Here is a 57,671-nt window from a genome sequence, read left to right as displayed (position 1 = left end):
ACGCAAACGCAGTCTTCAGCTGGGCGAGCAGCGCGTCATTGCCTTTCTTGACGCCGAGACCGATGACGACCGGATAGAGCGGGGTGGTCGACGTGATCGCCACGCGTCCGCCGAGCTTGTTGACGGTCATCTGCGCCACGGCCGAGTCCTCGAACTGCGCGTCGACGGCGTGCGAGAGGACGGCCTGGGCCGCTTCCGGCGAAGTCTCGAACTCGCGCACGTCGATTGCGCCGCGGCCGGCAGGCGTACAGATCTGCTTCGACACCTCGTTGAGTTTCGGAATCCACGACGCACCCTTGATCGAGCTCACGCGCTTGCCGCACAGATCTTCGGGCGTCTTCGGTGCGAAACCGGAGTGGCTCATGGCGAGCAGCGAGCCGCCGGTCTTCAGGTAGGGCACGAAGTCGATCTGTTTCGCGCGCTCCGGCGTCACATAGAGCGCCGACGCGATCACGTCGAAGCGGTTCGCGTTGACGCCGAGGATCAGGTTGGCGAAGCGCGTATCGACGAAGCCGGGCTGGAGCTTCAGGTGCCCGGCGAGCTTCGTCATGAACGCGGGATCGAAGCCGGCAGGATCTGCGTCCTGCATGTAGTCGTAGGGCGGATACGTCAGATCCGCGCCGATCGTCAGCTTGCCGGGCGCGACGGTCGGCGCGCCGCTCGAGGCGAACGCGTGAGACGCGGCGCACAGCGCGAGCGCAGCGGCGCACTTCGCGACGCGCGGAAGGGAGGACAGGACAGGTTTCAGATCAAGTTGGGCTTTCATGGAGTTCTCGCTCGTCCGGGTGGTGACAATATACATTGTTGAACAATCAAAAATATATTGTTCAACAATAATTCATGCTTACGCATGACGCGTGCCAAGGGACTAGCGAGGTTGGTGAACATCCTGTGATGTGGGTCTGGCGCGGCTGTGCAGGAGACGCAGCCTGGTCTTCGAAAGAGGCGCGGCCATCGTCGACGCACCAGTTCCGGGCACCTACATGCGCGTGAAACTAGCGAACGCGTTCAGGAACGGTGCATTTCGTGGCGAAGAATGGAGTGTGAGCTTGAACGCTCGCGACCACGATTCTCAAATGATCGCGCCGGGATGTGAGCACGCGGGAGCCGATGGAAGACCAGTGCTTCTCGCAAGGCGCGACAGGGCGCTTGTTTCCTCACAGTGTGACTGGCGGGTTCGGGTCGGTCGCGAAACTACTCGGGTGGCCTGGATCCAAGCAAAAGTATTTCGACCAGCCTCTTTGCACTTTTCTGCCAGTCCGGAGCTGACGCGACATTCGAAACGCCGACGAGAGCACGAAGCAGATCCAAGGGCTCAAGATCGGGGCGGATGTCGCCACTTGCGATTGCGCGTATGACGAGCGACTGGATTGCGTCCTTGATCTGCGCGCCGGACGATTCGAATAGCTTCGTCGGTCCGCCGACAATCGAATTCAATGCGGGTGCGATGATCTTCTTTGTAGCGATGTAGTCGATGAAGAGCAACATCCAGGATCTCAACGCATCGAGCGGGGGCAGCGAATCGGACAGTCTCCGCTCCTCTTCCGCAAGCTTCGCCACCTCGGCACGGTAGACGCTCTCCAGTAGGGCCTCGCGTGTAGGAAAGTGCCGGTACAGCGTGCCTACGCCGACGCCCGCCTGGCGGGCGACGTCCTCCAGGCTGATATCGCCTCCGGCGCGCGTGAACGCCGTTTTCGCTTCTTCAAGGATGCGCTCGCGATTGCGCAGCGCGTCGGCTCTGGGTTTTCGTTCTTTTGGCGTCGAATCGTTCATTTGCACGTTGAATGCTTGCAAACGGAGGGTTACTCCGTTTAGTATCTAGGAAAGCGGAGTGAGGCTCCGTTTTTATCCCAGGTTGGGAATGACGTCAACCTTCATTGTGCTGGAGCGGCGGAAATGACTGAGAAATTTGGTGCGACTTCGACGACGGACGACGTGCTCGCAGGCGTCGATCTTCATGGCAAGCGAATTCTTGTAACGGGTGTGTCCGCGGGACTGGGCGTGGAGACGGCGCGGGCGTTGGCAGCGCACGGGGCCAGTGTTATCGGCGCGGCCAGAGACCTGGAAAAAGCAAAGCAGGCGATCGCTGACGCGCGGCGCGAGGCCGCCGCGGCAGGCGGCAGCATCGAGCTGATTGCGCTCGATCTCGCGAGCCTCGAGAGCGTCCGGGCTTGCGCCGACAGGCTGCAAGAGGACGGCAAACCTATCGACGTCATCATCGCGAACGCGGGCGTGATGGCAACTCCTTTTGGTAAGACAGCCGATGGGTTCGAGACGCAGTTCGGCACGAATCATCTGGGGCATTTCTTGCTGGTGAACCGGTTGGCGTCGCTGATCCCGTCTGGTGGTCGAGTGGTCATGCTCGCGTCGTCGGGGCACCGCTTCGCGGACGTGGATCGCAACGACCCCGGCTTCGACCATACGCCTTACGATCCGTTCGTTGCATACGGGCGCGCCAAGACGGCGAATATCCTCTTTGCGGTGGCTTTCGATCAGCGACATCGGGCGCGCGGCGTGCGCGCAGCCGCAGTTCATCCCGGCGGGATTCACACAGAACTGGCCCGTCATATGGACGAAAGCCAGATGACGGCGCTACTCGAAACGATCAACAGTCAGCTTGAGTCAGAGGGGCAGGGGCCGTTTCAGTTCAAGACCGTGTCACAAGGGGCGGCGACTTCCGTCTGGGCTGCGGTGGTGGCGTCAGCCGAAGACATCGGAGCCAGATACTGCGAGAACTGCCATGTGAGCGAAACCGTTGCCGACGATGTTGTCATTACGCCCGTCAGCGAAGGCGTTCGACGCTATGCGCTTGACGCTGCGGGCGCTGATGCGCTCTGGCGCAAGAGTGAAGAAATGGTTGGCGAGTCGTTTTGAAACGACGCTTCGGACGCCATTGAAACGGTTCTCGTCCGTGCACGAATAAATACTTTTTGTGGCGGCGGCACGTTAGTCCCGCCCCGCGCGCGAGCGGTGCATGCATGTACCGCATCCCTTGCAGACGGGGACGCCGCAACCTCTCGGGCGCGACCGGATGGTCGGCGCCGGCTATATCCGCAGCTTGCCGGCAAGAAGCGTCGCATGACGATAAACAAACCGAAACCGGTCGTTTCCAGGGCGCACAGTGCCGGCCCCGGGGATTCCGGGCATTCCGTGTGTCGCTTACGCTGCCGGCCTTGCTTGCGTGCCGTTGGTGAAGTAGATTTTTATTGGGAGATGCATCAGGCGGGAGGGACTGCCATGGAACTGAGCGTAGAACGCGTCGATGTTTGGGCCGCTACCATCGACGACAAACCGGGCGGGCTTGCGCAAGTATTAAGCGCTTTGCGGGATGCGGGCGTAGACCTGCAGTTCATCGTCGCACGTCGCACGCCGGAAGCATCGGGCAAGGGGGTCGTGTTTGTCGCACCGCTGCAGGGGGAGAGGGAGATCCAGGCCGCGACACAGGTGGGGTTCACCGTCACCCCGAGCCTTCACTCCGTCCGTGTAATGGGTTTGGACCAGATGGGGATCATCGCGCAATTGACCCAGATGCTGGCAGACGGGGGGATCAACCTCCGCGGCGTTTCCGCTGCTGTACTTGGCACACAGTTCATTGCTTATCTCGCGGTCGACTCGCTGGACGATGCCGAAAAGGCGATCGACATTCTACAGAGGGCCTGAAGAGCGGATGCCGGACCGCGAACTGGCCTGATTCTTCCTGTCGAGGCGACCGGGTCGCCCTGTCTGTGCCCTGGACAACTACTTCAGCTCGACGGGCTGCGCAGCCGTGCGTGCACGCGAGCGCGAAGCGGCCTGGTCTCAGTCCGGTAGAGTCGAGATGTGACGCGGCGACTGTAGGCTGGGTTTGTCTGTTGCCGCCTCTTTCGTCTGGCGGTGCCCGAATAACCTGACCATGGTTCCGTTTTCACACCCCGCTCATCGAACCGGACATGCAGATCTCCCGCATCCGGCTCTCGGACAGGACATCATGCTCGCGACACTGAGCCGCCTCTCGGCGATTTCGATTTCGCCGAAGAGGCGCAGCACGGCGCTTTTGAGGCTGAGAGTGGGCCCGACATGTGAGAGTGATTTCGCTGTTCGTGGGGTCTCCCGTCGGATGCCGCGACGGTGAGCCGTGTCTTCGCCGGTTCAATCCGCGAATGGCCGGGTTGCAACTGTCTGCAGCTCGTCCCCGACGTTGAATGAATGGCTTACGCGGTTAGCCACAGCTTTTGGGAGATCCTTACAGCGCCCAGGCTCCCCTTATGCACAGCGCTGATCGCTTGACCGACGGTCATTTGTCGCCACCTTCAGAGGGTCCCGAAAGGCGACTCCGGAACTGACGGCGGAACCGGGTAGCCGCACTTAAGGATGCGGATGAATCGGATCGCCCCAATAGACATCGTCCGGCGGCTCGGCGGGCTCGATATCCAGGTTAACGACTATCGGCTCTTGACCGCTACGGACCACAACGCAACTGAGCACCTCGGTCTTGCTCGCATTGATCTCTTGATGGGGTACGAACGGGGGCACATAGATGAAATCGCCAGGCCCTGCCTCTGCGGCGAACTCGAGATGTTCACCCCATCGCATACGTGCCCTGCCACGCACAACGTAGATGACGTTTTCCAGTTCACCATGATGGTGGGCGCCCGTTTTGGCGTCGGCGTCGATGGTGACCGCACCGGCCCAAAGTTTGCTGGCGCCCGCCCGGGCGTGAGTGATTGCAGCTGCTCTCGTCATGCCAGGCGTTTGGGGCGTATTCATATCGAGGCGGGAACCCGGAATGATCTTGACGCCGTGATCGCGCCAATTCGGCTTAGCCTGAGAATTCATACCATGCTCCCCGGAACGCTGAGGGATCCCCGACACAGCTGCGAAAAATTCGCGAACAGGACGATCGCGAGACCAGGCGGCTTTGGGCTGCGATCTGTTCTCCTGCGCGACTTGCTGCAGGCTGTGGATTCCATAAACCGGACCATCTGCGTTCGATCTTTTCTGAGCTCGACTTTGACCACCGACCCGCAGTAAGCTGATCGAACCGACGTCCCGGGAAGCGACCATGGCACTGTTCGTTGTGCGGCATCAGCACGCGGCCGAGCGCTGCCCCGCTCACGATCCCTATATGGGTGCCATGCTATTGAATCACCTGAGTCGCCCAAACGTCAGGCGGCACGGGGTGGAGATCCGGGGCGAAGCCGTCGTGCAGGGTGAGCACACCTTGTACCTCATCGTGGAAGCTGAGGACGAGGGCCACCTGCGCGAGTTCATGAAGCCGTTCCAGATGGTCGGCAGCCTCGACATCTATCCCGCCTCGACGTGCGCACGCGTGGTCGCGAGCGGCGGCTGTGGCGCAGCGCTGCCCGTAAGCGAACTCGTGCCAGCGCTAGATCCCGAGACCGCCTGCCAGAATGCGATTGAAGCCGGCCTGGTGGTCCATCGCGCGCATCCGCTCAACTGTGAGACTTCGATTCCTGCACTGATCGGCGGCGTGGTCATGCCGAACGCGCACTTCTATGTCCGCAATCACTTCCAGATCCCCGACCTCGACCCGGCCGCCTTTCGGCTTGCCGTTGGCGGCCTCGTAGAACGGCAACTGAACCTAAGCTTGCGCGACCTCCACAACATGCCGTCGCAGACGCGGATCGTGACCCTCGAGTGCGCCGGAAACGGCCGCACGAAGTTCGACCCGCCCATCGAGGGCGAGAAATGGGATCTGGGTGCCGTCAGCACGGCAGAGTGGACCGGCGTGACGCTGGCGGAAGTCCTGGACCGGGCTGGCGTGCGCACGGGCGCGACCGAGGTGATGTTCCGGGGCGCGGACGGCGGAACCATGGAGGGCCACGCAGGACCGTTGCACTTCGAGCGCAGTCTCCAGCTTGGTCATGCTCGCGATCCTGACGTGCTGCTGGCGTACGCGATGAACGGCGAGCCGTTGCCTATTCAGCACGGCTATCCCGTGCGCCTCGTCGTCCCGGGTTGGTATGCCGTGGCGTCGGTCAAATGGCTGACGGATATCGAGCTCATCGACTGGCCGTTCGCCGGGCATTACCAGGCCGACAAGTATTGGTATGAATGGGAACGCGATGGCCAGACCGTCCGCGAGCCGGTCACGCTGCAGCACGTGCGGGCTTTGATCACCGAGCCAGCGCGTGATCAGGAAGTCCGGCGCGGTGAGCTGGCCATTCGCGGTGTAGCCTGGTCCGGTGCCGCTCAGATTGCGCGCGTGGACATAAGCGTGGGCGGAGGAAGCTGGCAGGAGGCTCGTCTCGTGAGCGAGCGCAAGCGTCACAGCTGGCAGTGGTGGGAGCTGATCACACGAGCCCATGAGCCGGGCGTCGTCACCTTGCGCGTCCGGGCCACCGATCTTGCCGGCCGCACTCAGCCCGAACACGCCGAATGGAACCGGCTAGGTTACGGCAACAACGTTATCCACGAAGTGCCGGTTCGGATAGTGTAAGCGGTCGACTCGATTTTCCGTGCTGAACGCCTCCCGTCGTTATTTTCTCTTTGACCAAAGTTTTCCGACGTCCGCGCATGGCTGCTTTCTTTCAGTCTCGAAGGTTGGCAGAGGCAGGCGAGCGAGCGCTAAACGGAGGGGCATCTGCAATCGGCTCATCTCAGCCGCAAAGCGGACGGCCGTCATTGCTGTTCGAGTGACTCTCCCGGGTCGGCTACGGAAGTTCGGCATCGGACCGAGTCCGTTTAGGGTTGTTCGATGCCTGCCATCGTCCGCACGAATGTGAATGCGCCACCGCGCGTTGCTGGCAGGCGTCGAACGAGCCTAAACGTCAACGGTCTGATGAACTGCTCGAAAGCAGCCATGCGAGTACCCCACATTTACGGGAACCGTGAAACATGCCTGCTAGAATTCGTCATCTTTTCTTCAGGGTGCAGCATGGGTTTCGAACAACTGGTGGAGTTGAAAAAACAGCTCACCAAGGAAGCAGAGCAGAAGACGGCAGCAGCTCGACGTCAACCCAAAAATGCCCGCGGTCCCAGGACGAGGCAAACGGCGGTCGATCCGGTGGTGCTCGTCATTGGCAAGCTGCAGAAGCGCTTTCCCGCAACCTTTCCGCGAAACCCCGCTCCGAAAGTACCGTTGAAGCTCGGGATACTCGAGGACATCCTTTTGCATGCCGGCCCGCTCGGGTTGAGTAAAGCCGAGATACGTGACGCGCTCGGCACCTGGTGTCGAGGCAGCCGTTACTGGGCTGCCCTGATCGACGGTGCGGTTCGCGTGGACCTGACCGGCGCCGCAGCGGGTCAGGTTACGGCGCGTGATTCGGCGTTCGCACGGAGCCAGACGAAACGCGCCAGGGCTCCTGGAAAGGGCGGCGGGTCGGCCGCGCCGGAAACGCGCGATAGTGAAGCTGACCCTGCAGCAGCGTAATCATCTGTCATTGGCATCAGCCCCGGGCGTTCATCACGGTCGCGCGGGATGCTGGCGTCGGTCACCTGCGGCGTTGTAGTACAAACTTACTTCCGAAACCGTCCGGTTTTTACTTCATCGGGTGGCCGCGACGCCTTCCAGGCCGCGGTTTCTTCCTCAATACGTGCTTCACCTGCACGCGGGCGACACGCCCGGCTACGTCGGCCAACACCCGCCAAACCCTTGTCCAGCAAGGCTTCTGCCGCCATCGGCCGGCGTCCTGGCACAAGCCGTGTCGCATTTCCACATGTGCCTGTCGCAATTCGTCGGCTAGGCGTACTTTTTTCTGGCAACTATGTATGCACAGCGCGGACGCACGTCCGCCACGCTAGGAGAGTATTCGATGAATTCCCCCAAGGTCGTGGTCGAAGGGCTGTGCAAGGTATTCGGCACCAACCCGAAACAGGCGATCGGCATGCTGGCAGGCGGCGCAACGAAAGAGGAAGTGTTCGCGCGCACCGGTCAGATCGTCGGCGTCCATAACGTCTCCTTCGAAGTCAAGGAAGGCGAGATCTTCGTGCTGATGGGCCTGTCGGGCTCTGGCAAGTCGACGTTGATCCGCCTGATCAATCGCCTCGTCGAGCCGACGGCCGGCAAGGTGCTGATCGACGGCCGCGATGTGGCCAGCGTGCCGCGCCCGGAATTGACGGCGCTGCGCCGCAAGGACATGAGCATGGTGTTCCAGTCGTTCGCGCTGATGCCGCAACGCAGCGTGCTGTCGAACGCGGCGTTCGGGCTCGAAGTGGCGGGCGTCGGCAAGAAGGAGCGCGAGCGGCGCGCGATGACCGTGCTGGAGCAGGTCGGCCTCGCGCCGTTCGCCGAAAAGCTGCCGGCGCAGTTGTCGGGCGGCATGCAGCAGCGCGTCGGGCTCGCGCGGGCGCTGGCGGTCAATCCATCGCTGATGATCATGGACGAAGCGTTCTCCGCGCTCGATCCGCTCAAGCGCAAGGAAATGCAGAACGTGCTGCTCGATCTGCAACGCGAGCAGCAGCGCACGATCCTGTTCGTCTCGCACGATCTGGAAGAAGCGATGCGGATCGGCACGCGGATCGCGATCATGGAAGGCGGCAAGGTGGTGCAGATCGGCACGCCGCAGGAAATCATCACGAATCCCGCCGACGATTACGTGCGCGCGTTTTTCGAAGGTATTGACACCAGCCGCTATCTGACGGCCGGCGATCTGATGCAGACTGATGCCGTGCCGCTGATGCACTCGCACATGACGCAGATCGACGCATCGAGCGTCGCGGCGACGCTGAACGGCAGCGCCGACTACGCGTTCGTGCTTGACAGCGAGCGCAAGATCCGCGGCTTCGTATGCCGCGATGTGACGGGCGGCGCGTCGCCGCAGCTCAACGACGTCGAATGCATCCGCCGCACCACGCCGCTCGACGACGTCGTGCAACGCGTGGTGGCGAGCCGCGCGCCGCTGCCGGTCGTCGAGGCGGACGGCTCCTACTGCGGTTCGGTCAACAAGACGAACGTGCTCAATGTCCTGACGCGCCATCGAGGTTCCCATGTCTGAAATCATTCCGCTCGGCACCTGGGTCGACCACGGTGTTCATTACCTGCTCGATCACGACGCGCAAACCTTCGATTCCATCGGCAAGGTCATCGAGAGTTTTGCCGCCTTGATCGAGCATGGCTTGCAGACGGTGCCGATGTGGGCGCTGATGGCATTTTTCGTCGGCATCGGTTTGTGGCGAGTGGGCTGGCGGTTCGCGTTGTTCACGCTGCTTTCGATGCTACTGATCTACGGCACCGGCTTCTGGGATCAGATGGTGATCACGCTCGGTCTCACGTTGTCGTCGACCCTGATCAGCCTGTTGCTCGGTGTGCCGCTCGGCATCTGGACCGCGAAGAGCCGCACCGTCGAGATGGTGGTGCGCCCGGTGCTCGATCTGATGCAGACCATGCCCGCGTTCGTCTACCTGATTCCGGCCGCGATGCTGTTCGGCCTTGGCCGTGTGCCGGGGATTCTCTCCACGGTGATCTTCGCGATGCCGCCCGCGGTGCGCCTCACGTCGCTCGGCATCAAGCACGTGAACCGCGAAATCGTCGAAGCAGGGCAGGCGTTCGGTTGCACGCCGTGGCAATTGCTCTACAAGGTGCAATTCCCGAACGCGCTGCCGTCGATCATGACCGGCGTGAACCAGACGATCATGATGGCGCTCTCGATGGTGATCATCGCGTCAATGGTCGGAGCGGGCGGTCTCGGCAACGACGTGCTGGCGAGTATTCAGCGGCTCGACATCGGGCTCGGTTTCGAAAGCGGCCTCTCGGTGGTGATGCTCGCGATCATTCTGGACCGCATCACGGAGAGCTTCGGCCGGTCGCCGGGCATGGCGCGCGCGCCGCTGCTGTCGGGCCTGCGCAGCGTGATGAAGGTGCGCCGCGCGCCGGCGACGCAGCACGGCTGAGCCGCCCATGAAGCGCGACGCGATCGTCCCTGTCGAAACCCCGGCCGAATCGCCGCTGTCCGGGCTCACGCACTTCGGCTTTCTGACGCTGCCGAATTTTTCGATGATCGCGTTCACGAGCGCGGTCGAAGTGCTTCGCATGGCGAACTACGTGAGCCGCGCGCAACATTACAGGTGGTCGGTGATCACGCCGAATGGCGAACCGGCGCGCGCCAGCAATGGCATTACCGTGAAGCCCACCGCGACGCTCGCCGAAGCCGGCATGCCGGATGTGCTGTTCGTCTGCGCTGGCTGGCACGTCAGCGATTACGTCGACGCTACAGTGATTGCGCTGCTGCAGGATGTCGCGTCCAAAGGCATTCCACTCGGCGGCATCTGCACCGGTCCGTACGCGCTGCTAGCCGCGAATCTGCTCGACGGTTATCGCTGTACGGTGCATTGGGAAGACATGTCGCCGCTGCACAAGCGCTACCCGCACGTGCGTTTTGCCGACGAACTGTTCGTGATCGACCGCGATCGGTTGACCTGTACCGGCGGCACCGCGCCGCTCGATCTGATGCTCAACCTGGTCGGCATGCGCCTCGGCCGCGCGCTTGCGGCGCAAGTGTCGGAACAATTCGTCGTCGAGCGGATTCGCGGTTCGACCGATTATCAGCACATTCCCGTCGATGCGCGGGTCGGCTTCACGCGCGGGGAGCTGGTCGAAGTGGTGCGGCTGATGGAAGCGAATATCGAAGAGCCGTTATCGCTCGATGAACTCGCGCGGCTCGTCAATCTGTCGCAACGGCATTTGCAGCGCATGTTCAAGATGTTCCTGAACGTGTCGCCGACGCACTATTACCTGACTCTGCGTTTGCGTCTCGCGCGCGAACTGCTGCGCAATACCGACGCGTCGATTGCGCGCGTGACGGCGGTGTGCGGTTTTCATTCGCCGTGTCATTTCAGCAAGGCTTATCGCGCGCAGTTCGGCCACGCTCCGAGCGTCGAACGGCGCTTATCGGCGTAAAGAAACGCGTAGCAAATGCGCGTAACAAAACCAGTCCAGCATCAATCACTCAGAGGGAGCGCCATGAAACGTTTATGGGCCGCGTCGTTGTGCGCGCTATCGGTATCGTCTGTTTTCGCAGCAGAACCCGCCACCTGCCGGGACGTCCGGTTTGCCGACGTCGGCTGGACCGATATCGCGGCCACCACCGGCCTCGCGTCGATCGTACTGGAAGGGCTCGGCTACAAGCCGACCAAGACGATCGCCTCGGTGCCGATCACGTTTGCGGGCGTGAAGAGCAAACAGATCGACGTGTTCCTCGGCTACTGGTCGCCGACCATGGACCCGATGATCGACCCGTTCAGGAAATCCGGCCAGCTTGCCGTGCTGCCCACGCCGAATCTGACCGGCGCGAAATACACGCTGGCCGTGCCGGACTATGCGTACCAGGCGGGCATCAAATCATTTGCCGACATCGCGAAGAACTATGACAGGCTCGACGGGAAGATCTACGGCATCGAGCCGGGCAACGACGGCAATGCGCTGATCAAGAAGATGATCGACACCAACCAGTACGGCCTCGGCAAGTTCAAACTGGTGGAATCGAGCGAGGCGGGCATGCTGGTCGAAGTGAATCGCGCGGTCCGCGACAAGAAGCCGATTGTGTTCCTCGGCTGGGAACCGCATCCGATGAACGTGCAGATGAAGATCGATTATCTGTCTGGCGGCGACGATGTGTTCGGCGCGAACTATGGCGAAGCGAAAGTGCTGACGGTCACGCCGAGCGACTACTCGGCGCGCTGCCCGAACGTTGCGAAGCTGGTGTCGAACCTGCAGTTCACGACCGATATCGAGAACCACGTGATGCTGCCGATCATGAACAAGACCGATCCGAACAAGGCCGCGCGCGCATGGCTGAAGGCGAACCCGGCGGTGCTGGACAAGTGGCTCGCGGGTGTGAAGACCTTCGACGGCAACGACGGCTTGCCGGCGGTCAAGGCGTACGTGGCAGGGAAGTGATGGTTTGACCCTCGCGCCGCTCGATCGGATCGAGCGGCGCAAACCGCGTGAAAGCCGGGTTCAGATCGCCTGAGCCCGGCCCGGAAAGGTTTCGTCATACCCGGCGCCGTCTTCCGCTTCGGCCGCTGTGCCGCGTTGCTCGCGGTACATCATCGGCGGCAGGCCGAATTGCTTGCGGAATTCGCGCCCCAGATGCGATGCGTCGGAAAAGCCGCAACTCGACGCGATATCCGCGACCGTCTTATCCGAGCTTGTCAGCAGCCACGCGGCCGTCCGCAAACGCACCTGCTTCGCGTAAGCCTGCGGCGCCTTGCCGGTTTGCGCCTTGAAGAGCCGCTCGAGTTGACGCGCAGAGAGATCCAGCCTGCGCGCCAGTTCATCGAGCGACAGCGAACGGCCCACGTGCTGTTCCATCAGCAGAATCGCCCGCTTCACCTTCGGATGCGCGGCGGGCGCGAGACCAGGTGGATGCGGCTGCGGCGCGTTGCCCTTCTGCATGTCGTCGACCAGCAGAATGCGCAGCGCCTTTTGCACCGTGGCGGCTTCGAAGTGGCGTAGCAGAATCGCGGCGGCGACGTCGATCGACGCGCGTCCGCCGGAACACGTAATGCGCCGGCGGTCGATCACGAACAACCGGTCCGCGACCAGCGCTTCTTCATTCACCGACGGAAAGCGCTCGATGAAATCCCAGTAATGAAACCAGCTCACGCAAATACGGTGGCCGTCCAGCACGCCCGCGCGCATCAGTGAAAACACACCCGTGCACATGCCGACCAGCGTCGCTTCGGTAGCGGCGGCGCGGCGGATGAACGCGAGCGTCGCGTCGCTGGCCGCCGGTCCCGAATGCAGCAGGCCGCCGACCACGACGACATAGTCGAACGGCTCCGCGCGATCGAAGGTTTCCCACGGCGTGATCTGGATGCCGCAACTCGCGCGCACCGGCGCAAGGGTTTCCCCTACCACGCTCCACGAACAGCGTACGGGCTTGCTGAAATCGCCTTCGTCCGCGGACAGGCGTAACAGATCGACGAAACCCGAGAACGCTGTCAGCGTGAAGTTCGGCAGCAGAACGATGCCGAAGCGGATGCGCTGCTTCGACGTGCCGTCGATGAATCGAAGGGGATGCGGTTCAGCGGAATTCATGCACACAGCCGGCAAGGAAAGGGGTGAATCAAGCATAGCACTCGTGGTCGGCGTGGAATCTGGCCACGGAATCTGGCCGTCGAATCCGGCTGCGGAAGCACACCGCGCAATGCGCCATGGCAATCGTGCCCCAGCATCGCCAGTAGCGTTCCACGCGCCTGTCGCAAATGCGTCAGAAGTCTTCGCAAATCCGCCGCCGCGCTTTGCGGACGCGCAGTTTGACGCCACTATCCCACCGTGATGCCGTTTTTATTCTATCGGTCCAGATTGACGTTTGGTGCAATGGGGGCAAGTACAGGTCATACCGGGCAAAGCCCCCCAAACCCCAGCATCGCAACGCATAAGGCACGTCATGAACGTTAGCGTCTTCGATCTGTTCAAGATCGGTATCGGTCCTTCGAGCTCGCACACCGTCGGGCCAATGGTCGCCGCTTGCCGCTTCGCCTCGCATATCGAAGACGCCAACCTGCTCGGCTTCGTACGCCGCGTGAAGGCCGAACTGTACGGCTCACTCGGCGCGACCGGCAAGGGGCACGGCACGGATAAGGCGGTGCTGCTTGGCCTCGAAGGCAATCTGCCCGATCTGATCGATCCGGACGTCATCCAGCCGCGCCTGCGGGCGATCCGCGAAACGAAGCAGCTCGTGCTGCTCGGCAGGCATGCGGTCCGATTCGACGAGCGCGAACACCTCGGTTTCTTCCGCAAGCTGATGCCGGGCGCGCCGGGCTCGAACATCGTGCATCCGAACGGCATGCGCTTTCAGGCTTTCGACGAAAACGGCCAGCTGCTGGTGGAGAAGGAGTATTACTCGATCGGCGGCGGCTTCGTCGTCAATCGCGAAGGCGATCGCGTGAATGGCCTGCGCGCCGGCGCCGACGCACCGTACCCGTTTCGCACCGGCGACGATCTGATGCGCGTGTGCCGCGAAACCGGCCTGTCGATCGCGCAGGTGACGCTGCGCAACGAATGCGCATCGCGCACCGAACAGGAAGTGCGCGAAGGGCTGCTGGCGATCTGGCGCACGATGTCCGCCTGCGTCGAACGCGGCTGCGAGGCGCGAGGTGAACTACCCGGCCCGATGCACGTAAAGCGCCGCGCCGCTGATCTGTGCGAGCAATTGCGCTCGCGCTCGGAAGAGTCGTTGCGCGATCCGCTGTCGATGCTCGACTGGGTCAACCTCTACGCCATGGCCGTCAACGAAGAGAACGCCGCGGGCGGGCGCGTCGTCACGGCGCCCACGAACGGCGCGGCCGGCGTGATTCCCGCCGTGCTGCACTACTACGTGAAGTTCATGCACGCATCGAACGACGCCGGCATCGTCACCTTCCTGCTGACCGCCGCCGCGATCGGCATCATCTACAAGGAAACCGCGTCGATCTCGAGCGCCGAAGTGGGTTGCCAGGGCGAAGTGGGCGTTGCGTGCTCGATGGCCGCCGCGGCGCTCGCGGCCGTGATGGGCGGCACGCCGGCGCAAGTGGAGAACGCCGCCGAAATCGGCATGGAGCATAACCTCGGTATGACCTGCGACCCGGTCGGCGGACTCGTGCAGATTCCCTGCATCGAACGCAATGCGATGGGCGCGATCAAGGCGCTGAACGCTGCGCGCATGGCGATGAAGGGCGACGGCCAGCACTACGTGTCGCTCGACAACGTGATCAAGACGATGCGCGAAACTGGCGCGGACATGAAGACGAAATACAAGGAGACGTCGCGCGGCGGGCTGGCCGTGAACGTCATCGAGTGCTGAACGACTTACGAAGCAAAAGTACTGACAAGGACCGACGATGAGCCGCTATTCGATATTCAGCCTGTTGCGCAACGGGATGTCGTATCACGAGAACTGGGAGCGGCAGTGGAAGAGCCCCGAGCCGAAACGTGAATACGATGTCGTGATCGTCGGCGGCGGCGGGCATGGACTCGCCACCGCGTATTACCTCGCGAAAGAGCACGGCGTGCGCAATATCGCCGTGCTGGAGAAAGGGTGGATCGGCGGCGGCAACACGGCGCGCAACACGACCATCGTGCGTTCGAATTATCTGTGGGACGAATCGGCCGCGTTGTACGAGAAAGCGATGAAGCTGTGGGAAGGTCTTTCGCAAGATCTCAACTACAACGTGATGTTCAGTCAGCGCGGCGTGATGAATCTCGCGCACACGTTGCAGGACGTGCGCGATACCGAACGGCGCGTGAATGCGAACCGGCTGAACGGCGTCGATGCCGAATTTCTCACGCCCGGGCAGATCAAGGAAATCGAGCCGACCATCAACCTGAATAGCCGCTATCCGGTGCTCGGCGCGTCGATCCAGCGGCGCGGCGGCGTGGCGCGGCACGATGCGGTGGCATGGGGCTTTGCGCGCGGCGCGGACCAGGCCGGCGTCGATATCGTGCAGAACTGCCAGGTCGTCGGCATTCGCCGCGACGGCAGCCAGGTGACCGGCGTGGACACCACGAAGGGTTTCATCAAGGCGAAGAAGGTCGCGATTGTCGCGGCGGGCAACACATCGACGCTCGCCGACATGGCCGGCGTGCGGTTGCCGCTCGAAAGCCATCCGTTGCAGGCATTGGTGTCTGAGCCGATCAAGCCGGTCGTCAACACGGTGGTGATGTCGAATGCAGTGCACGCGTATATCAGCCAGTCGGACAAGGGCGATCTGGTGATCGGCGCGGGCGTCGATCAATACACCGGCTTCGGGCAGCGCGGCAGTTTTCAGATCATCGAAGGCACGCTGGAGGCGATCGTCGAGATGTTCCCGGTGTTCTCGCGCGTGCGGATGAACCGGCAGTGGGGCGGCATCGTCGACGTGTCGCCGGATGCGTGCCCGATCATCGGCAAGACCGACGTGAAGGGACTTTATTTCAATTGCGGCTGGGGCACAGGCGGTTTCAAGGCGACGCCGGGTTCGGGTTGGGCCTACGCGCATACGATCGCAAAGGATGAACCGCATCCGCTGAACGCGCCGTTCTCGCTGGATCGTTTCTACACCGGCCACCTGATCGACGAGCACGGCGCCGCCGCCGTCGCTCACTAACATTCACGCACCGCAACGCGTTGCATGGGACCAGAAGTGCTTTGCATGGGACCAGAGTAAGAGCTTTGCATGGGATCAGAGTAGCGCGCTAAAGCGCGGACTCTGATCGACAGCTAAAGCGCCAACTCTGGTCGACCGCAACAAGTTGCATGGGACCAGAGTAAGGCGCTAAAGCGCCAACTCTGGTCGACAAAGGAGAACACAGATGCTGCTGATCGAATGCCCGTGGTGTGGACCACGTGCCGAAACCGAATTTTCCTGCGGCGGCGAAGCGGATATCGCGCGTCCGCTCGACACCGAAAAGCTCACCGACAAGGAATGGGGCGACTACCTCTTCATGCGCAAGAATCCGCGCGGCGTGCATCGCGAGCAATGGCTGCACACGCAGGGGTGCCGCCGCTGGTTCAAGGCGCAGCGCGACACGGTGAGCTACGAGATTCAGGGCTACGAGACGTTTGAGCGTCCGCTGCTCGCGATGGATAGCAATGAGGGCAAGACAGCATGAGCCAGAAAGACCGACTGCCCAGCGGCGGGCGCATCAACCGCGCGATCGTGCTGAACTTCACGTTCAACGGCCGCAAGTATCAGGGTTATCAGGGCGACACGCTGGCTTCCGCGCTGCTCGCGAACGGCGTGCACTTCGTCGCACGCAGCTGGAAATATCACCGGCCGCGCGGCATCGTCACGGCGGGCGTGGAAGAGCCGAATGCGGTCGTGCAACTCGAAACCGGCGCCTACACCGTGCCGAATGCGCGTGCGACCGAAGTCGAGTTGTATCAGGGGCTCGTTGCGACCAGCGTGAACGCGAAGCCGAACATCGAGAAAGACCGCATGGCGGTCAATCAGAAGATCGCACGGTTCATTCCGGCGGGCTTCTACTACAAGACGTTCATGTGGCCGCGCAAGTTCTGGCCGAAGTATGAGGAAATGATCCGCGACGCGGCCGGTCTCGGCACGGCGCCCGAAGAGAAGGACGCGGACCGCTACGACAAGTGCTTTGCGCATTGCGACGTGCTGGTGATCGGCGCCGGCCCGACCGGCCTGGCAGCGGCGCACGCGGCGGCGCTCTCCGGAGCGCGCGTGACGCTGGTCGACGATCAGCCGGAACCTGGCGGCTCGCTGCTGTCGTGCCGCGCGGAGATCGACGGCAAGTCCGCGCTGCAATGGGTGCACAAGATCGAGGACGCGTTGCGGCAGATGCCGGATGTGAAGATTTTGTGCCGCAGCACGGCATTCGGCTATCAGGACCACAACCTCGTGACAGTTACGCAGCGGCTCACCGAGCATCTGCCGGTGTCGCAACGCAAGGGCACGCGCGAGTTGATGTGGAAGATCCGCGCGAAACGCGTGATTCTCGCCACCGGTGCGCATGAACGGCCGATCGTGTTCGGCAACAACGATCTGCCGGGCGTGATGCTGGCCTCGGCGGTGTCGACGTATCTGCATCGCTATGCAGTGCTGCCGGGTCGCAATGCGGTCGTGTTTACGAACAACGACGACGGCTATCAATGTGCGCTGGACCTCAAGGCGGCCGGTGCACAGGTGACGGTGGTCGATCCGCGCGCGGCGGAGTCGAAGGGCACGCTGCCGGTGCTGGCGCGGCGCTATGGCGTCAAGGTCATGAGCGGCGTGGTCGTCACGGCGGCGCACGGCAAGCTGCGCGTGGCGTCGGTCGAGCTGGCGTCGTATTCGAATGGGCAGCCCGGTGCGAAGCAGGGCGATCTCCCGTGCGATCTGCTCGCGATGTCCGGCGGCTGGAGCCCGGTGCTGCATCTGTTCGCGCAGTCGGGCGGCAAGGCGCACTGGCATGACGACAAGGCCTGTTTCGTGCCGGGCAAGGCGATGCAGGCGGAAACCAGCGTCGGCGCGTGCGCGGGCGACTTCACGCTCGGTCAAGGCATTCGCTTTGCCGTCGATGCCGGCGTCGAGGCGGCGCGCGCTGCCGGGCATATTGCCGCGCCGCCGGATCCGGTGCAGGTCGCCGACATTGCCGAGGCGAAGATGCAGCCGCTGTGGCTGGTCGGTGGCCGCGAACTCGCCGCGCGAGGACCGAAGCAATTCGTCGACTTCCAGAACGACGTGTCAGCGGCGGACATTTTCCTCGCCGCGCGCGAAGGCTTCGAATCGGTCGAGCACGTGAAGCGCTACACGGCAATGGGCTTCGGCACCGATCAAGGCAAGCTCGGCAACATCAACGGCATGGCGATCCTCGCGCAGGCGCTCGGCAAAACGATTCCGGAAACCGGCACGACCACCTTCCGCCCGAACTACACACCGGTCACGTTCGGCACGTTCGCCGGCCGCGAGCTTGGCGAGTTTCTCGATCCGGTGCGCAAGACGGCGGTGCACGAATGGCACGTCGAAAACGGCGCGGCGTTCGAGGATGTCGGCAACTGGAAGCGTCCGTGGTACTACCCGAAGCCGGGCGAGGACATGCACGCGGCGGTCGCGCGCGAATCGCTCGCGGTGCGCACGAGCGTCGGTATTCTCGACGCCTCCACGCTCGGCAAGATCGACATTCAGGGCCCCGATTCGGCGAAGCTGCTGAACTGGGTCTATACGAATCCCTGGAGCAAGCTCGAGGTCGGCAAGTGCCGCTACGGTCTGATGCTCGACGAAAACGGCATGATCTTCGACGACGGTGTCACGGTGCGCCTCGCCGACCAGCACTACATGATGACGACCACCACCGGCGGCGCGGCGCGCGTGCTGACCTGGCTCGAGCGCTGGCTGCAAACCGAATGGCCGGACATGCGCGTGCGGCTCGCGTCCGTCACGGATCACTGGGCGACGTTCGCGGTGGTCGGTCCGAACAGCCGCAAGGTGTTGCAGAAGGTCTGCCACGACATTGACTTCGCGAACGCGGCGTTCCCATTCATGAGCTATCGCGAAGGCACGGTGGCCGGTGCGGCCTCGCGCGTGATGCGAATCAGCTTCTCGGGTGAACTCGCCTATGAAGTGAACGTGCCCGCAAACGTCGGACGCGCGGTGTGGGAAGCGCTGATGGCCGCTGGCGCGGAGTTCGACATCACGCCGTACGGCACCGAAACCATGCACGTGCTACGCGCTGAGAAGGGCTACATCATCGTCGGTCAGGATACGGACGGCTCGATGACGCCGTACGATCTCGGCATGGGCGGACTCGTCGCGAAGTCGAAAGACTTTCTCGGCAAGCGCTCGCTGACACGGAGCGACACCGCGAAGGCAGGGCGCAAGCAACTGGTCGGGCTGCTGCCGGACGATCCGTCGTTCGTGATCCCCGAAGGCTCGCAGATCGTCGCCGGTCCCTTCCAGGGCGACACTGCGCCGATGCTCGGTCATGTCACGTCGAGCTATTACAGCCCGATCCTGAAGCGCTCGATTGCGATGGCGGTGGTGAAGGGCGGACTCGACAAGATCGGCGAAACCGTCACGATTCCGCTCGCGGGCGGCAAGCAGATCGCGGCCAGAATCACCAGTTCGGTGTTCTACGACAGCGAAGGAGCACGTCAACATGTGGAATGAAACAACAGGGACGCCGTCGATGGTCGATCGCGCTGTCGGCAAGCAAACCGGTGTGTGGCAGGAGTCTCCGCTGGTCGGTGCGGACGCGTTGCTGAAGAAGCATCAGGCAACAGCATCGTCCGCGTTTCGCCTGAGCGAGCGGCCGTTTCTGGAACTGGTGAACGTGCGGGGCGATACGCGCGACGCCGCGTTCATGCGTGCAGTGGAAAGCGTGCTCGGCTGCCGTCCGCCGGAAAAGCCCAACACGACGGCGCAAGGCAACGGTTACGACATGATGTGGCTGGGCCCCGACGAGTGGCTGGTACGCTCGGCCACGGCGCACGACGCCACGCGTACCGCGCCGCTGCAGGCGAAACTCGGCGCCGCGTTTGCGGGCGTGTTCGCGTCGGCGGTGGATATCGGCAGCGGCTATACCGTGCTCGACATCAGCGGCACGCGCACGCGTGAAGTGCTGGCGCGCGGCTGCCCGCTCGATCTGCATCCGCAGTTGTTCGCCGCCGGACAGTGCGCGCAAAGCCACTATTTCAAGGCTTCGATCACGCTGTTGCCCACCGGTTCGGATAGCTTCGACATCGTTGTGCGCCGCAGCTTCGCGGACTATTTCGTGAAAATCATGCTCGACGCGGCCGAGCCGCTGATGTCGTGACGCGCCGCGAGCGGTGCCACGCCGCATCGCTCGCTTCGCACTTTTCCTGCTTGTGACCGACATGACGTCGACACGTCTGACCACCGCGCGCCTCACCGAGCGCGCGTGCCATCAAGGCGATGCGCACGCCGCGCTCGCGTTACTCGATCAGAGCATCGTGTTGCGGCACCGGCGGATCGCGCTAATCCGTTATCTGCTCGCGCAGCAACTCGGCGCCGAACTGCAGCCGCGACATCACGACTACGTGCAGAAGATCGCCGCACGGCTGAGCGCGGAGGCGCTTGCGCGCATTGCCGGCGCCGCGCGCGCACGGCTGCGACCGTAAAGCTCGCTTTTGCGACTGGGCGGCTGCGCCTCGATCAAGAGCGAATTCCATCTGTCGGGCGCGACGGCCAGGCCGGCTATGCGGTGACGAAGCCGGTGCTGCACACGGTGCTGATTTCTCCCGGCGGCATGCCCGGTTCCTGTGTGCGGCATGGCGGGTCGAGCGCTGGGGACGCAAGCCGACCTGCATCGCGTCGCTCGCCGGTTGCAAACGCGCGCTACGAGACTTGAGCCGCCGCAACTTTCCGCTTCCTCGACGGCATCCCGCCCGCAACGAAGTAAGGCGTCTCGACCCGCGCCAACGCTTCCCGTCCACGGATCCGGTCCGCGATCTTCTCCGCCAGCATGATGGTGGGCGCGTTCAGATTGCCAGTGGTGATCTGCGGCATGATCGACGCATCGACGACGCGCAGGCCCTCCATGCCATGCACGCGACCTTCGTTGTCGACCACAGCCATCTCGTCATAGCCCATCTTGCATGAACACGACGGATGAAACGCGGTCTCCGCGCGCATGCGGATGAACGCGTCGAGTTGCTCGTCGGTTGTCAGCTCCGCGCCCGGATTCAGTTCGCGGCCGCGATAACGGTCGAGCGCGGGCTGGCGCATGATCTCGCGCGTGATGCGGATGCCGTCGCGGAATTCGCGCCAGTCGAGCGGGTCGGCCATGTAGTTGAACAGGATGCCCGGATGCGCGGTCGGGTCGCGCGATTTCAGTTTCACGCGACCGCGGCTCGGTGAGCGCATCGAGCCGACGTGCGCCTGGAAGCCGTGCATCCTGATTGCGTTCGAGCCGTTGTAATTGATCGCGACCGGCAGAAAATGGTATTGAATGTTGGGCCACAGATCGTCATCGCGCGTGCGGATGAAGCCGCCCGCCTCGAACTGATTGCTCGCGCCGATACCGGTGCCTTTCGTCATCCACTCGAGTCCGATCGCCGGCTGATTCCGCCACTGCAAGGCGGGGTACAGCGACACCGGCTCCTTGCACGCGTACTGGATATACATCTCCAGATGGTCTTGCAGGTTTTCGCCGACACCGGGCAGATCGTGCACCACCGGTATACCCAGTTCGCGCAGCCACGTCGAGCAGCCCACGCCCGAGCGTTGCAGCAGTTGCGGCGAAGCAATCGCGCCGCTGCACACCAGCACTTCACGGCGCGCCTGCGCGGTGACTTGCGCGCCCTGATGAAGATAGGCAACGCCAACCGCACGCTTGCCCGAGAACAGCACGCGGTCGCTCAGCGCATGCGTGACGATGGTCAGATTCGGACGCGCCTTCGCACGATCCAGATAGCCACGCGCGGTGCTCGCGCGCCGCCCGTTCGCGGTGACCGTGCGATCCATCGGGCCGAAGCCTTCCTGCTGATAACCGTTCAGGTCGTCGGTGCGCGGAAAGCCCGCCTGCACGCCTGCATCGACCATCGCGGCGAACAGCGGGTTGTTGCCGGGCTTGCTGGTGGTCACGTGCACGGGGCCGTCGCCGCCGTGATACGCGTTCGCGCCGACGTCGCGCGTTTCGGCCTTGCGGAAGTAGGGCAGACAGTCCAGATAGGTCCAGTTTTCCAGGCCCTGGCGCGTGGCCCAGCCGTCGTAATCGAGCGCATTGCCGCGGATGTAGCACATGCCGTTGATCAGCGACGAACCGCCGAGCCCCTTGCCGCGTCCGCATTCCATCCGGCGATTGTTCATATGCGGCTCGGGGTCGGTCTCGTAGGCCCAGTTGTAGCGTCGCCCTTGCAGCGGCCAGGCGAGCGCTGCGGGCATCTGCGTACGGAAGTCGAAGCGGTAGTCGGGGCCGCCTGCTTCGAGCAGCAGCACGGTCACGTCCACGTCTTCGGTCAGGCGCGACGCGAGCACGTTGCCCGCCGAACCCGCGCCGACGATGATGTAGTCGTATTCTTTGAAGGTCATCGCCGTTGCTCCTGGAAAACGGGTTGGTACGGGCCGAGTTCCACCTGCACGGACTTGATGCGCGTGTAGTGCTGGAGCGTGGTGATGCCGTTCTCGCGGCCGACGCCCGATTGCTTGTAGCCGCCCACCGGCATTTCCGCGGGCGACTCGCCCCACGTGTTGATCCAGCAAATGCCCGCTTCGAGCCGATGAATCACGCGATGGGCGCGCGCCAGGTTTTCGGTCACGACCCCGGCGGCGAGTCCGTAAGCGGTATGGTTTGCGCGCGAGATCGCTTCGTCTTCGTCGTCGAACACGAGAATGCTCATCACCGGGCCGAAAATTTCTTCGCGCACGATGCGCATGTCGTCGCGGCAGTCAGTGAAAACCGTGGGCTCGACGTATTGGCCGTTGCCGAAATGGCCGTTCGTGATGCGTTTGCCGCCCGCGAGCAAACGGGCGCCTTCCTGAACGCCGCTGTCGATATAGCCCAGTACCTTTTGCAATTGCGCGGCGCTGACCAGCGGGCCGAAGTTCGTTTCAGGCGCGCCCGGCGAGCCGACGCGAATGCGCTTCACGCGCTCCAGCAGAAGCGCTTCGAATCGTTGATAGACGCTGCGTTGAACGAACACGCGCGTGCCATGGGTGCACACCTGGCCCGAGCTGAAGAAGTTGGCGCTCATCGCGATGTCGGCGGCGCGTTCGAGACTGGCGTCGTCGAACACCAGCAACGGCGACTTGCCGCCCAGTTCCATCGTCACTTCTTTCAACGACGACGCGCCCGCCGCCGACATCACCTTCTTGCCCGTTTCGACGCCACCGGTGAACGAGATCTTCTCGATGTCGGGATGCGCGGCGAGCAGCGCGCCGACGCGTCCGTCGCCCTGCACGACGTTGAACACGCCCGCCGGTACGCCAGCTTCGGTGTAAATTTCCGCGAGTTTCAGCGCAGACAGCGGCGTGATTTCGCTCGGCTTGAAGATCATCGCGTTGCCGGCCGCGAGCGCGGGCGCCGACTTCCAGCACGCGATCTGGATCGGGTAATTCCATGCGCCGATGCCCGCGCATACACCGAGCGGTTCGCGCCGCGTATAAACGAACGACGACGGCCGCAGCGGAATCTGCTGGCCTTCGATCGCCGTCGCGAGCCCGGCGTAATACTCGATCACGTCCGCGCCGGTGACGATATCCACCGCCAGCGTCTCGGCGATCGGCTTGCCCGTATCGCGGGTTTCGAGCGCGGCGAGTTCGTCGTTGCGCTCGCGCAGCAGCTCGACGGCGCGGCGCAAGATGCGCGAGCGCTGCATCGCCGTCAATGCCGCCCACTCCCGCTGACCTTCACGCGCCGACTGTACTGCGCGATCGACGTCGGCCGCCGACGCCTGTTGCACTGTGGCAAGCGTTTCGCCGGTGGCGGGGTCGAGCGTGTCGAAGGTTTCGCCGCCTGTCGCGTCGACGTAGGCGCCGCCTATATAGAGACGTTGTGTTGCGAATGCCGGCATGGCGTACTCCCTTCAATGAGAAAAATCTAGATGCGCACTGCGAGGACCCGGTCGATGTAGTCGTTGGCCACGCGCAGCGCTGCTTTGGTGTCGAACGGTTCGCCCGACAATGCGCCGCGTAGCCACAGTCCGTCGATGAGCGCGGCAAGGCCGCTCGCCGCACGGCGCGCAGCGGCGCGCGGCAGCGCCTTGGAGAAATCCGCGCACAGATTCGAGTTCAGACGGCGCGTGTTCACGTATTGCAGCCGCCGCAGTTGCGGCTTGTGCATGCTTTCGGACCAGAACGCGAGCCAGGTTTTCATCACCGGGCCGCTGGTCTGCCCAGAGTCGAAATTCGCCGCGACCACTGCGCGCAGCTTCGAACGCGGATCGGCTTTCGCCGCCCGGCGACGGCGCGCGGTGGCTTGCCACAGATCGCGCAACACATGACGCATGGTGGCTTCGAGCAGACCGTCCTTGTCGCCGAAATAGTGGCTGACGATGCCGGTGGAAATGCCCGCGCGCTGCGCGACCGAGGCGAGCGTCGCGCCGGCGAGGCCGGTTTGGTCGATCGTCAGCAAGGTCGCGTCGATGAGCTGCGCGCGACGGATTTCGCGCATTCCAAGTTTGGGCATGGTGTGACGAGGCAGGGTCGTGCGGATTCGCCAGACGATGTTATGTTTTTTATATTGAATGGTCAATCAATAAAAACCGGACTGCGTGGGGTCGTCTCAAGAAAGGGAAATTTACGCACGTCGAGATCGCGAGCGAAGGTCATCGCAATAGCGTTCTCTCTTTTGACGTCCTCTAGTTGCAGGTGGGGGACTGCGCCACGTCATTTCTCGGATATGAATAATCGCTTTCGTGCGGAACCGCCAATCTCTGGCTTGGAATCCTGGCGGCACAAGCGAATTGACGGCTAGGACAGGATGCCCGGTATCAAGTTATACAAAAGCTTCACAGGGCCATTTCGAAAGGCTGGCCGGCGGACAAACCTTACGGCCAGTCTCTTTCATGTGTCCGGTCAAGAGCCGCTCAAGAACTGCTTGAGTCTTTGCACACCGTCGTTCAAGCGCTCTTGGGACACTGCGTGACACCAACGTAACCATCCGTTCCCTTCCGGTCCGAATGCCGACCCCGGAGCAAGCCCGAGACCGACCGTCCGGAGAAGTTGACGCGCTGTATCCATACTGTCGTCATACCCGTTGATCTGGAAGAACACGTACATTGCTCCGTCAGCGGCAGGGACCTCCACACCAGGGAGACTTTCCAAATGATCGACGATGAACTTGCGCGTATCGCGAAGATGCGAGCGCAAAAGGCTGACCGCCGGCTCACCATGCTCGAGTGCTGCCAGCGCGCCCCGTTGTGTTGGCTCTGCAACGCATGATGTGTTGTATTCGATCAACTTGGCCAGATCTTGCATTAGCGGTTCCGGCGCACAAATCCAGCCCACTCTCCAGCCGGTCATCGACCACGCCTTGGAAAAACTATTCACGCTGATCAATCGATCACCCGCCTCGTAGTGCGGAAGGAAGGACGGCGCTGAGGAGACTGCCTGGTCATGAATCAGTCGCTCGTAGACCTCGTCGACGAGGATCCAGATTCCGTGGCGCCGGCAGTGGGCCAGGATCGCGAGGATGCTCTCTTGACCGATCGTCCATCCTGTCGGATTGTTTGGCGAGTTAAGTACCAGCAATCGCGTCTCAGGTGTCAATTCCTGGATCAAACGGTCAATGTCCAGCGCCCAGCGCCCGCCTCGGACGGTCAGGCCAACTCTGGCAATGGTCGCGCCAAGAATGCGGGGGATCTCCACGACATTCGGCCAAAGCGGAGTGACAGCAACTACGCGATCGCCGGGTTCAAGCAACAGTTGGGCCGCGAGCATCAATGCCGACACCCCGGAACCGGCAACTGCGATCTGGTCGGCGGAAAATGGCTTCTGGTGCAGCTGCGTCAGGTAAGAAGCGATCGCCTCCCGAAGATAGGGACGGCCCAGGTTCTGGGAATAGAAAGTTTCGCCGCGCATGATGGATTGCGCCGCTGCCTCTCGTATGAACATTGGCGTTGATTGATCAGACTCACCAAACCAGAAGGGCAGGATTTCACTACTCCCGATCGCACTGTTGGCTAACTCTCGAATCAGAGAGCCGGGAAGTTCTCGTACCGTCGATCGAGCGAACAGGTCTGATGATCGAAACTTTCTGTTGTCCATTTCCATATCTGACAGCTACTCCTGACGCGGTGCGCCACATAAGTTCTGTTTGAAAATCGCCGTCGCTCGCATGCAATAGCGGCTGAATGGCTCGCGCGGACTGGTGTTCCGGGGCGGTTCTCCGAGCGAGGCGCTGAGGTCGTGCAAGTGAAGCCAAAAAGCCAGAATATCCGTCTGGCGGGGGCCATTCCGCTGAGCCAACATCGACTTTTTTCGTAACCGGATCTGTGCGCCGGCGCGGACACTAAAACGAAGCGGATAGCAGATCGCTTGCAGCGCCGGTCTCGAACCCGTCGCCATTGACGCTGCCGCACTATCAAGTTACACGGCGACCTGCGCACTCGAAGCCTCACGGTTGATGATCATGGGCGAGCGCGTCATGGTGAGAACGACTGTTGCGCCGACGAGCAGAAGGACGCCAGCGATGCCAAAGGCCCAATCGTAGCTGCCTGTCGCGTCAATGACATATCCCGTAGCGATGGGCGCGACCATCCCGAACACATTTCCGCCGACCACGACCAACGCCATCGCCTTGGCGACATCGCGCGAGTTCGGAAGCAGGTCGTTCAACAACGCGAAATTGAGCGACGTGGTCGATGCGATACCCGTCAGGGTGACCGAGAAAACCACGAGCAACACGGCAAGGTTCGTAGTGAAAGGCACCGCGAGGATCGCCGATCCAGTGACCATCGCGAGCGCGACCGCATTGCGACGGCGCCCCGTGCCGACGCCGCTTTTCTGGAGATAGTGGTCACTGAGACGGCCAACCAGAATGCACAGTACGACTGCTGCAGCGTAGGGGACAGCGGAGAAAAGTCCCGTATGCGTAATGCTCAGATGCCGGCTCGCCTGAAGATAGCTCGGCAGCCACGTGAGGAACAGATACTGCGTGTATACATTGCAGCCTTGCGTAATGGCAAGCCCCCAGAGGGTGGGCGTGCGCATTAGCGAAAGCAGGCCCGTCGATCCGGCTGCTGCGACGTTGCTGGACGCTGCCATGGATTCGCGTTCGTGAACGATCTTGTCCCGCTCCTCCGTTTTCAACCACCGCACTTTTTCGGGCGCGTCGAAGAAGACGAGCCATGCCGCGAGCCAGATGAACCCGATCGCGCCTGCGACCACAAACGACACGCGCCAGCCGAAAAGCGCGATCAGCGAGCCGAGCACAACCGAACAGATCGCCGGTCCGGCATAGGACCCGCTGTTGAACATCGAGGTCACCATGCCGCGCTCGTTGGCCGGAATCCACTGCCTGATGACCTTCGCACCCACGGGATTGCTCGTTGACTCGCCCGCGCCCATCACGAGACGAGCCGCCATCAGGCCGACGAAGCTGGTAGCGGCTCCGGTCAACGCGGTCGCCGCCGACCATACGAAGATGCCAACGCCTGCCATGCGCCTTGTGCCGAAGCGGTCGATCAGAATGCCCATTGGAATCAGGAAAAGCGCGTAGCTCCAGATAAACGATGAGAACAGGTAGCCCATGCCCACTGAAGTCAGCTTGAATTCGCTCGCAATTGGCCTGGCCGCGATCGACAGCGCGATGCGGTCCATGTAGTTGATCATCGAAAGAGAAAATAGAAAGAAGGCTATCCAGCCTCGGCGATACGACATGGTTGTCTCCGTATGTTCCAGGCACCTTCGGTGCAACGCTACGCTTGGTGCTCGAATGGCGTTATATGACTACAAAACGCAATATGGGTTAAAAAAATGCGACCGGTGGGCCGCAACTTCATGCCGCGTCATGCTTGTGGCGTGAACACCTCCTGCGCGTGAACCTTGGCTCGCCGTGCGCCCTCGATGTGATCGCGCAGGAGTGCCGCTGCGCGCAGCCGGTCGTGCTGGGCGATCGCGTCGAGAATTGCGAGATGCTCGAGAGCTTGTTCCTGACGGGGCTTACGCGCCTTTGCCTGCCGGTATTCGACCAGCCGCCGCAACCGATCCATGCGCCGCACCGACTGCGCGATGAAGCGATTGCCGGACCACCTGGCGATCGTCTCGTGGAATTCACTGTTGGCCTCGAACAGCTCAATCGAGTTCATCGACAGATAGCCGCTCTCCACGATGAAGCGCTGCCGGCGCCGCAATTCCTCTAGCTCGCCGCGATCGGCGCTGAAGGTCGGCGACATGACTCCAGTCGGCTCGATCGCGGCACGAAACAGATAACTCTCCTCGTACGCTTCCACCGAATCGATCATTGGCATGAACTGCCAGCCGTGTCCCACCTGTCGCTCCAGCCAGCCTTCCTCCTGCATGCGCGAGAGCACCCGCCGCAACACACTGCGCGAAACCTCGTACTGGCGCATCAGATCGGCTTCAGTAATGACGTCGGGCAAGCGGTGAGCAAGCCTGTCGTCGGCGATCTTCAGGTACAGCGGCTCGTCAGGCTCGTTAAAGAAATGTGCTGCCACGTCAGTGGCGTCCCGCGCAGCTTTGGCCATGAAAAAGCCGCGATTGGCGTCGTAATAAACCACGCCCAGACCGACCAGATGGTGAAGGGCCACATTGACCGGCGTACGCGAAGTGCCGATCTTTTCCGCCAGGACGGACTCCGCGAGCCGATCTCCCTCGGCGAGATCTTCGCGCCGGGCGAGCGCAAGGATTTCGCGGATCACGCGGGTTTGCAACGGTGTAAGTGCAACGGAGGTGTCTTCAGAGGAGTGCATGTTTGTCGCGGGCAGGGTGCGACCGTTCACGACCGCCCGGTAAGGCGATACATCTGAAAGGTCGATCCACGATTTTGCCATTTCCCGCTCCTTCCAGTGACTGCCGGGTTCGCACCGCGTCAGGGTAAGCACTGAGCGGCGGATCGTTTGCTTATTGCGTTTTATGATCATAGAATGCAGTGCATCGAAACGCAAGCAGCCTTGCGCCGCCTTGGAGAAAACCCTGATGTCCCGCACCCTTCCCATCCAGACTGTCGAATTCGTCAGCGTCGCTGATGCGATGCAACCTGTCGATGCTGCGCAATTCGCACGCATGCCGTATTGCGCGCGCGTTCTCGCCGAAAACATCGTGCGCCGGCAGAGCGCGGCGGATGTCAGCGGCTATCTGCAGGCGCTCGGCGCGCGCCGGCACGACGTCGATTTCCCGTACTACCCGGCGCGCGTTGTGTTGCAGGATCTGCTCGGCACTCCGGCGCTAGTCGATCTCGCAGGGATGCGCGATGCTGTCGCCGAGGCGGGCGGCGACCCGGCCACGGTCAACCCGGTCGTGCCGACGCATCTCGTGGTTGACCACTCGTTGAACGTCGAGGTTGCCGGTACAGCGCCGGATGCAATGATCCGCAACATGGAGATCGAGCAGCGCAAGAACGCCGAGCGTTTCGAGTTCCTCGCATGGTGCAAGCAGGCGTTCTCGAATCTCGATGTGCTGATGCCAGGTAACGGCATTCTTCATCAGGTCAACATCGAGTACCTGTCGCCGGTGGTGCAGGTCGTTGATGGAGTCGCGTTCCCGGATACGCTTGTCGGGACCGACAGTCACACGACAATGATCAACGCGCTCGGTGTCCTCGGTTGGGGCGTTGGTGGCATTGAGGCGGAGTCCGTGATGCTGGGCCGGCCGATCTGGATGCGGCTGCCGGAAATCGTCGGTGTGCAGCTGACGGGCGCCCGTCAGCCTGGTGTAATGGCCACCGATCTTGTTCTCGCGATCACCGAGTTTCTCCGAAAGCAGAAGGTTGTCGGCACGATCATTGAATTTTTTGGCGATGGTGCCCGCGGACTTCCATTGGCGGACCGGGCGACCATCTCAAACATGGCGCCTGAATTCGGCGCGACGGCGGCACTCTTTGCCATCGACGATCGCACGCTCGAATTCCTGCGCCTGACCGGGCGTAGCGAAGAGCAGATCACGCTGGTCGAAACGTACGCGAAAGCTCAGGGCCTATGGGCGGACGGGTTTGCGCATGCGGAATATGACCGCACGCTGTCGTTCGATCTCTCGACTGTGAGGCGGGCACTGGCCGGCCCGGCCAATCCGCATGACCGCGTGCCCTTGTCAGCGCTCGTTTCGTCCGGCATCGCGAAGCGCAAAGCGGTGCCGTCAACCATGGAGCACGACGCTTTGTCGGTGCCGCTGACCGATGGCGCAGTCGTTATAGCGGCCATCACGAGCTGCACCAATACGTCGAATCCGCGCAACATGATTGCCGCCGGATTGCTTGCACGCAACGCGATCGAACGGGGCCTGAAGCGTCAACTGTGGGTCAAGACGTCGCTTGCGCCGGGTTCCCGGCCCGTCGAAAGCTATTTGCGCTCAGCGCAGCTACTGGCTCCGCTCGAAGCACTCGGCTTCGGCATCATCGGCTTCGGCTGTACGTCCTGCAACGGCATGTCGGGACCGCTGCCGCAAGCCATCGAAGACGACATTGTGTCGCGCGACGTCCATACGGTCGCGGTGCTATCGGGGAACCGCAACTTCAACGGTCGCATTCACCCGCGTGTGAGGGAAGCGTTTCTCGCGTCGCCACCGCTGGTCGTCGCGTATGCCATTGCCGGCACGATCAACATCGACATCGAAGCCGATGCGCTTGGCGCGGACCGCAACGGTGCACCCGTGTACCTCGCGGACGTATGGCCCTCGGACGAGGAGATCGATTCGGTTCTGAAAGAAAATATTCACGGCGGGCAGTACCTGCGGATCTACACACAGATGTTTGCCGCGCGTGACGCCGATGCCAGGCAATCATCCGTGCCGCCCCGCTTTCCGTGGCGGGAAGACAGCGACTACATTCGCCGTCCGCCATACTGGAAACGGGAGCTGACGACTCCAGCCCGCTTCCGGGACATGCGCGCGTTGGCAGTGCTCGGTGACAACGTGACCACCGATGACCTGTCGCCCTCCGGCGCCATTCTTGCGGACAGTGCAGCGGGCGAGTATCTGATCGCACATGGCGTTCGGCCAGCCGAGTTCAATTCCTACGGTACGCGCCGGGGTGACCATCTCGTCGCGATCCGCGCGACGTTTGCGAATAACCGGCTCAGGAACGAAATGGCAGGCGGGCGAGAAGGGTCCTATACGCGGCTCGAGCCTGAAGGCACGGTGACGCGATTGTTCGACGCGGCTGAGCGGTACCTTGCCCGTGGACAGGAACTGATTGTGGTAGCGGGCAAGAACTACGGCGCAGGATCGTCGCGCGACTGGGCCGCGAAGGGAGTGCGTCTTGTCGGCGTGCGCGCGGTCGTCTGCGAAAACTTCGAACGCATCCATCGCTCGAACCTGGTAGGGATGGGCGTGCTGCCGCTCGAATTCACTGACGGCGTGACGCGAAATACGCTGTCGCTCGACGGATCGGAGACTTACACAATCGAAGGCGTCGGCAATGCGATTCAGCCGGGCGAACGCTTGACGCTGCGCATCAGCCGCCGCAACGGCGAAACGCTGAGCACACCCGTCAAGTGCCGGGTCGACACCCTTGAAGAGGTGCAGATCTTCGAGGCCGGTGGTTTGCTGCCGCGCATCGCGGGTGAATTCATGAAGGTGGCATGAAGTGACGCAAGCGATGATACCGATCCATGCGTACGTGGGCTGTCGAACGACGCGCGAACGAAATGCCCGCGGGCTGGGCATCAGCGTTTATGCCGTCGATCCGGTTACCCAGCGCTGGGATCTGATCGACATCTGCGCGACACTCGACAACCCGTCCTTTCTGACGTTGAACGCGAGACAGGACGTGCTCTATGCGATTCACGGGGATGGCAGCGAGGTCAGCAGCTATCGCGTCGACGATTCGACCGGGCGTCTCAGCCTGTTGAACCGGCAGGCATGCGAGGGCAGAAATCCCGTGCATCTCGCGTTGTCGTGCGACGGCTCCTCGCTCGTGGTTGCAAACTATGCCACCGGCACCATCGCCCGGTTGACGATCGGCACAGAAGGCGAGCTCGGACCGGTGTCGTCGCGGGTCCCGCTGCCCGGCGCGCCGGGCCCGCACCGGACCGAGCAAACGGAATCGCATCCCCATCAGGCATCGCGCTACGCGACGATCCGCTACAACTCCAACTGGCACATCGTCCCGGACAAGGGGCTGGACACCGTGTTCGCCATTCAATGGACTGAGAAAGGCGAGCCGCGCATTGTCGGACATCGGTGCAGGGCGGGCGCCGGGCCGCGACACGCAGCGTTTCATCCGATGTTGCCGCTGGTGTATGTGGCAAACGAACTGGATTCGACCGTCACGGTGTGGGGTTTCGATGTCTTCACAGGCGCGCTGGAACCGCTGCATACCGTTTCGGTGATTCCGTGCGATGTCCACGGCGATACCAGCGCGGCGGGCATCGCGATCGATCCGGCAGGACGATCCCTCTACGTCTCCAACCGCGGTCACGATTCGGTTGCTACGTTGCCGCTCGACGGCAGGAGCGGAATTCCCGGCCGGCCTCGATGGACCGACACGCAGGGGAATTTCCCGAGATTCATCTGTCTGGACCCTTCGGGAAGCCATCTCTATGTCGCCAATGAGCGATCGGACGCCATTGTCCAGTACACGCTCGACAAGGCGAGCGGCATGCCCTCGCCAACGGGACGGACTGTCCATACCGGCAGTCCCGTCTGCATCGTATTCAAATCCATTCAGGAGTGACACGTGGCTCAGTACAGGATTCCAGCCGTCTACATGCGCGGCGGCACCAGCAAGGGGATGTTTTTCAGGGCCGACAGCCTGCCGGTGGACCCGGCGCAGCGGGACAGGATCCTGCTGCGCGTCATCGGCAGTCCCGATCCCTATGAGAAGCATACGGACGGGATGGGCGGGGCGACCTCCAGCACGAGCAAGGTGGTGCTTGTTGGGCCATCGTCCCGCCCCGGTTGTGACGTGGACTATCTGTTTGGCGCCGTATCGATCGAAAAGCCGGTGGTCGACTGGTCCGGCAACTGCGGCAACCTGACGTCCGCGGTGGGTCCGTTCGCGATCTCGCAGGGCCTCGTGAATGCGCCGCATGATGGCATCGCGACAGTAAGGATCTGGCAGGCGAACATCAACGCGAAGATCATTGCGCACGTGCCCATGAAGAACGGTCAAGTCGAGGAGGAAGGCGACTTCGAACTCGACGGCGTCACGTTTCCGGCTGCGGAAATCCGCATCGAATTTCTCGACCCGGGGGGCAGCGAGGGCGGTGAGGATGTTGCGGGCGGCATGTTCCCGACGGGCAATGTCGTCGACGCCGTCGCCGTTTCCGGCCATGGAACTTACCGGCTCACCCTGATCAATGCAGGCAACCCCGCCATCTTCATCAACGCGGAAGATCTCGGTTTGCGAGGCAACGAGATGCAACGCGATATCAACGACGATGCCGCGCTCATTGCGAAATGCGAAGCCATCCGTGCGCATGCGGCCGTGAGAATGGGCCTTGCGCAGTCACCGCAGGAGGTGACCGGATTGCGTCCACATACACCGAAGCTGGCCTTTGTTTCATTGCCTCGCGCCTACACCGCGTCGAGTGGCAAGCGCGTCGAGCCGGCAATGGTGGATATCAACGCACGGATCCTGTCGATGGGCAAGCTGCATCACGCGATGACCGGCACCGGTGCCGTGGCCATTGCCGTTGCGGCGGCAATCCCCGGCACCGTCGTGAATGCGCTTGCTGGCAACCGTCGGGCGGAGCAGATCCGGTTCGGCCATCCGTCGGGGGTGATGGCAGTGGGCGCCGAAGCCGAACAGCGGGACGGCACGTGGGTGGTCAGCAAGGCAATCATGAGCCGGAGCGCCCGCCGACTGATGGAAGGAGACGTGCTGGTTCCGTCTTCGACGGATCACGACTGACAAGCTGCTGCACCCCATACAACGAGGAGACATTCAATGCCCTTTTCCATTCGCCGCTGTGCGGTTTTCGCTGCCGTATCGAGCGCTTTCTACGCGTGCACCGTCCATGCGGATGAAAAAATCACGATCATTGTCGGTGGCATCAACAAATTGATCTATCTTCCGCCCAAGCTGACCGAAAGCCTCGGTTACTTCAGGGACGAAGGACTGGATGTCGAACTCCAGTCGCAGCAGGCCGGCGTCGACGCGGAAAACGAGCTGCTTGCAGGAGCCGCGCAGGCCGTAGTCGGCTTTTACGATCATTCGATCGATCTGCAGGCCAAAGGCAAGGACGTAGAAAGTATCGTTCTGTTTGGTCTGGTGCCCGGCGCCATGGAAATGGTTCGCGCCGATGCGGCGAGCGAGATCAGGAACATGGGCGATATCAAGGGGAAGACGCTTGGCGCGACGGGGCTCGGTTCCTCTTCCGTGTTTCTTGGGCAATATCTCGCTTCCCAATACGGCCTGAAGACGAGCGACTACTCGACGCTGGCGGTCGGCGCTGGAAACAGCCTGATCGCGGCGTTCAAACAGAAGCGCGTCGACGTGGCGTGGACGACCGAACCCACGACATCGCTATTGCGAGCAAGCGGAGACGCAAAGGTGCTGGTTGACCTGAACAGCGTCGAAGGGACCCGGGCCGCGCTGGGCGGCCTCTACCCGGCATCCAGTCTCTACGTGCAGCGCAGCTGGGCACAGTCGCACAAAACGGAAGCCGGCAAACTGGCGAGAGCCTTCGTCAGGACATTGCGATTCATTCAGACCCATCCTGCAGAGGATATTGCCGCGAAGATGCCGGCGGACTACTACGGAGGCAACAAGGCCCTGTATGTTCAGGCATTGAAGGCCTCTCTGCCCATGTACTCACCGGACGGAAAGATGCCTCCAGGAGGACCAGAAACGGTCCTGAAGGTCATGAGCGAGTTCAATCCCAACATCAAGGGCAAACACATCGACCTGCCGAAGACCTACACGAACGAGTTCGTGAACCAGGTCAAGTAGAGGAGCCGACCCCAATGAACTTCAACGAAGCGGTCGCTACAGCACTTGCGCCGACCGGTAAGCTGCGCGTGACCATTAATCTTGGTAATCCGATTCTCGCAAACACCGATCAGTCCACGGGGAGACCATCCGGCATATCGGTCGATCTCGCGACAGAGCTGGCTCAGCGTCTTGAAGTGCGTGTGGAGTTCCTTGTGGTCGATGCTGCGGCTAAAGCCGTGGACGCGGTCACAAACGGATCGGCGGATCTCGGCTTCTTTGCAATCGATCCTGTCCGTGGCGCGGGTATCGCGTTCACTCCGCCGTATGTGTTGATCGAGGGCTGTTATCTGGTCCGGCAGAACTCGCCGATCAGAGACAATAGCCAGGTGGACGACTCGCACAACCGCGTGGCCGTCGGTGCCGGCAGCGCGTATGACCTCTTTCTGAGTCGTGAGCTCAGGCGCGCCAGCATCATTCGCGTCCCGACATCGCCGGCGGTAATCGAGGCGTTTATTGAGCAGGGGCTTGAGGTTGCTGCCGGTGTAAAGCAACAACTGCTGTCTGATGCGAGACGGTATCCAGGCCTTCGCCTTGTCGAGGAACCGTTTATGACGATCCAGCAGGCTATGGGCGTTGCAAAGGTGCGCGGGGATGCAGCGATTCAATGCTTGAGGGAGTTTGTCGCGGAACTGAAAGCCTCGGGCCAGGTTTACGCATTATTGACCCGGCACGGCATACACGGTGCTACGGTAGCGCCGCCTCATTCGTGTTGAACGTTGTTCGGCAGCGAGTCGCGCGGCGAAGCACAGAAAAGCTTCAACCCTATCATGGTATTCAGGACGCTGATTGATAGACGTCGATTAATGATCGCTTACGGTGCGAAACGGCACGTGGCCGATCTCGAACAAGCTCTGCGAGAACGCGATTCGGCCATTCGTCGTTGGTCGCAAGGGTTGGTTGTTCGTCGACACATTCCCTGGTGCTCACGCCAGTGCGAATCTTTACTCGCCGGTTGAAACCTGCAAGGCCAACTGTATCAATCCGTATCAGTATCTCGTGTGGCTGTTCACGAAACTTCCGCTTGCCACTAGCGATGACGGCTATGGCGCGCTTCTTTCCTGGAATATGACGTCCGACTGTTAATGCTAACGAGCGATGAGCCTCTGTCTAACGCAATAATCGCCCGTCCGACCACAGGAGTACTACATGAGCAAGGTTTGGTTCATCACAGGGGCCTCGAGCGGATTAGGCAAGGCGCTCGCCCTGGCTGCGCTTGCGCGCGGCGACAAGGTCGCGCTCGCAGCGCGACGCCGCGAGTCGCTCGAAGAGATCGCACAGCGCAATTCCGAACGCGCGCTCACGGTATCGCTCGACGTCACCGACGCGAACCAGCGCCGTGCGGCACTGGATGCGGCGCTCGGCCGCTTCGGCCGTATCGACGTTCTCGCCAACATTGCCGGATGCGGCTCACTGGGCGCCGCTGAGGAGTTCTCGACGGCGCAGCTGCTGGATCAACTGGCCGTCAACTTCATCGGTGCCGCGGAACTCACACGCGAACTGATGCCCACGCTGCGCAGTCAACGCAGCGGCCACGTGCTGATGCTCACGAGCGTCCTCGGGCTCGTGTCCTACCCCGGCTTCGCGCCGTATTGCGCGTCCAAGTTCGCACTCGAGGGCTGGAGCGAGGCCCTTCACACAGAGGTCGCCCCGCTGGGCATCAAGGTCACCATAGTCGAACCTGGTGCCTTCCGCACTGACTTCCTCGGCGACAGGAACATGCGCGCCGAGCAGCGTGTGGCCGACTACCGCCCCGTCATCGACCCGATCGAGCGGCATCTCAATGGCAATGACGGCCAGCAGCGTGGCGATCCGGCGAAAGCCGCACTGGCGATGCTTGCTGTCGTCGACCACGCGAACCCGCCACTGCGGCTGATGCTGGGCGCCGACGCCTACAGCGCGTGGGAGAAGAAGCGTGCGGCGCTCGATGCCGAACTAGCCGCCTGGCGCGCAATCGGTGAGGCGACGGCGTTCGACGAGGCCGAGGTGCGGCAAGTCGGCGGCTAGGCATCGTCACCTGTTCGCAGTCTGTTGACGGCTACCCAGAACTGACCTGCTTGAACTCGTAGATCCTGGCGGACACCTGTCCTGGGCATTCACGAGGGTCGGCCGGGATTCGTGAATATCTGAAGCTTAAGATTTTTGCGATTAGGCACAGTTCCCGGTTATGCCCAGCTCGTGGCGGGTTAAGTTTTGCAGAGTCCGTGGGGTGTCTGTCATAGCCAGTTGGCATCTGAACCGTCTGCGCATAATCGGAGCAAGCTTCCCCGATCGGCCATTCCGGCCGACGGGAGAAGCTCATGAACAACACTCCGTCTCCGACTTCGTCCGCAACTCGATCACGAGGTGACGGCAAGCGTTTGGCGCAGGCAGCACTGCCCGACGAACTGAACAGCTGGGTCGGCGATTTCGATCGCCATCTCTCGCAGGTCGTGGGGCTTGCAGCCGCGTCCCGCCGCCAATATCGCTTCTTTGTCCGGCGGTTCCTGGCGGAGTACGGCCCGGCAATCGCCCGTGACCAGTGGGTGCCTCGCGCGGAATGGCTCACCGCCTTTGTTCGCCAGGAGGCTGCACGTCTTCACGGACACTCGCGCAAGAAGCCAGGTACTGCACTGCGAGCCTGGCTCCGGTATCTGGTGTTCTGCGGCATGGCGGGCCGTGAGCTCGAAGCCGCGATTCCCTCGATGCCCCAGTGGAAGTACGCCTCTCTGCCGGTTCGTCTCACCGCAGAGGAGACCGAGCGCGTGCTCGGAGCAGCGCTCGACGGCAGCGCCCACGAGTTGCGCAATCGGGCGATGTTGCTGGTCCTGGCGAGAATGGGCGTACGGGCCTGCGAGCTCACGCATTTGATGCTCGACGACATCGACTGGGTCGAGGGCTGCGTGCGCGTTCGTCCTGGAAAGTCTCACCGCGAACGGCGACTGCCGTTGCCTTGCGAGGTCGGCGAAGCATTGTGCGCCTATCTTCAACACGAACGCCCCGCCAGTGCTTGCAGAGCGGTTTTCCTGAGTAGGCGGGAACCGTACGGGCCAATTCTCGACTCGTCGGTCGTCTCAAGAACGGTCCGCCAAGCGATGACCCGTGCCGGCGTGACGGGTATCCCGGCCGCGGCACATGCGCTGCGTCACACTGCGGCCACGCAGATGGTATGCCGAGGCGCAACCTTCAAGGAAGTCGCCGACGTGCTGGGACATGCCTCGCTGGCGACGACGGCGATCTATGCGAAGCTCGATCTCGCGACGCTCGCGCACGTGGCCTTGCCGTGGCCGGGAGTACGGTCATGAACGGGCATCCAGAGTTACGCGACCACCTTGAGGCCTATCTTGCCGTTCGGGAGGCGCTCGGCTTCAACGATGCGGCCAGAAAGGCAGTGCTGAGAAGCTTCGTCGAGTATGCGATCGTCGCCGACAGGTGGCCGATCGACGCGCAGCTTGCGGTTGACTGGGCGTGCGGGCCATCATCCGTCCGCAGTCCGGCCGGGCAGGCAAGTCGCCTTTCTACGGCCCGGCGGTTTTTGTACTTCCTGCGCGCGAGCGTTCCGGAAACGCAGGTTCCCGGAAGCGGATTGCTTGCGCGACCGCGACGGCGTAGGCCCTACATCTTCACTCAGGAGGAACTCGCCCGCCTTCTGGATGCCGCCGCGGCAATGCGGCCTCGTCGCAGATTGCGACCGCACGTGTACGTATCGATGATTGGCCTGCTGGCCAGCACCGGTATCCGGGCGGGCGAGGCCATTCGATTGACGGTCGACGACGTGCTGCTTGACGCCGATCCGCCGAGGATCTCGATCCTCGAGACCAAGTTTCGGAAGTCGAGAATCGTGCCCCTGCACCCGACGACCTCCGAGAAGTTGAAGGCCTATGTGCTGCTGCGGCAGAAGCTCGGCTACGCCGGGCTATCGGATCTGTTCTTCATGTCCGAGGTCGGAACGGCGATCAGCTACGGATTCTTCGCGAACTGGTTCGCGCGCACGGCTTACCGGCTCGGCATGGTGCCGTCTTCGGGCACCAGGTCGCCGACGCTGCACAGCCTGCGCCATACCTTCGCCGTCGAGCGTCTGACGCAATGGTGCCTGGAGGGTGCACCGGTTCAGCAATGGATACCGAATCTGTCCGTCTATCTCGGGCATGTCAGCCCCGTGGAAACGTACTGGTACCTGACCGCGACGCCGGCACTGCTGACTACTGCGGCGGCGACGTTCCGGCAGTATGCAAGTCTGGGAGAGAAGTCATGAAGACCACTACTATGATCGGCCCGTTGCTGCAGGGCTTCTTCGTCGAACACCTGCTCGCCCATAAGCATGTCAGCCCGAGAACGGTATCGAGCTATCGAGACACGTTCCGTCTCTTGCTCCAGTTCGTCTGGAACGAAACGCACATTGAACCTTCGTCACTGCGCCTGGCCGCGCTGGATGCGCCCGTGATCCTGTCGTTTCTTGACTACCTGGAAGTTGAGCGGCGCAATTCGGTGCGATCGCGCAACGCCAGGCTGGCAGCGATTCACAGCTTCTTTCGATGGGTCGCGCTGTGCGATCCGGAGTCGGTGGGCTTGGCTACCCGCGTACTTGCGATTCCGTTGAAGCGGACCGATCGACTGCTGGTGCAGGCGCTCACCCGAGTCGAAATCGATGCGCTGCTTGCAGCACCCGACCGGTCTCTATGGCGCGGTCGTCGCGACTACGCACTGCTGCTGACGATGTACAACACCGGAGCGCGCGTTTCCGAAATCATCACCCTTCGACAGGAGCAGGTCCAGTTCAGCGGCAGCACGCTGATCAACCTGATGGGCAAGGGCCGCAAGGAACGAAGCATCCCGTTGTGGTCAAACACGGCCCAGGTATTGAAGACGTGGTTCCATGAACTTGAGAGCACCCGCACGCCGATCGCGTTTCCCAGTCATCGCGGCCGGCAACTGTCGCGCAACGGCGTCGATTACATCCTCCAGCAAGCCGTCAATCAGGCTGGCTTGAAATGCCCGAGCCTGATTGGCAAACGCATTTCGCCGCATGTCGTGCGCCACTCGACGGCCATGCATCTGCTGCAATCGGGCGTCGACATCAGTCTCATCGCTCTCTGGCTCGGGCACGAGAGCATCGAAACGACTCACGTCTACATCGATGCTGATCTGGCGACGAAGCAGCGGGCACTCGAGAAACTGGCGCCGGCGGAAGCCGCCTCGTTCCGGTTCAAGCCTTCCGATAGCGTGCTCGCCTTCCTGCAACAGCTATGATTATCTACAGTCTCGTCGCCGGCGATCCAAAGCTGACGGACACCGGTCGACGAGCTGGGCATAACCGGGAACTGTGCCTAAAAGCGTTTATGCGCTGCAGAGCATAATTGCGAATCCCGGCCAACCCTCTTCACGCTGCGGTTTGATAGCCGTGAACAAAAGACCGTTTACGCTCCAGCTATAAGTAGTTCGGATTCGCCGGCACCCGATTTCAGGCGCACTGGCCGAGGTCTTATGTCGGCGCACAACCGGACGGTCGCGAACCTCATTTCGGTGACTGAAACGGGGTCGACCAGCGCGATTCGAACAGCGCAGTTCGCGAACGCTTAACGTGCGCAAATCTCCGAATCTTGAGACGACCCCTGCATCAGCGTGCATGGCGGTTGCGCCGCGCATGTCGGTTCCGGCCAAAACGGTGTCGCGTTCGGGTTATGTCCTTTGTTTCAGCGGGCGTTACGCTCGTTAGACGGCGCCTGACTTCGAATCGGCGCGCCGCTCACAAGACATGGAGACAGGCAAATGAGCAGCAATCGCGGCGTCGTGTATCTCGGGCAGGGCAAGGTGGAAGTGCAGTCGATCGACTATCCGAAGATGGTCGATCCGCGTGGCCGCGCAATCGGCCACGGCGTGATCCTGAAAGTGGTGAGCACGAATATTTGCGGCTCCGACCAGCACATGGTGCGCGGCCGCACCACGGCTGAAGTCGGCCTCGTGCTGGGTCACGAGATCACCGGTGAGGTGATCGAAACAGGCCGCGACGTGGAAACCTTGAAGATCGGCGATCTGGTGTCGGTGCCGTTCAACGTCGCTTGCGGCCGTTGCCCGACCTGCAAGGCTCAGCATACCGGTGTGTGCCTGAACGTGAATCCGTCGCGCGCGGGCGGTGCTTATGGCTACGTGGACATGGGCGGCTGGATCGGCGGCCAGGCCGAGTACGTGATGGTGCCATACGCCGACTTCAATCTGCTCAAGTTCCCCGACCACGCGCAGGCGATGTCGAAGATCCGCGATCTGACTTGCCTGTCCGACATTCTGCCGACCGGCTATCACGGCGCGGTGATGGCCGGCGTGAAGCCCGGCGCGACCGTCTATATTGCCGGCGCCGGGCCGGTCGGGATGGCGGCGGCGGCTTCGGCGCGCTTGCTGGGCGCGGCCTGCACGATCGTCGGCGATATGAACGAAGCGCGGCTCGCGCATGCGCGCAAGATGGGTTTCCAGACCATCGACCTGTCGAAAGACGCCACGCTCGGCGAGCAGATCGAGCAGATTCTCGGCAAACCCGAAGTGGATTGCGCGGTGGACTGCGTCGGCTTCGAGGCGCACGGCCACGGCAGCAGCGGCCAGCATGAAGAGGCGCCCGCCACGGTGCTGAATTCGCTGATGGAAATCACCCGGGCTGCAGGCGCGATCGGCATTCCGGGGCTCTATGTGACGGACGATCCAGGTTCAGCCGATGCCGCCGCGCGCAAGGGCAGCCTCAGCATCCGCTTCGGGCTAGGCTGGGCCAAGTCGCATTCGTTCCATACGGGGCAGACGCCGGTGATGAAGTACAACCACAATCTGATGCAGGCGATCTTGTGGGACCGTCTTCCGATTGCGGACATCGTGAACGTGACGGTCGTGTCGCTGGACGACGCGCCGGAAGGCTATCGTCAGTTCGATGGCGGCGCACCGAAGAAGTTCGTCCTCGACCCGCACGGTTTGCTGAAAGCGGCTTGACGCAGGGGTTTTTTGCTTTTGACCGGGTTCGGGCTTTCGTCCGAACCTCAAGAACCTGGCGAACCACGCACGCGTTGAGCGGTTTCCCGTTCAACGCGTGCGTTTGTTTTTTCAGGCTGGAAAGGCCCTTGTTCCGCGCAGCAGTATCAGGCCACCATCGCCGGCGCGGCGGCCAGCGAAGGCGCCTGCCTGCGCCGCTCGCTCGTCGGCGCGGTGCCGAAGGCGTCGCGATAGCTCTTCGAGAAGTGGCACGCCGACTGGAAGCCGCACGCCATCGTGATATGCATGATCGACATGTCGGTCTGCAACAGCAACTCACGCGCGCGCCGCAGGCGCAGCGTCAGATAATAATGCGTGGGCGTCATCCCGAGATGCTCGCGGAACAGGCGCTGCAACTGCCGTTGTGACATGCCCGCGAGCCGTGCGAGTTCTTCGCGCGACAGCGGCTCTTCGATGTTGTTCTCCATCAGCGCGATCACTTCGAAGAGTGACTTGTTGGCCGAGCCGAGCCGCGCGACCAGCGGCATTTTCTGTTGCGCGCTGGTATCGCGCACATGTTCGACGATGAACTGCTCGGCGATCTGCGTGACCCGCGCAGTGCCCACGCGCGGCGCAATCAGGTTCAGCATCATGTCGAGCGGCGCGACGCCGCCGGTGCAGGTGACGCGATCGCGGTCGATCACGAACAGTTCTCTCAGAAAGCGCGTGTCGGGAAACTCTTCCTTGAGCGCCGACATGTTCTCCCAGTGAATCGCGCACGCGTAGCCGGCCAGCAAACCGGCGCGCGCCAGTGCATACGTGCCCGTGCACAGGCTGCCGAGCACGCTACCCATGCGGGCGAAGCGGCGCAATGCGGAGAGGTGTGCGGGCGTGGTGGCGCGCTGCACGTCGATGCCGCCGACCACAAACACGATATCCGGCTGGCCGACGCATTCGACCGGCCCGGTGTCGACCGACAGCCCGTTGCTCGCCATCACCGGCCCGCCTTCGGGGCTCACGATCGACCAGCGATAAAGCGTTTGCCCCGTCAGGTAGTTCGCCATGCGCAGGACTTCGATGGCGTTGGTGAACGCGATCATCGTGAAGTTGGGCACCGGCATGAATGCGAAATGCGACAGCGACGCAGTGCGATCGGTGGACATGGGAGGAATGATTCCTTCGAATCTGTAATATCGCGTCGCCGTGGGGAAGCGGCGACTCCTGCAATTCTGAGGACTAGGGCAACTACCGTGCCATCAGGCTAAACCCTCGGTTGCGCGCGGATCGCGCTGGGATCGCCGGGCAGGCAGCACCACAACAGCGCTGCTGCCGCGCCGATACGCACCTGAACTGCGCACGACGGTCAGCTGCAGTGCAACATCAGCCCGGTCGTTCGAAAACCGGTTGCGGCGACGCTGAGGCGACTTGTCGAAAAAGGTCGCGCATGGCGGAAAAGGTAAAGAACGCGTCTGAATTCATAAATTGACGTGCGAGCCGAGCGTCAAGAATAGAAGCCATGCAGACCGGTTGCGGCAGGGTTTCAAGGCGGCTTCCGGCACTCGTTGACGGCTTGTTTCCTGAATTCACGGACCTTCCATGTCGAACCTGAATCCCTTCTTTGACGAATCGCTGGCGACGCGCGATGCGGCGGTGCGCGGCGCCATCTTGAAAGAGCTCGAGCGCCAGCAGTCGCAAGTCGAGCTGATCGCGTCGGAAAACATCGTGTCGCGCGCGGTGCTCGAAGCGCAGGGCTCGGTGCTGACCAACAAGTATGCGGAAGGGTATCCGGGCAAGCGTTACTACGGCGGTTGCGAATACGTCGACGTGATCGAATCGCTCGCGATCGACCGGATCAAGCAGCTGTTCAACGTGAAATTCGCCAACGTGCAGCCGCATTCGGGCGCGCAGGCAAACGGCGCCGTGATGCTCGCGCTGGTGAAGCCGGGCGACACGGTGCTCGGCATGTCGCTCGACGCGGGCGGCCACCTCACGCACGGCGCGAAGCCGGCCCTTTCGGGCAAGTGGTTCAACGCGGTGCAGTACGGCGTGAATCGCGACACGATGCTGATCGACTACGAGCAAATCGAGGAACTCGCGCACCAACATATGCCGGCGCTGCTGATCGCCGGCTTCTCGGCCTATCCGCGCGCTCTGGATTTTGCGCGGCTGCGTGCGATCGCCGACAGCGTCGGCGCGAAGCTGATGGTGGACATGGCGCACATCGCGGGCGTGATCGCGGCGGGCCGTCACCAGAATCCGGTCGAGCATGCGCACGTCGTCACGTCGACGACGCACAAGACGTTGCGCGGTCCGCGCGGAGGCTTTGTGCTGACGAATGACGAAGAGATCGCGAAGAAGATCAACTCCGCGGTGTTTCCAGGTTTGCAGGGCGGCCCGCTGATGCATGTGATCGCCGGCAAGGCGGTGGCGTTCGGCGAGGCGCTGCAACCCGGTTTCAGGACCTACATCGACAACGTGCTCGCCAATGCGCAGGCGCTCGGCGAAGTATTGAAGGCGGGCGGCGTCGATCTGGTGACGGGCGGCACCGACAACCACCTGCTACTGGTCGACCTGCGGCCCAAGGGGCTCAAGGGCAACCAGGTCGAGCAGGCGCTGGAACGCGCCGGCATCACCTGCAACAAGAACGGCATTCCTTTCGATACCGAGAAACCGACGGTGACCTCCGGCATTCGCCTCGGCACGCCGGCGGGCACGACGCGCGGCTTCGGCGTAGCCGAGTTCCGCGACGTGGGCCGCCTGATCGTCGAAGTGCTCGACGCGCTGCGCGACCATACGGAAGGCCATGCCGCCACCGAACAACGCGTGCGCCGCGAGATTTTCGCGCTGTGCGAACGCTTTCCCATCTACTGAGCACGCCTGGAGCAAACGATGAGCACTCTGCACGACAACAGCATCATCATCGACGGTCTGAACATTTCGAAGTTCGAGCGCACGGTGTTCGAAGATATGCGCAAGGGCGGCGTGACCGCGGTGAATTGCACGGTGTCCGTCTGGGAAAGCTTCCAGAAGACCGTCGACAACATCGCTGAAATGAAGCAGCAGATCCGCGACTACAGCGAGATCCTGACGCTCGTGCGCACCACGGACGACATTTACCGCGCCAAGAAAGAGAACAAGACCGGCATCATCTTCGGCTTCCAGAACGCGCACGCATTCGAGGACAACCTTGGCTATATCGAGGCGTTCAAGGACCTCGGCGTGAACGTGGTTCAGCTTTGCTACAACACGCAGAACCTGGTGGGCACGGGTTGTTATGAACGCGACGGCGGCCTGTCGGGCTATGGCCGCGAAGTGATTCAGGAGATGAACCGCGTCGGCATCATGGTCGATCTGTCGCACGTGGGCGGCAAGACCTCATCCGAAGCGATTGCCGCTTCGAACAAACCGGTGTGCTACTCGCACTGCTGCCCGTCGGGCCTGAAAGAGCATCCGCGCAACAAGAGCGACGAACAGCTGAAAGAGATCGCGGACGCAGGCGGTTTTGTCGGCGTGACGATGTTCGCGCCGTTCCTGAAGCGCGGCCCGGACGCGACCGTCGAAGACTATATCGAGGCGATCGAATACGTGGTGAACCTGATCGGCGAAGATCAGGTGGGCATCGGCACGGACTTCACGCAGGGTTACAGCACCGAATTCTTCGACTGGATCACGCACGACAAAGGCCGTTATCGCCAGTTGACGAACTTCGGCAAGGTGGTGAATCCGGAAGGCATCCGCACGATCGGCGAGTTTCCGAACCTGACGGCGGCGATGGAACGCGCCGGCTGGAGCGAGACGCGTATCAGGAAGATCATGGGCGACAACTGGGTGCGGGTGTTCGGCAACGTGTGGAAGGTCTGATCTCCGCTCGCTCACAAAAACCACCCACCTGACAACGGAGTCTCCCCATGCAACCTCAACTGCCCATCGATGTCGATCCGGACACCGGCGTCTGGACCACCGACGCGCTGCCGATGCTGTACGTGCCGCGCCATTTCTTCACGAACAACCATACCGCCGTCGAAGAAGCGCTCGGCCGCGACACGTATGCCGGGATTCTATATACGGCCGGCTACCGGTCCGCGTATTTCTGGTGCGACAAGGAAGCGAAGCAGCACGGCATTGCCGGCATGGCGGTGTTCGAGCATTACCTGAACCGTCTGTCGCAACGCGGCTGGGGTCTCTTCAAGATCACCGAAGCCGATCCGTCCAGCTCGCACGCGCGCATCGAACTGCATCACTCGTCGTTCGTGCTCGCGCAGCCGGGCAAGCAAGGCAAGCTTTGCTACATGTTCTCCGGCTGGTTCGCGGGCGCGCTGGACTGGGTCAACGACACGGCGCCGGATTCGGCACGTAAAGGTCCCCCGTCATATTCGAAAGAAGTGCAATGCGCGGCCGAAGGCCACGATCACTGCGTATTCGAAGTGTCGCCGCTGACGTCGTAACAGCACACGAAAACGCGCACAAAACACCGCAACAAGCCTGTTCATTCCGAGGTCGATCGCGATGCGTTACCCGAACCTTTTCAAGCCTCTCACGCTGAACCAGCTTACCTTGCGCAACCGTATCGTCAGCACCGCGCACGCGGAGGTGTATGCGGAACCCGGCGGTTTGCCCGGCGACCGTTATATCCGTTACTACGAGGAGAAGGCGAAGGGCGGCGTCGGCCTCGCGGTGTGCGGCGGCTCGAGCCCGGTGTCGATCGACAGTCCGCAGGGCTGGTGGAAGTCGGTCAATCTGTCCACCGACAGGATTATCGATCCGCTCGCGCGCCTCGCGGAGGCGATGCACCGGCACGGCGCGAAGATCATGATTCAGGCGACGCATATGGGCCGCCGTTCGGCGTTTCACGGCGAGCACTGGCCGCATCTGATGTCGCCGTCCGGCGTGCGTGAGCCCGTGCACCGCGGCAACGCGAAGATCATCGAGGTGGAGGAGATTCGCCGCATCATCAGCGACTTCGCGGCCGCCGCGAAGCGCGTCAAGGATGCAGGGATGGACGGCATCGAAATCTCGGCCGCGCACCAGCATCTGATCGATCAGTTCTGGAGCCCGCGCACGAATTTCCGCACCGACGAATGGGGCGGCTCACTCGAAAACCGTCTGCGTTTCGGGACCGAAGTGTTGAAAGCGGTGCGCGAAGCGGTGGGCGCGGATTTCTGTATCGGTCTGCGCATGTGCGGCGACGAATTCCACGAGGACGGGCTCGATCACGAGCAATTGAAAGAGATCGCAGTGGCGATGTCGGAAACCGGTCTGATCGATTACATCGGCGTGATCGGTTCCGGCGCGGACACGCACAACACGCTGGCGAACTGCATGCCGCCGATGGCGCTGCCGCCCGAGCCGTTCGTGCATCTCGCGGCCGGCATCAAATCGGTCGTGAAGCTGCCGGTGATGCACGCGCAGAGCATCCGCGACGCGGGCCAGGCTGAACGTCTGCTCGCCAGCGGCATGGTCGATCTGATCGGCATGACGCGCGCGCAGATCGCCGATCCGCATATGGTCATCAAGATTCGCGATGGCCGCGAAGATGAAATCAAGCAGTGCGTCGGCGCGAATTACTGTATCGACCGGCAGTACAACGGGCTGGATGTGCTGTGCGTGCAGAACGCGGCGACCTCGCGTGAAGCAACCATGCCGCACGTGATCGCGAAGACACGGGGGCCGAAGCGCAAGGTGGTCGTGGTCGGCGCGGGTCCGGCGGGACTCGAAGCGGCGCGCGTGGCGAAGTCGCGCGGTCATGACGTGGTGCTGTTCGAGAAGAACGACTACGTCGGCGGCCAGATCATGCTGGCCGCGAAAGCGCCGCAGCGCGAGCAGATGGCGGGCATCGTGCGCTGGTTCGACATGGAAACCAGGCGCCTTGGCGTCGACCGCCGTCTTGGCGTTGCCGCCGATCAGGCCACCATCATGGCTGAGAACCCGGACATCGTCGTGCTGGCGACGGGCGGTTCGTCGTTCACGTCGCAAGTCGCCGCGTGGGGCGTTGAAGTAGGACTCGCGGTCAGTTCGTGGGATGTGCTGTCGGGCAAGGTCGAGCCGGGCAAGAACGTGCTGGTCTATGACGGCGTGAGCACGCATGCCGGTGCGGGCGTCGCCGACTTCATGGCGAGCCGCGGCTCGAACGTCGAGATCGTCACGCCCGATGTGAAAGTGGCCGATGACGTGGGCGGCACCACGTTCCCGATCTTCTATCGCCGCCTCTATGCGCAAGGCGTGATTCACACGCCGAACTACTGGCTCGACAAGGTCTACGAAGAGAACGGCAAAAAAATCGCCGTGATCCGCAACGAGTACACGGAAGAGCAGGAAGAGCGCGCGGTCGATCAGGTTGTGATCGAAAACGGCAGCACGCCGAACGACGCGTTGTACTGGGCGCTCAAGCCGGAGTCGGTCAATCGCGGCCAGGTGGACGTCCACAAGCTGTTCGCCTCCGAACCCCAGCCTTCGTTGAGCGAGGACCTTGGTAACGGCCGCTTCCTGCTGTTCCGCGTCGGCGACTGCATTTCGATGCACAACATTCACGGCGCGATTTACGACGCGCTGCGCCTTTGCAAGGATTTCTGACGATGAGCCCCGTGTTTGTCATCACCGTCCTGCTGTGGTTGTCGGTGGCCGGCCTCGCGTTCGCGCTGGCCAGACGCGCCGCTTACTGGCGCGAAGGCCGCGCGACGGCAGCGGGCGCATACGGCTGGGCCAATCTGCTTGCCATTCCGAAGCGCTATTTCGTGGACCTGCATCATGTGGTCGCGCGCGATCCGTACATCGCGAAGACGCACGTGGCGACTGCGGGCGGTGCGCTCCTCGCGATGGCGCTGGTGTTCGTCAACTACGGGCTCGCGATCTATTCGCCGTGGCTCGACAAGCTGATCTTCCTCGCGGCGCTCGTGATGTTGATGGGCGCGGTGTTCGTCTGGCGTCGGCGACATGGCGCGAAGGCGGTGCCGGCGCGGCTCTCGCGTGGGCCGTGGGACCGTCTGCCGCTGCTGCTCGGGTCGTTCGCGCTGGGTCTCGCGCTTTTTATCGCGCTGCCGGCGGCCGCGATGTCGGGTGCGCTCGCGGTGATCGTCGCATTGTTGATCGGCGTGGGCGCTTTCACGATGACCTTCGGCGCTGCGCGCGGCGGTCCGATGAAGCATGCGCTCGCCGGGCTCCTGCATCTCGCGTTTCATCCGCGCCAGGAGCGTTTTGCCGGGCGCAACGATCACGACATCGTGCCGCCGACCGCGCTGAAGGCGCCGCTGCTCGACGCAAAAGAATATGGCGTCGGCAAGCCGGTTGAGTTTCGCTGGAACCAGTTGCTGAGCTTCGACGCGTGCGTGCAGTGCGGCAAGTGCGAAGCGGCGTGCCCCGCGTTCGCCGCCGGTCAGCCTCTCAATCCGAAGAAGCTGATCCAGGACCTCGTTACCGGGATGGTGGGCGGCACGGACGCCGCGTACGCGGGCAGCCCGACGCCCGGCATTCCGGTCGGCCAGCACGGCGGGGCGCCGGGCAAGCCGCTGATTTCGAGCCTCATCGAAGCGGATACGCTGTGGTCGTGCACGACCTGCCGCGCTTGCGTGCAGGAGTGCCCGATGTTGATCGAGCACGTCGATGCGATCGTGGATATGCGGCGCAACCAGACGCTGGTTGAAGGCAACGTGCCGGGCAAAGGGCCGGTCACGCTCGCGAACCTGCGCGAGACCGGCAGCGCGAACGGCTACGACATCGGCGCGCGTTACGACTGGGCCGTCGATCTGCAGGTGCAGGTCGCGCAGCCGGGGCGTCCGGTGGACGTGCTGCTGATCGCCGGAGAAGGCGCGTTCGACATGCGTTATCAGCGCACGCTGCGCGCGCTGGTGAAGGTGCTGAACCGCGCGGGCATCGACTATGCGGTGCTGGGCGGTGTCGAAACCGATACCGGCGACACCGCACGGCGGCTCGGCGACGAAGCCACTTTCCAGCAGCTCGCGCACAAGCTGATCGGCACGCTGTCGCAGTACGCGTTCCGCAAGATCGTGACCGCCGACCCGCATGTGCTGCACAGCCTGCGTAATGAATATCGCGCGCTCGGCGGCTTCTACGAAGTGCAGCATCACACGGCGCTGATCGAGGAACTGGTTGCCAGCGGAAAGCTGTCGCCGCGCGCGGTCGCCGCATTCGCGGATCGCAAGATCACGTATCACGATCCGTGCTATCTGGGCCGCTATAACGGTGAAACGGAAGCGCCGCGCCGCCTGCTGAAAATCATCGGCATCAAGGTGATGGAAATGGAGCGCAACGGCATGCGCGGACGTTGCTGCGGGGGTGGCGGCGGTGCGCCGTTGACCGATATTCCCGGCAAGAAGCGCATTCCGGACATCCGTATCGACGACGCGCGCGCGGTCGGCGCTGACATCGTCGCGGTGGGTTGCCCGAATTGCACGGCGATGCTCGAAGGCGTGGTCGGCCCGCGTCCGGAAGTGCTCGACGTCGCCGAACTGGTTGCAGCGGCGCTGGAGTAACGCGATGAACAATCTCAAACGAATCGATCCGCGCCGGCCGTTCACGATCACGGCGGAAGGGCTCAAACGCATCACGGCCGGCGTTGCCGGTGCCGCGGGCTTGACCGGATTCCCCGCGCCCGGCTCCGCGCATCGCGAGCAGCCGAAACCTCGTCGCACCACGGCCACGCCGCAGCGCGTGATGCTGGTCGCCGCGCACGCTGACCGTGGCGCGCTCGATGATCACGCACGCCAGGCGCTTGCCGCCGCGGCGCTGATCGCGGACGCACACGCCGAAGTCGTGTTGCTGGTATTCGGTGAATTCACCGGCGACGCGGCCGCGCTCGGCGCCGACAAGCTGATCGAGTTGCCGATGTTCGACCGCCGCCGGTTTGCGCCGATCGACGCATTGAACGCACTGGCCGCGTGCATTGCGGCCTATGCGCCGGTGCACGTTTTTATGCCCGACAACGCAACCGGCGACGGCGATCTGGGCCGCCGTTATGCGGCCGCCGTCAATGCAAGCGTCGCGACGCATGTCGTCGAGATCGACGCGACGCATGTCGCGACTTACGTGCAGGCCAATAGTGCATTCGCCGCGCGCGGGTTGCCCGAGGTCGTTCTGCTCGCACCGCACGCGGTCGATCCGAAATTGCCGTTTATCGGCGCGGGCGAACGCGTGGTGTGGCGCTTCGACGGCGAGCCCGTGTCGTCCAAAGGCGTGGTGCGCGATCTCGGCATCGAGGAGATCGACGCTGCCCGGCTCGCATTGGAAGAAGCGGATTTCATCGTGTCGGCGGGCAACGGCGTCAGCGATGTCGCCGCGTTCGAGCGTCTGGCGAGCACGCTGGGCGCCGCGATCGGCGCAAGCCGCGTCGCCGTGGACGACGGCAAGTTCACGCGCGACAAGCAGATCGGCGCGACCGGTAAGACCGTCGAAGCGAGCGTCTATATCGCGTTCGGTATTTCCGGCGCGGTGCAGCATCTGCAGGGCATCAAGGATTGCCGGCACGTGATCGCCGTCAATCTCGACGCCAGCGCGCCGATTGCGAAACGCGCGAATCTGACCGTGATTGCCGACGCGCGGGAAACCATCGCGGCACTGACAGAAGCGGCGGCTGCTGCGCGCAGCGCGCGCGGCACGGGCGCTGCGCTGCTGGATTCCGCGGCCGTTGCCGAAGGAGCGCTCGTATGAAAATCGCCGTACTGGTTTCAGTGGGACGCCATCCGGTTAGCGGCACGGCGCGCTACAGCCGCAACGACGCCGCCGCGCTGGGCATCGCGCTGTCGCTCGCGAAAGAGCACGCCGCGACGCTCGACGTGCTGCATGCCGGCGACCCGTCGAATCCCGCGTTAAGCGAATATCTCGCGCTGGGCGCGCGCAGCGTCGAAGTGCTTGACCTGCCGTCGACGCCGGAACTGCAAACCGATGCGGCGGCGCCGCTGGCCGAGCGCCTGAAGGGCTACGACCTGGTGCTGACCGGGACCCGTGCCGAAGGCGCGTTTGACAGCGGCATGCTGCCGTATCGCGTCGCGAATGCGTTGGAGATTCCTTTGGTCGGCGCGGCCGTCGATCTGACGATTCGCGACGGTTGCGCCGAGATTCGCCAGTTCATGCCGAAGGGTTTGCGCCGGCGGGTGGAGGTTGAGTTGCCTGCGCTGATCGCCGTGCATCCGATGGCAAACGCCGCGCCGGGTTACGCGTACGCACGCATGCGCGAAGGCGCGATCCGCGCGGTTCCGACGCAGGCCGCAGCCGATGCTGACCGCCTCGCCTGGAGCACCCGCCCGGCCACCGCCAGGCCCGTGCGCCTCGCCGCCGCCGAAAAGCGCTCCGGCCACGCCCGCATGCTCTCGGCGACCACGACGGAAAGCCGCGGCGGCAACGTCGTAATTGAAGGGAGTTCCGTCGAAAAAGCACAAGTGATCCTCGCGTATTTGCGCGAGCATCAACTCGTAGATTACTGATTTCCGGTTCCGGCCAGCATGCGACCAGGAGGGCCTGGCGCGGCGCCAGACGTGACACGCAACGGAGCACACAATGAAAGTTTCCGCAGACGTTCGCGCAATGATCGAACGCCGCAAAAGAGGCTATACGCTGGAAGCGCCGTTCTATACGAGCGAAGACATTTTCGCGCTCGATCTCGACGCGATCTTCCGGCAACACTGGATTCAGGTCGCGGTCGAGCCGGACGTGCCGGAGCCGGGCGATTACATCACGGTGGACATCGGCAACGATTCGATCCTGATCGTGCGCGACGACGACATGCAGGTGCGGGCGTTCCACAACGTGTGTCGCCATCGCGGCGCGCGGCTGTGCAATACCGACAAGGGTTCGCTCGGCAATATCGTGTGCCCGTACCACAGCTGGACCTACAGCCTGACCGGCGAGCTGATGTTCGCCGAACACATGGGCGATCAGTTCGACCGCTGCAAACATAGCCTGAAGACGGTGCACGTCGAGAACCTCGCCGGGGTGATTTTCATCTGCCTCGCCGACACGCCGCCCGCGGATTTCGCGGTGGTGCGCGCCGAAATGGAGCCGTATCTGCTGCCGCACGATCTGCAGAACTGCAAGATCGCGGCGTCGATCGACATCATCGAGGAAGGCAACTGGAAGCTGACGATGGAGAACAATCGTGAGTGCTATCACTGCGTCGCGAACCATCCCGAGCTGACCATTTCCCTGTACGAATACGGGTTCGGTTATCAACGCACGCCTGCCAACGAAGAAGGCATGGCCGCTTTTGAAGCGACCGTGGCGCGCCGCACCGCGCAATGGGAAGCGATGAAGCTGCCGTCGGCGGAAATCGACCGGCTCGACGATCTTGTCACCGGCTTTCGCACGCAACGTTTGCCACTCGACCGCGACGGCGAATCGCAAACCATGGATGCGCGCGTGGCGTCGAAGAAACTGCTCGGCGGTTTCGAGCAGGCCGACCTCGGCGGGCTGTCGTTCTGGACACAGCCGAATTCGTGGCATCACTTCATGAGCGACCATATCGTCAGCTTCTCGGTGATTCCACTGTCGGCCGGAAAAACGCTGGTGCGCACCAAGTGGCTTGTGCACAAGGACGCGCGCGAAGGCATCGACTACGACGTGAACAACCTGACAGCCGTATGGCGCGCGACCAACGACCAGGACCGCGCGCTCGTCGAGTACTCGCAGCGTGGCGCGAACAGCAGCGCGTATGAGCCGGGCCCGTACTCGCCGTTCACCGAAGGACTCGTCGAGAAATTCTGCGCGTGGTACATCGGCCGCATGGCGGATTACAGCGATGCGCCACGCACCACGGATGCCGGCGACACGCCGGTTTCGCACGGCGAAAAAGTCGTGTCGTTCAAGCGCTGAGCGCGACGCCGCAACCAGGAGCGGGAGAAAACAATGATGCGCGATCCGGCGACATTTCAGCTCAGTCCCGAAGCGGCTCCCAACCGCGTCACGCAGCCGCGGTTCTGGGAGACGTTGCCGGCGCGCTGGAACAGCGATGCCGACGACACGCTGGTGTGCTGCCAGGTCCGGCAGGAAACGCATGACGTCAAGAGCTTCTTCTTTCGTGCGCCGTCTGAACGGGTGTTCGTATTCGAGCCGGGGCAGTTCATTACTCTGGAGCTGGAGATCGACGGCGAGCCGGTGAATCGCTGCTATACGATCTCGTCGCCGCCTACGCGCCCGCACACTATTTCGATCACGGCGAAGCGCGTGCCGGGCGGCAAGGTGTCGAACTGGCTGCACGACAATCTACACCCCGGCATGCAGGTGCGTGTGCTGGGACCGTCCGGTGAATTCACCTGCGCGCGGCATCCGGCGCGCAAGTATCTGTATCTTTCGGCGGGCTCGGGTATCACACCATTGATGTCGATGAGCCGCGCGCATCACGAGCTCGGCGAAGACAGCGATATCGTGTTCGTGCACAGCGCCCGCACGCCGGACGACATCATTTTCGCGCGAGAACTGGATCTGATCGCATCGAATCAGGCCAGGTTCCGCACGGCTTTCGTTTGCGAACGGGTAGGCGCGCGCACGAACTGGCCAGGTGTCACCGGTTTTCTGACATTGCCGCTGCTCAAGCTGATCGCGCCGGATTTTCTGGAGCGGGAAATCTTCACCTGCGGGCCAGCGCCGTATATGCAGGCGGTGCGCAATCTGCTGGAAGAGGGCGGCTTCGACCGCGGTCACTATCACGAGGAAAGCTTCTCGTTCGAAACGGTCGGCGAAATAGTCAACGGAGCGGTCACGCAATTGACGACCGCGCACGTGGCCGATGCGTTGCAGACGGCGGAGACTCTGGTCGACGCGCGGGAGCAGTCAGTTGGGTTCGCGCCCGATCCGGCACCGGTCAACACGTCCGTCGAGACGGAGATCACGTTCAAGGTCAGCTTCGCTAAAAGCAGTCGCGAGATCGAATGCGGCAGCGGACAGCACGTGCTCGATGCGGCAAAGAAAGCCGGTGTGCGTTTGCCGGCGTCGTGCACGCAAGGCATGTGCGGCACCTGCAAGGTCAAGCTCGTGTCGGGCGAGGTCGCGATGAAGCACGCGGGCGGCATTCGTCAGCGGGAAATCGATCAGGGCATGGTGCTGCTTTGCTGCAGCAAGCCGTTGAGCGATCTGGTCGTCGATAAGTAGGACGAAAACACGGTGCACTAGCCGTTCGTCGGCGATGCAGGTCGCTTGCGGACAACTGGATGTCGGAAATCGGCGCTACCCGACAATTCTGGCTGGTGATTCTAAATGCTCAATGGGTTGTCTGAACGGTGAACGGGAGCACGACGATGAGACTGATCAAAAAGATACTGGTGTTGAGCGCGATGAGCACGGCGCTGGCGGCGAGCAGCGTGGGCGTGTCGGCGGATACGAAGCCGACCATCAAGATCGGCTACGTGGAAGGCTGGGACGATAGCGTGGCCACCTCGAACGTGGCCGCGCGCGTGATCGAGAAGCGCCTCGGCTATCAAGTGCAACTCGTGCCGGTCGCGGCCGGTGTGATGTGGCAGGGCGTGGCGCGCGGCGACCTCGACGCGACGCTGTCCGCCTGGCTGCCGGTCACGCACGGCGCATACTGGAACAACTTCAAGGATAAGGTGGTCGACCTGGGCCCGAACTTCAACGACGCGAAAATCGGCCTGATCGTGCCGGAAAACGTCGACGTGAATGCACTCGGCGATCTGGAAGCGAAGAAGGCGGAGTTCGGCTCACGTATTGTCGGCATCGATGCCGGCGCGGGCGTGATGCAGAAAACCAGCGAAGCGATCAAGGCCTATAACCTCAATTATCAGTTGATGCCCAGTTCGGGCAGCGCGATGACCGCTGAACTGGCGCGCTCGGAAGCCGCTAACAAGCCGATCATCGTGACGGGTTGGAAGCCGCACTGGATGTTCGCGAAGTACAAGCTGAAATTCCTCGACGACCCGAAGAAAGTGTTCGGCGAAGCGGAACATGTGGATAGCGTTGTGAATCCAGAACTCGAGAAGAAGGCGCCGCCGGTCGTCGCGTTTCTCAAGAAGTTCCAATGGAAACCGGGCGAGATCGACAGCGTGATGCTGTCGACGCAGAACGGCGAGAAGCCGACCGCCGCCGCGGATGCGTGGATCAGCGCGCACGGCGATCGGGTGGATAGCTGGGTGAAGTGACGCGCTCGTTGCACTGACCGGGTTGCCTGCATCGCGGCAACTTCACTGGAGAAAGAGAAAACGCCGCTTGTTTAGCGGCGTTTTCGCTTATTGCAGCACGACGGTGCGATCGCCGTTGATGAACACGCGCCGCTCGATAAACGCCTTCACCGCACGTGCTAACGTGATGCATTCGACGTCGCGGCCGGTGGCGAGCAGCCGCTCCGGGCTGTACGAATGATCGACGCGTTCGACCACCTGTTCGATGATGGGACCTTCGTCGAGATCGTCGGTGACGAAATGCGCGGTCGCGCCGATCAGTTTGACGCCGCGCGTATGCGCCTGGTGATACGGTTTTGCGCCCTTGAAGCCGGGCAGAAACGAATGATGGATGTTGATCGCACGCGCAGCGAGTGCGCGGCTCGTTTCGCCCGAGAGAATCTGCATATAACGCGCAAGGATCATCAGTTCCGCGCCGGACGTCTCGAACAGATCGAGCAGGCGCGCCTCCTGTTGCGGCTTCGTCCCGGCGCTGATCGGAAGATGATGGAAGGGCAAGCCGTGCTGCCGCGCGAGCGGTTCGAGATCGCGATGATTCGAGCCGATGCCGACAATATTCATCTTCAGTTCGCCCATGCGCCAGCGGAACAGCAGATCGGCGAGACAGTGTTCGAGTTTCGACACCATGATCAGCACCTTCGGCCGCGTGCCGACGTCGTGCATCGCCCATGTCATCTGGAAGCGCTCGGCGATCGGTGTGAACTCGCGTTGCAGTGCCTGCATCTGCAGCGCTTCGTTGCGATCCACACCATGAAACACGCAGCGCACGAAGAAGCGCTCGCTGAGGTCGTCGTCGAAAACAGTGAGCTCGTCAATATAGCAATGATGTCGATCGAGAAAGCCGACGACGGCGGCGACCTGGCCTGCTGCGCTCGGACACGCGACAGTCAGCACCAGTTGATCGGGACGGGGATCGGAAGACATGCACTCTCCACTCAGACTATAGGCGATGCCGCGGGGCGCGGCATGCATCGTCGAAGTAGAGCAAATCAGCCGTGCACGCGGATAGAAGCGAACCGCCGTCGCACTGGAACGGGAACGTCAGCGTGAAGTAACGCAGATATTCGTCGCTATGAGGTCGCGGCGCGACATATTCATGTCGCTTCAGGTCGAATCCTCATCAATCTGGACCCGTATTCTTGATCCGGCCGATGCAGGTATGCCGGACGGTGACATGTGCCGGCGTGAGTTTCAATCGAGAGCCACGAATCATTGCAGTCCGTCGTCAACAGTTGCACCCGGTCTCAGCCGTTTTCGAACTGCCCGTCATGCGAGAAGCGCCGCGCGCCGTTACACGTCACGCAGTGGGAATCGCTTTTTCCAACGAAATCTGCAGGCAAAGAGCAGGGGAGAATTAGATGAAGAAGAGCCATACCGTCTGCCTTTCGGGACTCGCCCTCGCGGCCGGTGCCATTTGCGCGCCAGCGGCGGTCCATGCACAAAGCAGTGTCATTCTGTATGGGATTGTGGATGCCGGCATCACTTACGTGAACAATGCCGGTGGCGCGCATCAGGTCAAATTCGACGACGGCATTTCATACGCCAACCGGATCGGCTTCAAAGGCGTTGAAGAACTCGGTGGCGGTATGCAAGCCGTGTTCGTGCTTGAATCGGGTTTCCACCTGGGTAACGGGCAACTCGGATTCGGCGGTGCTGAATTTGGACGTCAGGCATATGTGGGCATCAAGAACGCATGG

General features: G+C 62.5%; 47 protein-coding genes and 1 pseudogene (2 of these 48 running past the window's edge). 36 read left to right on the top strand and 12 right to left on the bottom strand.

What is annotated here, in order from left to right:
- Together P3T21_RS26350 and P3T21_RS26345 are read right to left on the bottom strand one after the other, a co-directional pair.
- A protein-coding gene (locus tag P3T21_RS26350) for an ABC transporter substrate-binding protein (protein ID WP_429258904.1) crosses the window boundary here: on the bottom strand, positions 1-766 show its 5' portion. It extends 104 nt beyond the left edge of the window; only the first 766 of its 870 coding nucleotides appear in the window; its start codon is at positions 764-766; its stop codon lies beyond the left edge, outside the window.
- 428 nt (positions 767-1,194) lie between these two features.
- Entirely contained in the window at positions 1,195-1,773 is a 579-nt protein-coding gene (locus P3T21_RS26345; protein ID WP_429258903.1) for a TetR/AcrR family transcriptional regulator, read from the bottom strand.
- 123 nt (positions 1,774-1,896) lie between these two features.
- Between P3T21_RS26345 and P3T21_RS26340 the strand changes: the two genes are divergently transcribed.
- Entirely contained in the window at positions 1,897-2,874 is a 978-nt protein-coding gene (locus P3T21_RS26340; protein ID WP_429258902.1) for an SDR family NAD(P)-dependent oxidoreductase, read from the top strand.
- 363 nt (positions 2,875-3,237) lie between these two features.
- Complete coding sequence (locus tag P3T21_RS26335; RefSeq protein ID WP_429258901.1) at positions 3,238-3,660, top strand: ACT domain-containing protein; 423 nt, start codon at positions 3,238-3,240, stop codon at positions 3,658-3,660.
- 684 nt (positions 3,661-4,344) lie between these two features.
- On the opposite strand, the gene P3T21_RS26330 is transcribed toward P3T21_RS26335, so the two are convergent.
- On the bottom strand, positions 4,345-4,815 hold the full coding sequence (locus P3T21_RS26330; RefSeq protein WP_429258900.1) for a cupin domain-containing protein: 471 nt from the start codon (positions 4,813-4,815) through the stop codon (positions 4,345-4,347).
- Between the two features lie 226 nt (positions 4,816-5,041).
- Between P3T21_RS26330 and P3T21_RS26325 the strand changes: the two genes are divergently transcribed.
- From P3T21_RS26325 to P3T21_RS26300, 6 genes are all read left to right on the top strand, one after another.
- The gene (locus P3T21_RS26325) at positions 5,042-6,439 is read left to right on the top strand and encodes a molybdopterin-dependent oxidoreductase (protein ID WP_429258899.1); all 1,398 of its coding nucleotides are present in this window, start codon (positions 5,042-5,044) and stop codon (positions 6,437-6,439) included.
- 438 nt (positions 6,440-6,877) lie between these two features.
- Positions 6,878-7,372, top strand: a complete 495-nt coding sequence (locus P3T21_RS26320; RefSeq protein WP_429258898.1) for a ProQ/FinO family protein — start codon at positions 6,878-6,880, stop codon at positions 7,370-7,372.
- 382 nt (positions 7,373-7,754) lie between these two features.
- Entirely contained in the window at positions 7,755-8,936 is a 1,182-nt protein-coding gene (locus P3T21_RS26315; protein WP_429258897.1) for a quaternary amine ABC transporter ATP-binding protein, read from the top strand.
- Positions 8,929-9,831 carry a choline ABC transporter permease subunit gene (choW, locus tag P3T21_RS26310; protein ID WP_429258896.1) on the top strand — a complete coding sequence of 301 codons (903 nt, stop codon included), beginning with the start codon at positions 8,929-8,931 and terminating at the stop codon, positions 9,829-9,831. The genes P3T21_RS26315 and choW overlap by 8 nt, the downstream gene beginning before the upstream one ends.
- A 7-nt stretch (positions 9,832-9,838) precedes the next feature.
- Entirely contained in the window at positions 9,839-10,837 is a 999-nt protein-coding gene (locus P3T21_RS26305; RefSeq protein WP_429258895.1) for a GlxA family transcriptional regulator, read from the top strand.
- 63 nt (positions 10,838-10,900) lie between these two features.
- Positions 10,901-11,836 (top strand): choline ABC transporter substrate-binding protein, encoded by a 936-nt coding sequence (locus P3T21_RS26300; RefSeq protein WP_429258894.1) that lies wholly within the window; start codon positions 10,901-10,903, stop codon positions 11,834-11,836.
- A gap of 60 nt (positions 11,837-11,896) precedes the next feature.
- Here the strand turns inward: P3T21_RS26300 and P3T21_RS26295 are convergent, their stop codons facing one another.
- Entirely contained in the window at positions 11,897-12,979 is a 1,083-nt protein-coding gene (locus P3T21_RS26295) for a GlxA family transcriptional regulator (protein WP_429258893.1), read from the bottom strand.
- Between the two features lie 352 nt (positions 12,980-13,331).
- Between P3T21_RS26295 and P3T21_RS26290 the strand changes: the two genes are divergently transcribed.
- From P3T21_RS26290 to P3T21_RS26265, 6 genes are all read left to right on the top strand, one after another.
- Positions 13,332-14,726, top strand: a complete 1,395-nt coding sequence (locus P3T21_RS26290) for an L-serine ammonia-lyase (protein ID WP_429258892.1) — start codon at positions 13,332-13,334, stop codon at positions 14,724-14,726.
- A 37-nt stretch (positions 14,727-14,763) separates the two neighbouring features.
- Positions 14,764-16,008: a sarcosine oxidase subunit beta family protein gene (locus P3T21_RS26285; RefSeq protein WP_429258891.1), complete on the top strand. Its 1,245-nt coding sequence runs from the start codon at positions 14,764-14,766 to the stop codon at positions 16,006-16,008.
- 205 nt (positions 16,009-16,213) lie between these two features.
- A complete protein-coding gene (locus P3T21_RS26280; RefSeq protein WP_429258890.1) occupies positions 16,214-16,513 on the top strand; it encodes a sarcosine oxidase subunit delta in 300 nt (99 codons plus the stop codon).
- Positions 16,510-19,512, top strand: a complete 3,003-nt coding sequence (locus P3T21_RS26275) for a sarcosine oxidase subunit alpha family protein (RefSeq protein WP_429258889.1) — start codon at positions 16,510-16,512, stop codon at positions 19,510-19,512. The genes P3T21_RS26280 and P3T21_RS26275 overlap by 4 nt, the downstream gene beginning before the upstream one ends.
- The gene (locus P3T21_RS26270; RefSeq protein WP_429258888.1) at positions 19,502-20,158 is read left to right on the top strand and encodes a sarcosine oxidase subunit gamma; all 657 of its coding nucleotides are present in this window, start codon (positions 19,502-19,504) and stop codon (positions 20,156-20,158) included. The genes P3T21_RS26275 and P3T21_RS26270 overlap by 11 nt, the downstream gene beginning before the upstream one ends.
- 61 nt (positions 20,159-20,219) lie before the next feature.
- A complete protein-coding gene (locus tag P3T21_RS26265; RefSeq protein ID WP_429258887.1) occupies positions 20,220-20,483 on the top strand; it encodes a hypothetical protein in 264 nt (87 codons plus the stop codon).
- Between the two features lie 217 nt (positions 20,484-20,700).
- Here the strand turns inward: P3T21_RS26265 and betA are convergent, their stop codons facing one another.
- The 6 genes from betA to P3T21_RS26235 all read right to left on the bottom strand — a co-directional run bounded on the left by betA (position 20,701) and on the right by P3T21_RS26235 (position 28,817).
- A complete protein-coding gene (gene betA, locus P3T21_RS26260) occupies positions 20,701-22,395 on the bottom strand; it encodes a choline dehydrogenase (protein ID WP_429258886.1) in 1,695 nt (564 codons plus the stop codon).
- Positions 22,392-23,876, bottom strand: a complete 1,485-nt coding sequence (gene betB / locus P3T21_RS26255; protein ID WP_429258885.1) for a betaine-aldehyde dehydrogenase — start codon at positions 23,874-23,876, stop codon at positions 22,392-22,394. The genes betA and betB overlap by 4 nt, the downstream gene beginning before the upstream one ends.
- A 26-nt stretch (positions 23,877-23,902) precedes the next feature.
- Entirely contained in the window at positions 23,903-24,490 is a 588-nt protein-coding gene (betI, locus tag P3T21_RS26250; RefSeq protein ID WP_429258884.1) for a transcriptional regulator BetI, read from the bottom strand.
- A gap of 389 nt (positions 24,491-24,879) precedes the next feature.
- Positions 24,880-26,076 carry a pyridoxal phosphate-dependent aminotransferase gene (locus P3T21_RS26245; RefSeq protein ID WP_429258883.1) on the bottom strand — a complete coding sequence of 399 codons (1,197 nt, stop codon included), beginning with the start codon at positions 26,074-26,076 and terminating at the stop codon, positions 24,880-24,882.
- A gap of 315 nt (positions 26,077-26,391) precedes the next feature.
- On the bottom strand, positions 26,392-27,684 hold the full coding sequence (locus P3T21_RS26240; protein ID WP_429258882.1) for an MFS transporter: 1,293 nt from the start codon (positions 27,682-27,684) through the stop codon (positions 26,392-26,394).
- A 128-nt stretch (positions 27,685-27,812) separates the two neighbouring features.
- Positions 27,813-28,817 (bottom strand): GntR family transcriptional regulator, encoded by a 1,005-nt coding sequence (locus P3T21_RS26235; protein WP_429258881.1) that lies wholly within the window; start codon positions 28,815-28,817, stop codon positions 27,813-27,815.
- 145 nt (positions 28,818-28,962) lie between these two features.
- Here P3T21_RS26235 and acnA point away from each other — a divergent pair, with 145 nt between their 5' ends.
- From acnA to fdhA, 11 genes and pseudogenes are all read left to right on the top strand, one after another.
- Positions 28,963-31,563 carry an aconitate hydratase AcnA gene (gene acnA, locus P3T21_RS26230; RefSeq protein WP_429258880.1) on the top strand — a complete coding sequence of 867 codons (2,601 nt, stop codon included), beginning with the start codon at positions 28,963-28,965 and terminating at the stop codon, positions 31,561-31,563.
- 1 nt (position 31,564) lies between these two features.
- Complete coding sequence (locus P3T21_RS26225; RefSeq protein WP_429258879.1) at positions 31,565-32,653, top strand: lactonase family protein; 1,089 nt, start codon at positions 31,565-31,567, stop codon at positions 32,651-32,653.
- A 3-nt stretch (positions 32,654-32,656) separates the two neighbouring features.
- On the top strand, positions 32,657-33,832 hold the full coding sequence (gene prpF, locus P3T21_RS26220; protein WP_429258878.1) for a 2-methylaconitate cis-trans isomerase PrpF: 1,176 nt from the start codon (positions 32,657-32,659) through the stop codon (positions 33,830-33,832).
- Between the two features lie 36 nt (positions 33,833-33,868).
- Positions 33,869-34,873: an ABC transporter substrate-binding protein gene (locus P3T21_RS26215; RefSeq protein WP_429258877.1), complete on the top strand. Its 1,005-nt coding sequence runs from the start codon at positions 33,869-33,871 to the stop codon at positions 34,871-34,873.
- Positions 34,874-34,887: 14 nt separating this feature from the next.
- A complete protein-coding gene (locus tag P3T21_RS26210) occupies positions 34,888-35,628 on the top strand; it encodes a transporter substrate-binding domain-containing protein (RefSeq protein ID WP_429258876.1) in 741 nt (246 codons plus the stop codon).
- Positions 35,629-35,731: 103 nt separating this feature from the next.
- A pseudogene (locus tag P3T21_RS26205) lies at positions 35,732-35,998 on the top strand (transposase domain-containing protein); the annotation flags it as partial.
- A 63-nt stretch (positions 35,999-36,061) separates the two neighbouring features.
- Positions 36,062-36,919 carry an oxidoreductase gene (locus P3T21_RS26200; RefSeq protein WP_429258875.1) on the top strand — a complete coding sequence of 286 codons (858 nt, stop codon included), beginning with the start codon at positions 36,062-36,064 and terminating at the stop codon, positions 36,917-36,919.
- Between the two features lie 293 nt (positions 36,920-37,212).
- Positions 37,213-38,196 (top strand): site-specific integrase, encoded by a 984-nt coding sequence (locus tag P3T21_RS26195; RefSeq protein ID WP_429258874.1) that lies wholly within the window; start codon positions 37,213-37,215, stop codon positions 38,194-38,196.
- Entirely contained in the window at positions 38,193-39,146 is a 954-nt protein-coding gene (locus P3T21_RS26190) for a tyrosine-type recombinase/integrase (RefSeq protein WP_429258873.1), read from the top strand. The genes P3T21_RS26195 and P3T21_RS26190 overlap by 4 nt, the downstream gene beginning before the upstream one ends.
- On the top strand, positions 39,143-40,141 hold the full coding sequence (locus P3T21_RS26185; RefSeq protein WP_429258872.1) for a tyrosine-type recombinase/integrase: 999 nt from the start codon (positions 39,143-39,145) through the stop codon (positions 40,139-40,141). Before P3T21_RS26190 ends, P3T21_RS26185 begins: the two co-directional genes overlap by 4 nt.
- 519 nt (positions 40,142-40,660) lie before the next feature.
- On the top strand, positions 40,661-41,860 hold the full coding sequence (gene fdhA / locus P3T21_RS26180; RefSeq protein WP_429258871.1) for a formaldehyde dehydrogenase, glutathione-independent: 1,200 nt from the start codon (positions 40,661-40,663) through the stop codon (positions 41,858-41,860).
- A gap of 146 nt (positions 41,861-42,006) precedes the next feature.
- Here fdhA and P3T21_RS26175 read toward each other — a convergent pair whose 3' ends face one another.
- Positions 42,007-43,002, bottom strand: coding sequence for a GlxA family transcriptional regulator (locus tag P3T21_RS26175; RefSeq protein ID WP_429258870.1), 996 nt, complete (start codon positions 43,000-43,002; stop codon positions 42,007-42,009).
- Positions 43,003-43,435: 433 nt separating this feature from the next.
- On the opposite strand from P3T21_RS26175, the gene P3T21_RS26170 reads away from it, so the two are divergent.
- From P3T21_RS26170 to P3T21_RS26125, 10 genes are all read left to right on the top strand, one after another.
- Positions 43,436-44,710: a serine hydroxymethyltransferase gene (locus P3T21_RS26170; protein WP_429258869.1), complete on the top strand. Its 1,275-nt coding sequence runs from the start codon at positions 43,436-43,438 to the stop codon at positions 44,708-44,710.
- Between the two features lie 18 nt (positions 44,711-44,728).
- Positions 44,729-45,700, top strand: a complete 972-nt coding sequence (locus tag P3T21_RS26165) for a dipeptidase (protein ID WP_429258868.1) — start codon at positions 44,729-44,731, stop codon at positions 45,698-45,700.
- A gap of 47 nt (positions 45,701-45,747) precedes the next feature.
- Positions 45,748-46,284 (top strand): DUF5943 domain-containing protein, encoded by a 537-nt coding sequence (locus P3T21_RS26160; protein WP_429258867.1) that lies wholly within the window; start codon positions 45,748-45,750, stop codon positions 46,282-46,284.
- A gap of 61 nt (positions 46,285-46,345) precedes the next feature.
- Entirely contained in the window at positions 46,346-48,409 is a 2,064-nt protein-coding gene (locus P3T21_RS26155) for an FAD-dependent oxidoreductase (RefSeq protein ID WP_429258866.1), read from the top strand.
- A gap of 2 nt (positions 48,410-48,411) precedes the next feature.
- A complete protein-coding gene (locus P3T21_RS26150; RefSeq protein ID WP_429258865.1) occupies positions 48,412-50,325 on the top strand; it encodes a (Fe-S)-binding protein in 1,914 nt (637 codons plus the stop codon).
- A 4-nt stretch (positions 50,326-50,329) separates the two neighbouring features.
- Positions 50,330-51,499, top strand: a complete 1,170-nt coding sequence (locus P3T21_RS26145) for an electron transfer flavoprotein subunit alpha/FixB family protein (RefSeq protein WP_429258864.1) — start codon at positions 50,330-50,332, stop codon at positions 51,497-51,499.
- Positions 51,496-52,272: an electron transfer flavoprotein subunit beta/FixA family protein gene (locus P3T21_RS26140; RefSeq protein ID WP_429258863.1), complete on the top strand. Its 777-nt coding sequence runs from the start codon at positions 51,496-51,498 to the stop codon at positions 52,270-52,272. Before P3T21_RS26145 ends, P3T21_RS26140 begins: the two co-directional genes overlap by 4 nt.
- 73 nt (positions 52,273-52,345) lie before the next feature.
- A complete protein-coding gene (locus tag P3T21_RS26135; RefSeq protein ID WP_429258862.1) occupies positions 52,346-53,656 on the top strand; it encodes an aromatic ring-hydroxylating oxygenase subunit alpha in 1,311 nt (436 codons plus the stop codon).
- Between the two features lie 33 nt (positions 53,657-53,689).
- Positions 53,690-54,931: a 2Fe-2S iron-sulfur cluster-binding protein gene (locus P3T21_RS26130; protein ID WP_429258861.1), complete on the top strand. Its 1,242-nt coding sequence runs from the start codon at positions 53,690-53,692 to the stop codon at positions 54,929-54,931.
- A gap of 146 nt (positions 54,932-55,077) precedes the next feature.
- Entirely contained in the window at positions 55,078-55,935 is an 858-nt protein-coding gene (locus P3T21_RS26125; RefSeq protein ID WP_429258860.1) for a glycine betaine ABC transporter substrate-binding protein, read from the top strand.
- Positions 55,936-56,022: 87 nt separating this feature from the next.
- On the opposite strand, the gene purU is transcribed toward P3T21_RS26125, so the two are convergent.
- On the bottom strand, positions 56,023-56,898 hold the full coding sequence (gene purU, locus P3T21_RS26120; protein WP_429258859.1) for a formyltetrahydrofolate deformylase: 876 nt from the start codon (positions 56,896-56,898) through the stop codon (positions 56,023-56,025).
- A 434-nt stretch (positions 56,899-57,332) separates the two neighbouring features.
- On the opposite strand from purU, the gene P3T21_RS26115 reads away from it, so the two are divergent.
- On the top strand, positions 57,333-57,671 hold the beginning of the coding sequence (locus tag P3T21_RS26115) for a porin (RefSeq protein WP_429258858.1). The gene runs 810 nt beyond the window's last position; the window shows 339 of its 1,149 coding nt (coding positions 1-339); it begins with the start codon at positions 57,333-57,335; its stop codon lies off the right edge, out of view.

This window comes from Paraburkholderia sp. GAS334, assembly GCF_050436625.1.
Classification (GTDB): Bacteria; Pseudomonadota; Gammaproteobacteria; order Burkholderiales; family Burkholderiaceae; genus Paraburkholderia.
This window is presented reverse-complemented; position numbering and strand designations above follow the sequence as displayed.

Bases quoted from the DNA above. Each gene is read 5' to 3' on its own strand.
- P3T21_RS26335 (WP_429258901.1), top strand. From the start codon at position 3,238: ATGGAACTGAGCGTAGAACGCGTCGATGTTTGGGCCGCTACCATCGAC.
- P3T21_RS26305 (WP_429258895.1), top strand. From the start codon at position 9,839: ATGAAGCGCGACGCGATCGTCCCTGTCGAAACCCCGGCCGAATCGCCG.
- P3T21_RS26280 (WP_429258890.1), top strand. From the start codon at position 16,214: ATGCTGCTGATCGAATGCCCGTGGTGTGGACCACGTGCCGAAACCGAA.
- P3T21_RS26150 (WP_429258865.1), top strand. From the start codon at position 48,412: ATGAGCCCCGTGTTTGTCATCACCGTCCTGCTGTGGTTGTCGGTGGCC.
- P3T21_RS26315 (WP_429258897.1), top strand. From the start codon at position 7,755: ATGAATTCCCCCAAGGTCGTGGTCGAAGGGCTGTGCAAGGTATTCGGC.
- P3T21_RS26275 (WP_429258889.1), top strand. From the start codon at position 16,510: ATGAGCCAGAAAGACCGACTGCCCAGCGGCGGGCGCATCAACCGCGCG.
- betB (WP_429258885.1), bottom strand. From the start codon at position 23,876: ATGCCGGCATTCGCAACACAACGTCTCTATATAGGCGGCGCCTACGTC.
- P3T21_RS26300 (WP_429258894.1), top strand. From the start codon at position 10,901: ATGAAACGTTTATGGGCCGCGTCGTTGTGCGCGCTATCGGTATCGTCT.
- P3T21_RS26195 (WP_429258874.1), top strand. From the start codon at position 37,213: ATGAACAACACTCCGTCTCCGACTTCGTCCGCAACTCGATCACGAGGT.
- P3T21_RS26155 (WP_429258866.1), top strand. From the start codon at position 46,346: ATGCGTTACCCGAACCTTTTCAAGCCTCTCACGCTGAACCAGCTTACC.
- P3T21_RS26145 (WP_429258864.1), top strand. From the start codon at position 50,330: ATGAACAATCTCAAACGAATCGATCCGCGCCGGCCGTTCACGATCACG.
- fdhA (WP_429258871.1), top strand. From the start codon at position 40,661: ATGAGCAGCAATCGCGGCGTCGTGTATCTCGGGCAGGGCAAGGTGGAA.
- P3T21_RS26160 (WP_429258867.1), top strand. From the start codon at position 45,748: ATGCAACCTCAACTGCCCATCGATGTCGATCCGGACACCGGCGTCTGG.
- P3T21_RS26325 (WP_429258899.1), top strand. From the start codon at position 5,042: ATGGCACTGTTCGTTGTGCGGCATCAGCACGCGGCCGAGCGCTGCCCC.
- P3T21_RS26175 (WP_429258870.1), bottom strand. From the start codon at position 43,002: ATGTCCACCGATCGCACTGCGTCGCTGTCGCATTTCGCATTCATGCCG.
- betI (WP_429258884.1), bottom strand. From the start codon at position 24,490: ATGCCCAAACTTGGAATGCGCGAAATCCGTCGCGCGCAGCTCATCGAC.
- P3T21_RS26295 (WP_429258893.1), bottom strand. From the start codon at position 12,979: ATGAATTCCGCTGAACCGCATCCCCTTCGATTCATCGACGGCACGTCG.
- P3T21_RS26245 (WP_429258883.1), bottom strand. From the start codon at position 26,076: ATGGAAATGGACAACAGAAAGTTTCGATCATCAGACCTGTTCGCTCGA.
- P3T21_RS26290 (WP_429258892.1), top strand. From the start codon at position 13,332: ATGAACGTTAGCGTCTTCGATCTGTTCAAGATCGGTATCGGTCCTTCG.
- P3T21_RS26185 (WP_429258872.1), top strand. From the start codon at position 39,143: ATGAAGACCACTACTATGATCGGCCCGTTGCTGCAGGGCTTCTTCGTC.
- P3T21_RS26265 (WP_429258887.1), top strand. From the start codon at position 20,220: ATGACGTCGACACGTCTGACCACCGCGCGCCTCACCGAGCGCGCGTGC.
- acnA (WP_429258880.1), top strand. From the start codon at position 28,963: ATGTCCCGCACCCTTCCCATCCAGACTGTCGAATTCGTCAGCGTCGCT.
- P3T21_RS26240 (WP_429258882.1), bottom strand. From the start codon at position 27,684: ATGTCGTATCGCCGAGGCTGGATAGCCTTCTTTCTATTTTCTCTTTCG.
- choW (WP_429258896.1), top strand. From the start codon at position 8,929: ATGTCTGAAATCATTCCGCTCGGCACCTGGGTCGACCACGGTGTTCAT.
- P3T21_RS26165 (WP_429258868.1), top strand. From the start codon at position 44,729: ATGAGCACTCTGCACGACAACAGCATCATCATCGACGGTCTGAACATT.
- P3T21_RS26340 (WP_429258902.1), top strand. From the start codon at position 1,897: ATGACTGAGAAATTTGGTGCGACTTCGACGACGGACGACGTGCTCGCA.
- P3T21_RS26320 (WP_429258898.1), top strand. From the start codon at position 6,878: ATGGGTTTCGAACAACTGGTGGAGTTGAAAAAACAGCTCACCAAGGAA.
- P3T21_RS26125 (WP_429258860.1), top strand. From the start codon at position 55,078: ATGAGACTGATCAAAAAGATACTGGTGTTGAGCGCGATGAGCACGGCG.
- P3T21_RS26140 (WP_429258863.1), top strand. From the start codon at position 51,496: ATGAAAATCGCCGTACTGGTTTCAGTGGGACGCCATCCGGTTAGCGGC.
- P3T21_RS26210 (WP_429258876.1), top strand. From the start codon at position 34,888: ATGAACTTCAACGAAGCGGTCGCTACAGCACTTGCGCCGACCGGTAAG.
- P3T21_RS26235 (WP_429258881.1), bottom strand. From the start codon at position 28,817: ATGGCAAAATCGTGGATCGACCTTTCAGATGTATCGCCTTACCGGGCG.
- P3T21_RS26330 (WP_429258900.1), bottom strand. From the start codon at position 4,815: ATGAATTCTCAGGCTAAGCCGAATTGGCGCGATCACGGCGTCAAGATC.
- P3T21_RS26215 (WP_429258877.1), top strand. From the start codon at position 33,869: ATGCCCTTTTCCATTCGCCGCTGTGCGGTTTTCGCTGCCGTATCGAGC.
- P3T21_RS26130 (WP_429258861.1), top strand. From the start codon at position 53,690: ATGATGCGCGATCCGGCGACATTTCAGCTCAGTCCCGAAGCGGCTCCC.
- P3T21_RS26200 (WP_429258875.1), top strand. From the start codon at position 36,062: ATGAGCAAGGTTTGGTTCATCACAGGGGCCTCGAGCGGATTAGGCAAG.
- P3T21_RS26135 (WP_429258862.1), top strand. From the start codon at position 52,346: ATGAAAGTTTCCGCAGACGTTCGCGCAATGATCGAACGCCGCAAAAGA.
- P3T21_RS26345 (WP_429258903.1), bottom strand. From the start codon at position 1,773: ATGAACGATTCGACGCCAAAAGAACGAAAACCCAGAGCCGACGCGCTG.
- betA (WP_429258886.1), bottom strand. From the start codon at position 22,395: ATGACCTTCAAAGAATACGACTACATCATCGTCGGCGCGGGTTCGGCG.
- P3T21_RS26170 (WP_429258869.1), top strand. From the start codon at position 43,436: ATGTCGAACCTGAATCCCTTCTTTGACGAATCGCTGGCGACGCGCGAT.
- P3T21_RS26285 (WP_429258891.1), top strand. From the start codon at position 14,764: ATGAGCCGCTATTCGATATTCAGCCTGTTGCGCAACGGGATGTCGTAT.
- purU (WP_429258859.1), bottom strand. From the start codon at position 56,898: ATGTCTTCCGATCCCCGTCCCGATCAACTGGTGCTGACTGTCGCGTGT.
- P3T21_RS26190 (WP_429258873.1), top strand. From the start codon at position 38,193: ATGAACGGGCATCCAGAGTTACGCGACCACCTTGAGGCCTATCTTGCC.
- P3T21_RS26270 (WP_429258888.1), top strand. From the start codon at position 19,502: ATGTGGAATGAAACAACAGGGACGCCGTCGATGGTCGATCGCGCTGTC.